Annotated in this window: 47 protein-coding genes (2 of these 47 running past the window's edge); 38 read left to right on the top strand and 9 right to left on the bottom strand. The window is 55.4% G+C overall.

The annotated features are described in order from the left end of the window. Positions 1–419, top strand: partial view of a DHH family phosphoesterase gene (locus AC58P5_RS14420; RefSeq protein WP_497387546.1) — the final stretch only. 772 nt of this gene lie to the left of the window's left edge; 419 of the gene's 1191 nt are visible here — the last part of the coding sequence; its start codon lies off the left edge, out of view; its stop codon occupies positions 417–419. A gap of 180 nt (positions 420–599) precedes the next feature. On the opposite strand, the gene AC58P5_RS14415 is transcribed toward AC58P5_RS14420, so the two are convergent. The 3 genes from AC58P5_RS14415 to AC58P5_RS14405 form a co-directional block, all read right to left on the bottom strand. After that, the gene (locus tag AC58P5_RS14415; protein ID WP_497387544.1) at positions 600–1154 is read right to left on the bottom strand and encodes a DUF1700 domain-containing protein; all 555 of its coding nucleotides are present in this window, start codon (positions 1152–1154) and stop codon (positions 600–602) included. Next, complete coding sequence (locus tag AC58P5_RS14410) at positions 1147–1491, bottom strand: PadR family transcriptional regulator (protein ID WP_377660146.1); 345 nt, start codon at positions 1489–1491, stop codon at positions 1147–1149. Before AC58P5_RS14410 ends, AC58P5_RS14415 begins: the two co-directional genes overlap by 8 nt. 324 nt (positions 1492–1815) lie before the next feature. Beyond that, complete coding sequence (locus AC58P5_RS14405) at positions 1816–2985, bottom strand: serine hydrolase domain-containing protein (RefSeq protein ID WP_497387542.1); 1170 nt, start codon at positions 2983–2985, stop codon at positions 1816–1818. 435 nt (positions 2986–3420) lie between these two features. On the opposite strand from AC58P5_RS14405, the gene AC58P5_RS14400 reads away from it, so the two are divergent. Continuing rightward, positions 3421–4212: an NAD-dependent epimerase/dehydratase family protein gene (locus AC58P5_RS14400; RefSeq protein WP_497387540.1), complete on the top strand. Its 792-nt coding sequence runs from the start codon at positions 3421–3423 to the stop codon at positions 4210–4212. 227 nt (positions 4213–4439) lie between these two features. On the opposite strand, the gene chrA is transcribed toward AC58P5_RS14400, so the two are convergent. The 4 genes from chrA to AC58P5_RS14380 form a co-directional block, all read right to left on the bottom strand. Next, complete coding sequence (gene chrA, locus AC58P5_RS14395) at positions 4440–4985, bottom strand: chromate efflux transporter ChrA (RefSeq protein ID WP_497387592.1); 546 nt, start codon at positions 4983–4985, stop codon at positions 4440–4442. After that, complete coding sequence (gene chrB, locus AC58P5_RS14390) at positions 4985–5608, bottom strand: chromate efflux transporter ChrB (protein ID WP_497387538.1); 624 nt, start codon at positions 5606–5608, stop codon at positions 4985–4987. Before chrB ends, chrA begins: the two co-directional genes overlap by 1 nt. A gap of 1 nt (position 5609) precedes the next feature. Next, positions 5610–6092 carry a chromate efflux transcriptional regulator ChrS gene (chrS, locus tag AC58P5_RS14385; protein ID WP_497387536.1) on the bottom strand — a complete coding sequence of 161 codons (483 nt, stop codon included), beginning with the start codon at positions 6090–6092 and terminating at the stop codon, positions 5610–5612. A 388-nt stretch (positions 6093–6480) separates the two neighbouring features. Then, complete coding sequence (locus tag AC58P5_RS14380; RefSeq protein ID WP_497387534.1) at positions 6481–8667, bottom strand: peptidase domain-containing ABC transporter; 2187 nt, start codon at positions 8665–8667, stop codon at positions 6481–6483. 185 nt (positions 8668–8852) lie between these two features. Between AC58P5_RS14380 and AC58P5_RS14375 the strand changes: the two genes are divergently transcribed. The 3 genes from AC58P5_RS14375 (at position 8853) to AC58P5_RS14365 (ending at position 12325) form a co-directional block, all read left to right on the top strand. Next, positions 8853–9074 (top strand): bacteriocin-type signal sequence, encoded by a 222-nt coding sequence (locus AC58P5_RS14375; protein ID WP_497387533.1) that lies wholly within the window; start codon positions 8853–8855, stop codon positions 9072–9074. Positions 9075–9177: 103 nt separating this feature from the next. After that, positions 9178–10692 carry a glycosyltransferase family 2 protein gene (locus AC58P5_RS14370; RefSeq protein WP_497387531.1) on the top strand — a complete coding sequence of 505 codons (1515 nt, stop codon included), beginning with the start codon at positions 9178–9180 and terminating at the stop codon, positions 10690–10692. A 184-nt stretch (positions 10693–10876) separates the two neighbouring features. After that, a complete protein-coding gene (locus AC58P5_RS14365; protein ID WP_497387529.1) occupies positions 10877–12325 on the top strand; it encodes an amidase in 1449 nt (482 codons plus the stop codon). A gap of 274 nt (positions 12326–12599) precedes the next feature. Here the strand turns inward: AC58P5_RS14365 and AC58P5_RS14360 are convergent, their stop codons facing one another. Further along, a complete protein-coding gene (locus AC58P5_RS14360; RefSeq protein WP_497387527.1) occupies positions 12600–13694 on the bottom strand; it encodes a tetratricopeptide repeat-containing glycosyltransferase family 2 protein in 1095 nt (364 codons plus the stop codon). A gap of 271 nt (positions 13695–13965) precedes the next feature. Further along, a complete protein-coding gene (locus AC58P5_RS14355; RefSeq protein WP_497387525.1) occupies positions 13966–14697 on the bottom strand; it encodes a FadR/GntR family transcriptional regulator in 732 nt (243 codons plus the stop codon). A gap of 203 nt (positions 14698–14900) precedes the next feature. On the opposite strand from AC58P5_RS14355, the gene AC58P5_RS14350 reads away from it, so the two are divergent. The 33 genes from AC58P5_RS14350 to AC58P5_RS14190 all read left to right on the top strand — a co-directional run. Continuing rightward, on the top strand, positions 14901–16316 hold the full coding sequence (locus tag AC58P5_RS14350; RefSeq protein WP_497387523.1) for an FAD-linked oxidase C-terminal domain-containing protein: 1416 nt from the start codon (positions 14901–14903) through the stop codon (positions 16314–16316). Then, complete coding sequence (locus AC58P5_RS14345) at positions 16309–17928, top strand: (Fe-S)-binding protein (RefSeq protein WP_497387521.1); 1620 nt, start codon at positions 16309–16311, stop codon at positions 17926–17928. Before AC58P5_RS14350 ends, AC58P5_RS14345 begins: the two co-directional genes overlap by 8 nt. Before the next feature lie 170 nt (positions 17929–18098). Next, a complete protein-coding gene (locus tag AC58P5_RS14340; protein WP_016423834.1) occupies positions 18099–18311 on the top strand; it encodes a helix-turn-helix domain-containing protein in 213 nt (70 codons plus the stop codon). A 101-nt stretch (positions 18312–18412) separates the two neighbouring features. Continuing rightward, positions 18413–18643, top strand: coding sequence for a hypothetical protein (locus tag AC58P5_RS14335; RefSeq protein ID WP_497387519.1), 231 nt, complete (start codon positions 18413–18415; stop codon positions 18641–18643). Between the two features lie 289 nt (positions 18644–18932). Next, positions 18933–19868, top strand: a complete 936-nt coding sequence (locus tag AC58P5_RS14330) for an ABC transporter substrate-binding protein (RefSeq protein WP_497387517.1) — start codon at positions 18933–18935, stop codon at positions 19866–19868. Positions 19869–19918: 50 nt separating this feature from the next. After that, entirely contained in the window at positions 19919–20158 is a 240-nt protein-coding gene (locus AC58P5_RS14325) for a DUF3139 domain-containing protein (RefSeq protein WP_497387515.1), read from the top strand. 699 nt (positions 20159–20857) lie between these two features. Beyond that, positions 20858–22204 carry a family 8 glycosyl hydrolase gene (locus tag AC58P5_RS14320; protein ID WP_497387513.1) on the top strand — a complete coding sequence of 449 codons (1347 nt, stop codon included), beginning with the start codon at positions 20858–20860 and terminating at the stop codon, positions 22202–22204. 293 nt (positions 22205–22497) lie between these two features. Next, positions 22498–22857, top strand: coding sequence for a hypothetical protein (locus AC58P5_RS14315; RefSeq protein WP_497387511.1), 360 nt, complete (start codon positions 22498–22500; stop codon positions 22855–22857). Positions 22858–22995: 138 nt separating this feature from the next. Further along, positions 22996–23460 (top strand): MarR family winged helix-turn-helix transcriptional regulator, encoded by a 465-nt coding sequence (locus AC58P5_RS14310; protein WP_497387509.1) that lies wholly within the window; start codon positions 22996–22998, stop codon positions 23458–23460. Between the two features lie 81 nt (positions 23461–23541). Beyond that, the gene (locus AC58P5_RS14305) at positions 23542–24273 is read left to right on the top strand and encodes a pirin family protein (protein ID WP_497387507.1); all 732 of its coding nucleotides are present in this window, start codon (positions 23542–23544) and stop codon (positions 24271–24273) included. 132 nt (positions 24274–24405) lie between these two features. Then, positions 24406–25032, top strand: coding sequence for a nitroreductase family protein (locus tag AC58P5_RS14300; protein WP_497387505.1), 627 nt, complete (start codon positions 24406–24408; stop codon positions 25030–25032). A 65-nt stretch (positions 25033–25097) separates the two neighbouring features. Then, complete coding sequence (locus tag AC58P5_RS14295) at positions 25098–26048, top strand: ring-cleaving dioxygenase (RefSeq protein ID WP_497387503.1); 951 nt, start codon at positions 25098–25100, stop codon at positions 26046–26048. Positions 26049–26050: 2 nt separating this feature from the next. Then, entirely contained in the window at positions 26051–26662 is a 612-nt protein-coding gene (locus AC58P5_RS14290) for an alpha/beta hydrolase (RefSeq protein WP_497387590.1), read from the top strand. Positions 26663–26835: 173 nt separating this feature from the next. Further along, the gene (locus tag AC58P5_RS14285; protein ID WP_497387501.1) at positions 26836–27447 is read left to right on the top strand and encodes a flavin reductase family protein; all 612 of its coding nucleotides are present in this window, start codon (positions 26836–26838) and stop codon (positions 27445–27447) included. A gap of 1236 nt (positions 27448–28683) precedes the next feature. Beyond that, on the top strand, positions 28684–29430 hold the full coding sequence (locus AC58P5_RS14280; protein WP_497387499.1) for an ABC transporter ATP-binding protein: 747 nt from the start codon (positions 28684–28686) through the stop codon (positions 29428–29430). Next, on the top strand, positions 29430–30194 hold the full coding sequence (locus tag AC58P5_RS14275; RefSeq protein WP_497387497.1) for an ABC transporter permease: 765 nt from the start codon (positions 29430–29432) through the stop codon (positions 30192–30194). Before AC58P5_RS14280 ends, AC58P5_RS14275 begins: the two co-directional genes overlap by 1 nt. A 286-nt stretch (positions 30195–30480) precedes the next feature. Next, positions 30481–31467 carry a Gfo/Idh/MocA family protein gene (locus AC58P5_RS14270; protein WP_497387495.1) on the top strand — a complete coding sequence of 329 codons (987 nt, stop codon included), beginning with the start codon at positions 30481–30483 and terminating at the stop codon, positions 31465–31467. A gap of 464 nt (positions 31468–31931) precedes the next feature. Then, the gene (locus tag AC58P5_RS14265) at positions 31932–32879 is read left to right on the top strand and encodes a carbohydrate ABC transporter permease (protein WP_497387493.1); all 948 of its coding nucleotides are present in this window, start codon (positions 31932–31934) and stop codon (positions 32877–32879) included. A gap of 12 nt (positions 32880–32891) precedes the next feature. After that, positions 32892–33728, top strand: a complete 837-nt coding sequence (locus AC58P5_RS14260) for a carbohydrate ABC transporter permease (RefSeq protein ID WP_497387491.1) — start codon at positions 32892–32894, stop codon at positions 33726–33728. 139 nt (positions 33729–33867) lie between these two features. Further along, positions 33868–35202 (top strand): ABC transporter substrate-binding protein, encoded by a 1335-nt coding sequence (locus AC58P5_RS14255; protein WP_497387489.1) that lies wholly within the window; start codon positions 33868–33870, stop codon positions 35200–35202. A 136-nt stretch (positions 35203–35338) separates the two neighbouring features. Further along, positions 35339–37078, top strand: coding sequence for a sensor histidine kinase (locus AC58P5_RS14250; protein ID WP_497387487.1), 1740 nt, complete (start codon positions 35339–35341; stop codon positions 37076–37078). Next, complete coding sequence (locus AC58P5_RS14245; protein ID WP_497387485.1) at positions 37071–38663, top strand: response regulator transcription factor; 1593 nt, start codon at positions 37071–37073, stop codon at positions 38661–38663. Before AC58P5_RS14250 ends, AC58P5_RS14245 begins: the two co-directional genes overlap by 8 nt. A gap of 269 nt (positions 38664–38932) precedes the next feature. Further along, positions 38933–40075: a glycoside hydrolase family 88 protein gene (locus AC58P5_RS14240; protein WP_497387483.1), complete on the top strand. Its 1143-nt coding sequence runs from the start codon at positions 38933–38935 to the stop codon at positions 40073–40075. Next, complete coding sequence (locus tag AC58P5_RS14235; protein WP_497387481.1) at positions 40072–42519, top strand: alginate lyase family protein; 2448 nt, start codon at positions 40072–40074, stop codon at positions 42517–42519. The genes AC58P5_RS14240 and AC58P5_RS14235 overlap by 4 nt, the downstream gene beginning before the upstream one ends. Positions 42520–42640: 121 nt before the next feature. Next, positions 42641–45445: a beta-galactosidase gene (locus AC58P5_RS14230; protein ID WP_497387479.1), complete on the top strand. Its 2805-nt coding sequence runs from the start codon at positions 42641–42643 to the stop codon at positions 45443–45445. Between the two features lie 359 nt (positions 45446–45804). After that, entirely contained in the window at positions 45805–51909 is a 6105-nt protein-coding gene (locus AC58P5_RS14225) for a phosphodiester glycosidase family protein (protein ID WP_497387477.1), read from the top strand. Positions 51910–52305: 396 nt separating this feature from the next. Beyond that, positions 52306–53019: a response regulator transcription factor gene (locus AC58P5_RS14220; protein WP_497387588.1), complete on the top strand. Its 714-nt coding sequence runs from the start codon at positions 52306–52308 to the stop codon at positions 53017–53019. After that, on the top strand, positions 53016–53972 hold the full coding sequence (locus AC58P5_RS14215) for a sensor histidine kinase (RefSeq protein ID WP_497387475.1): 957 nt from the start codon (positions 53016–53018) through the stop codon (positions 53970–53972). Before AC58P5_RS14220 ends, AC58P5_RS14215 begins: the two co-directional genes overlap by 4 nt. Before the next feature lie 88 nt (positions 53973–54060). Then, positions 54061–54984, top strand: coding sequence for an ABC transporter ATP-binding protein (locus tag AC58P5_RS14210; RefSeq protein ID WP_497387473.1), 924 nt, complete (start codon positions 54061–54063; stop codon positions 54982–54984). Then, positions 54977–55672, top strand: coding sequence for an ABC transporter permease (locus AC58P5_RS14205; RefSeq protein WP_497387471.1), 696 nt, complete (start codon positions 54977–54979; stop codon positions 55670–55672). The genes AC58P5_RS14210 and AC58P5_RS14205 overlap by 8 nt, the downstream gene beginning before the upstream one ends. An 87-nt stretch (positions 55673–55759) precedes the next feature. After that, entirely contained in the window at positions 55760–57019 is a 1260-nt protein-coding gene (locus AC58P5_RS14200) for an ArnT family glycosyltransferase (RefSeq protein WP_497387469.1), read from the top strand. A 42-nt stretch (positions 57020–57061) separates the two neighbouring features. Next, on the top strand, positions 57062–57223 hold the full coding sequence (locus AC58P5_RS14195) for a hypothetical protein (RefSeq protein ID WP_497387467.1): 162 nt from the start codon (positions 57062–57064) through the stop codon (positions 57221–57223). Positions 57224–57231: 8 nt separating this feature from the next. After that, positions 57232–57671, top strand: partial view of an S-layer homology domain-containing protein gene (locus AC58P5_RS14190; protein ID WP_497387465.1) — the start only. Its footprint extends 538 nt past the window's final position; 440 of the gene's 978 nt are visible here — the first part of the coding sequence; it begins with the start codon at positions 57232–57234; its stop codon lies off the right edge, out of view.

Here is a 57671-nt window from a genome sequence, read left to right as displayed (position 1 = left end):
GCAAGCGCGTCAGCTTCCGGACCATCCACGATCACGTGGATGTTTCCCAGGTGGCCGGACGCTACGGCGGCGGCGGTCATGCGAAGGCTTCCGGCTGTCCGCTGACCGATGAGGTTTACCCGGCCTACGTGGCCGAGCCGTTCTCCGTCGAGCCGATCCGCACGGACGCTTTCCGCAACTACTACAACGTGAAGAACAGCAGCTTCGGAACGCTGTATGAAGGGCGCAGCGACACGCGGTTTTTCCTCTATCCCTTTGACGGAAAGTGGAAGATGGAGATTAACGGAGAAGAAGTCGACGCTTCGTACGAAACGTATGAGGAAGCCGAGCGTTTTATTAAACGGCACTATGCCGCGTGGCTGGTCCGTGACGAAGCGTTCGTGAAATTTCTGATGAAGCATTTCAGAAAAGAAACTTGAGCCGTGCGGCCGGACAGAAGGCTGCTGTAGGCTGTTGAAGGCGACAAAGCGCATCTTCCTGTGGGGATGGGTTTGTACCTTTTCTCTCAGAATCAGCGTTCTACTGCATGATATACCCATAGTAAAAAAACGGGGTGCGGTTGGTCTATGAATGACCGCCGCGCCCCGTTCTTTTTATTATTACAATGTTTTCTTTTTCAGACTAATTGCGTGTATATATTTAATAGTAAGTTTCCATAACACTTTCCCCAACAAAAACATCAACACACCAATCAAAATAGAAACTGGCAAGAACTGCATTGGGCTTGGTGTAAATGCTCCAATTTCCATTGTTATTCCGGCAATATCATATCCCATAAGATACCCGACAAATTTAATAATTCCACCTATCGGTGTAATAACTCCACTAATCATTAAAGCAATGGAAAGAGTACTGATAATCGGCAAAAGAAACATACCGCTGACGCCTGCAAAGCTGCTGCAAAATGCAAATACAGCGCCGAATTTACGCCAACTAAATGTACTATTCTTTGAAATGGCTTCACCTAAGTATGCTTTCGCTAATTCTTTCGGGTTTCCTAACCGTTCGATGATTTGCTCGGAAGACAAACCATTATTTTGCAATTCAAGCATTACACTTTTGATTTCTTTTACAATGTCAATACGCTCGGAATCGGACATAGATTTCAAATACTTTTCAATTTTTACAAGATAGTCATTCATAATTTTATCCATGATTTAACGCTCCTTTAATTTCTGATATAGCTGTTAATAAATTATCCCATTCTAAGGACATAGCGTTTAAGTATTCGTTACCTTTTTCTGTAAGGGTATAATATTTTCTTGGTGGCAAGCCCTCTGTACTTTCTTGCCAAGATGAAGAAATATACTCTTCTTTCAATAATCTTCTTAGCAGAGGATAAATTGTATTTTCTTTTGCAGCAACAATAGGATACTGCTCTAACTTACTAATGATTTCATACCCATAGTAGGGTCGTTGCTTTATTAGCAAAAGAATACAAAAATCGAGTGTTCCTCGCTTAATTTGTGATTTCCAATCTTCTACATTCATGTTTGTACCTCCTGCATATACATCGTACAACACAGTACATCAATTATCAATAGTATATCATATTTTTTTATTCCGCGTAGTTGGGGTATTTTTCTTTTTTAATGGCTCCATACACTAGGTACAGATAATCTTAAATCATACGTTGAAAATAAAGAAGTGTATTGGTTAAGTCTTTCTGGGCTCATGAGTGTTGAATCGATAGATTCATAAAAAACGCCATCCTTTCCTATGATTTCACAGAAAGAATGGCGTATTTTCTCTTTAGAGAGGATTTTGTTTGATTAGCTTAATAGCGTTGGGTTAAATTCCGTTTTTCCTTTTTGCCTACTTGCTAAATTCAGCAAGTAAAATATTTTTAAAAGGATTAGGACTGTTATCTCTACCCAAACTGTTCAAACTGACGGCCAACGTATGCTTGCCTCCAAGTGTACCTCCAGCAATAGTAGAAAACCCTAGAATGCCACCTGTGTGTCCCCATATCGAGACATCGTTTGGAAGCTTAAATTCAAAGATCCCAAGACCATATCCATCCATTCCTGCTCTTCCTGTAGGAACTGTAGTAAGCATTTGTTTTAGTTGCTGTTCCTTCAGCAACTTGCCACCGAGCAAGGAAGAGAAGAATTTATTTAAGTCGTCAGCAGTAGAAATCATATCTCCAGCCGAGCTGCCTGCACTGGGGTTATAATAAGTAACGTCTTTTATCTCACTTGCTTCGTCTGGTTGGGAATATCCCCGAGCATGCTTGTTGCCTGGAATAACGCTTGAATTCCCAGGAAGGAATGTATCCGACAATTCAAGCGGTTCAATAATCCGATTTTCAATCTCTTCCGCGTAGCTGTTTCCGGTTACTTTTTCAATAAGAATACCCAGTAATACGTATCCTGTGTTTGAATAAGACCAGCCTTTTCCTGGGGCAAAGTCTGGGGGCAGAGAAATCCCCATCTTCACTATTTCTTCAGCCGTATACGATTTTTTTATATCCATAAAATCTGCGTCTTTGGATCTTGAGTATTCGGCGATACCACTTGTATGGTTCAATATCTGTCGGATGGTAATCTGTTTACCATCATATCCGTTTCCTTGAATGACACCAGGCAACCATTTTTCGATGGAGTCGTCTAGATTCAAGCGGTTCTCTCCAGCTAATTGAAGTACAACCGTTGCGGTGAACGTCTTCGTCACGCTCCCAATGCGAAAGCGAAAATCTGTTTTCATTGGTTTCTTGGTGCTCAGATTCGCTACCCCAGCGGCATAACCCCACGTTTTTCCATCCTTAGAACTTATAGCAAGTATTCCCGGGAATCCAAGTTGCAATGTATCCCGCATTGCTTGCTTGACGGATTTATGATCTCGTTGAGTGCTTGTTTGTAACGAACTAGATACATTTTGAGCGGGCTCTGCTTTTACAATTGAGGTTGGCGATGTGTATAGCAGGGAACTTCCAGTTATTAAAAGGGCCAGACTTGCAACTGTAATTTGACTACGTATTTTCATAAGGCATTTCTCTCCTCTTTTTCACACAGAAATTACTTCTTTTCCTTGAAATACTCTTATTAACGGGTTTGTTTTTTATATATACGACATATCTGTTCCGCCTTTCCCGTCTACCTCCTGCATATACATCGTACAACACAGTACCTCTAATATCAATAGTATATCAGAATTTATTTATTCAATTTAATCCCATTTATCATACACGATACTTACAGGTGCGTTATCCTGCCCATTAGTTATGATGCCCCGTCAGTCTAAGACATTATTTTTGTTCAACTGAAATCTGTTGTGCCGTTAGAGATAAACGGTCTTTAAGGGATTACGGTGCTTGCATCGGGGGTAAGATCTACACATAACGGGCGGGAAAACTCCCGTGAATGGCGCTTTCCGCCGGGGGAGCCGCCCCGTAAACGTTTTTCGGAAGGGGAGAAGGCTGTGAGAAGGAAAATTCTCATCACGGGAGCGTCGGGAAGAATCAGCAGCGTTCTGCTGGAAGGGCTGGACAGCTTGGATCGTTACGACATCACGGGGGCCGATCTGGAAGCCGATGAAACAGCCGGAGTCGTCCGGTTGGATGTGACGGATGCGGACCGTCTGGAGCAGCTGACGAAAGGCGTGGATACGATTCTGCATATCGCCTGGGCTAAGGACGACGAGGATTTCCTGGGGAAAGTGCTGCCGGTGAACGTGACGGGCGCTTACCAGGTCTATGAAGCCGCCCGCAAAAACGGAGTGAAGCGGGTCGTTTTCGCCAGCTCCAATCATGCGACGGGGTTTTACAAGGTCGGGGAGGATGTGGAGGTTACGGACCCTTACCGGCCGGACAGCTTTTACGGACTCAGCAAGTGTACTATCGAACTGCTCGGGCGCTTGTATGCGGATAAGTACGGCATTTCTTCTTTCAATATGCGGATCGGCAATTTTCCCGGCGATGACCGCCCTCATTCCGAACGTTCGGCTCACATCTGGATTTCGTCCCGGGACATGGTGCAGCTTGCCGAGCGCTGCATAGAAGCGGATGCGTCGATGAAGTACCTCGTCCTCTACGGAACGTCGGCGAATACAGGCAATTATTACGATATCGGGTATTTAAAAGAGCTGATCGGGTACGCTCCGCAGGACGATTCCGCCGTTCTGATGGAGGAAGCCCGGCAGCGGCGCGAGAAGATCAAGGAAGACGAAACCCCGTATCAGGGGGGAAGCTTCGTGGATAAGAAGCCTTCTTAGGAAGAGGGCGGAAGTTACATGTTAGGTGTACCTTCAGCTGTACCCGGAGCCGGACCCGGCTATCGGTCCGGCAGGCATGCAGGCAAAAACGTAACCCCCGGTATGAAAAATACCGGGGGTTTTGCGCTGCCTTCAAGCATGAACGGAACTGACATGTGCTTCGCTTCTCGTATGGAATCGAAACGTTTATACAGCCAGACAATTGTTTGAACGGAAATAGCCGCCCCTCAGATCCCGAAATGCCCGATCACCACGCCGCCGTAGACGAACGCGGCAATGATCACGAACGCCGGATGAATTTTGCGCCTTTGCATGGCCCAATACGCGACGGCGGCAATGCCGAGCGACTGCCAGATGCCGATGGATTGGACGGAGCCTTCCGCCATCTGCCAAGTCAGCACGACCATCATGACGGCGATGACCGGCTGGACGAGCAGCGTCATGCCTTTCACGACGGAGGACTGCCGGTGCTTCTGAAGGAGCTTCAGAAGCACGATCAGGGCAACCGCCGAAGGAACGACAGTGGCGGCTATGGCGACGGTCAGTCCGATCCAGCCGGCGGCGTCGTAGCCGACATAGGCGGCGAATTTCGTCGCGATCGGTCCGGGCAGCGTGTTGCCCAGCGCGAGGATGTTGGAAAACTGGCGGTCGTCCGCCCAGTGATAGTGCGTGACAACCTCCTGGTACACGAGGGGAATGGAGGACGGCCCTCCTCCGTAACCGAGGACGTTGGCGACGAAAAAACCGATGAACAGGTTCAGCCACTCTTCCATCATGAACCGTCCTCTTTTCCGTCATCCGTTGTGCCGCGTTTGCCCAGCTTGCCCCGCAGCCAGCGGACGGCTTTGAAATGAAAAGCGCCGTAAGCCAGGAAGACGATGATGACAATCGCCGCGTGGATCTGAATGACTTCGAGCATCACCAGCGACAGCGCGAAAAATCCGAAGCCCGCCGGCTTGCCGAGCCCTTTAACGGCCCGTTCGGCGAACTCGTAGGCCATCAGGCCGATCATCACGGCAACGACCGGGACGACGGCGGCGATCATCCCCTGCACGACGGTGGAGCTGCTCAAGTAGCCGACCGCGGAAAGCAGCGCGATCATCGCCAGCGACGAAGGCAAAATATGCGCGATGACGGCGACGACAGCGCCTAGTGTGCCTTTCTGCCGATAGCCGAGATAGGCGGCGATCTTCGTCGCGATCGGGCCGGGAAGGGCGTTGGCCAGGGCCAGAATCTCGCCGAATTCCTCGTCCTCCATCCAGCCGTAATGATTGACGGCTTCATACCGGATCAGAGGAATGACGGAGGGACCTCCGCCGTAGCCGAGAATGCCGGTTTTGACCATCGCCGAGGTCAGCTCGTAGTAAGGCTTTTGCCCGCGGGAAGCCTGATCCATCTTACAACCTCATTCCCATGCGGCTTTTGAACCGGGTGATGAGCACCTGGCAGTCCACACTCGTAATGCCCGGCAGCGGGTACAGCTTTTCTTTGAGGAACAATTCCATTTCATGGTGATCCGTAAAAAGCCCGTGCATATGCAGTTTGCTCGGACCGGTCATATGATAGAGGCTCGTTACTACAGGTTCCTCCGCCAGCTCGTCGGCCACTTGGTGCAGAAACTTGGGCTCTACCTCCACGTTAAAAAAGGCGGAAACCCCGATTCCGATTTTCTCGGGATTGATGACCGCGGTAAATCTTTCGATCACTCCCGTTTCCATCAGAGCTTGAATCCGTCCCTGCACGGCGACACGCGATAGTCCGATATCTTTGGCCAGGTCGGTATAGGAAATGCGGCCGTTGGCGTTCAAGGCCTGAATAATTTTGCGGTCGGTTTCGTCGATCCCCGCGGATTTGGTTCCCGGCGGCTCTTGGATATTCATTTTTCGGATCGTCTCCTCATTTTTCTTTTTTTGAAAACATATTGTCGGATAAGTAACTAAAAATATTTCGTTATGTAAGAATATATACGTATTTGATTTCGTTTTCAAATATTTTTTTGAAAATATTCCGCTATCCGCAAGTGGATAAGCCGGATTAATCCCGGAGCGAGGAGCTTCCGGGTCCGGAAATCCGGTTTTTGTATACGGGACCGGAACGATGCTTTCGCTGGTTCGGGGAAACCGGTTCTGCGGGTGGCGCAAAACTCCGAACCAGTGACCGGGCTCCGGGCCGCCCGGGCCGCCCGGTTAGTTTGGCCGGAAAGAGGCCGCCGCATCAGAGAGCAGGCCAAAAAGACCCGGCAGCAAGGCCGGATCTCCAGCGCAGCTCTTACAAAACGGCCTGCGCTTCCGCAAACTGGCTGTTCCACAAGGCGCTGTAAGCGCCGCCCCGCCGCATAAGTTCGTCATGGCTGCCGGTCTCGACGATACGGCCCCCGTCCATGACGCAGATCCGGTCGCAGTGCCGCACTCCGCTTAGCCGGTGAGAGATCATCACCGTCGTGATGCCGAGGCCGGCGACAAGCGAGGAAACGGCCTTCTCGGTGACGGCGTCCAGGCTGCTCGTCGCTTCGTCCATCAGAAGCAGGTGGGGCTTCTTCATGAGAGCCCTCGCTACCGAAAGCCTCTGGCGCTGGCCTCCCGACAAGTTGGAGCCGTTTTCCTCCAGCACCGTGTCGTAATGCTGGGGAAGCGAGGCGATAAAGTCGTGAATTTGCGCCTGCTTGCAAACTTCCGCGACTTCTTCCAGGGAAGGCTTGGGATCGAGTCCCAGACACAAGTTGTCGTACACCGTGCCGTGGTAGAAAAACGTTTCCTGCGGCACATACGCGATCCTGCTGCGAAGGACACCGGCGGGGATATCGCGCAGATCGTGTCCGCCAATCTCAATGCTTCCCTGCTCCGCTTCGAAAAACTTCATCAGCAGCTTCAGCAGGCTCGTTTTGCCGGAGCCGCTCGGTCCGACCAGCGCCGTCGAGGAACCTTCGCGTATCGTCAAATTCACATCGTTTAACGTAAGGGGCCGGCTACCGTAACGATAAGAAAGATGGCGGATCAGAAGATCTCCCCGCAGGTCAAGGGCATCCTTGGAGAAGGCAGCTTCATCCGGCGAAAGCTCTTTTTCCGGCGCTAAATCCATGTATTCACCCAGCCTGGAAGCGGCGACATAGGCCGATTGGAGCACGGGCTGAAGATCGATCAGCCGCTGAAGCGGGCTTAGAAAATAGGCTAGGAGCACGTTGAAGGTAATGAGCTGGCCGGCCGTGATCTGCCCCTGCAGCACCTGCCTGGCGCCGATCCACAGCAGGGCGACTCCGCTCATAAGCTGGAGGGCCGTTTTCAACGCCGACTGGACGTTGTTCATCAGGCCGTACTTAAACGCCGTAGCCAGAAACGCCTCGTATTTCACCCGTGCGGTTTCTTTAACCTCCTTTTGTGCGGTAGATGCTTTGATGGTCTCGATCCCTTTAATGGATTCGATGACATAGGAAGTCAGCTCGGCATTTTCGTTCATCATCTTCCGGTTGTACCGGTCAAACAATCCGCGGAAGCCCGCCATAATCAGCACGTACACCGGTACGAGCAGCAGCGTAAGGCCGAATAGAAGCGGATTCTGGTTATAAAGGACGGCAGCCGCTATCAGCAGCGTCAGGGAATCGACCGCGATATGAAGAGAGGCTTCGGAGAGCGCGTCCCGGACGTTGGAGGCGTCGGTCAGCCTGGAAGTGATTTCGCCGGTTTTGCGCGAACTGAAAAAGCTCATCGGCAGCGAAATGACGTGATTGTAATATTCCAGCACAAGACTGCGGTCGATGCGCTGGGCGAGATACAGGAACAGATGATTTCTCACGAAGTCGAGCAGGGTCTGGACCGCATAGAGGACAATAACGCCGACCGAGACGAGCGTGAGTGTGCCTTGAAGCTTTTCGGCCATAATCGTATCGAGCAGAATTTGAAAATAAAAAGCGCCGGCCATGCCGATCGCCGTTACGAGAAGCGAGGCGGCAAGAATCGGCGCGAGAAGCTTCCGGTTGCTGCGGAGCAGGGGGAAGAAGCGCTTCGCTGCGCCCGTTACCCGGCTGCCGGGTTTGAAGCGTTCGCCCGGTGTCAGCAGAATAAGCACGCCCGTCCACAGGTTCAGGAACTCCTCCGTTTTGTAAGTCCGCATGCCTTCGGCCGGATCGGCTGCAAGGACCTTATCCCCGGTAATCTTGTAGATCACGACATAATGCTGAACTTCCCTGTCGATCACATGCGCGATAGCCGGAAGTTCGAACCCGGCGAATAGAGCCGGGGCATCGCCTTTTACCGCTTCGGCGGTGAAGCCGAGCTTCTCGGCCCCCTGCACGATGCCGTAGGCGTTCGTCCCCGTATGATCCGTGCCGCAAGCTTCGCGGATCAGGGAGAGCGGCATTTTCAGGCCGTAATAGCGGGCCACGGCAGCCAGGCAGGCGGGAGCGCAATCTTTCCGGTCGTGCTGCCGGATACAAACCGGTTTTCGGTTAAAACTCAACACAATCACGCCTTCCTAGAACAGGTTCTTACCTTTAAATAACCCGTATAAGAGAGATTAATAACACGTTTTTAATAGTTGAAATCGCAAATTAAATGGATAATATTCCCTAATAACGATTGAATTTTGAAACTGCAGGTTAAATAAAGACGAGGATATTCAACCTACTTCGGAAAGGAGAACTTACAATGAAAACACTCAAAAGTAACCACTCTTTCACCAAGCTGGATGAAACCGAAATGATGAACGTCAACGGCGGCGACTGGAGGGACCATGCGCGCTGGACAGCTGATTTCGTGCGGGGCCTATTCTCGAATCCGCTCGGCTGCGGACTCGGCGATGTGACCGGACGCAACAGCAAACCGACCAAGGGCTGCTCGTCTTATCCGGCTAAAAACAGCAACTGCTAAATCAGGAAACGGGGCGGGGCCGGTTTAACCGGCCCTGTTTTCATTTCGATAGGCGGGGAAATGATAGAAGCATAAGGCTTCAATAGCGCAGAGGGGTGAGCGGATGGCTAACGCGGATCGGGATTGGCTTGTCAAGTACAGATACAATCTTCCATTCTTTGAAAACTTACATAAAGAGCTCGGCAACTCTGCGGAAAAGTCCTTGAACCCGGGGCCGGAGCAAGCATTCGGAGAGGAACATGCCCAAGCGGAGTCTGGGACAGCGCCCTCCGGGCCCGTCCGGTCCGAACCGCTGTCCGGCACGGAGGGGCGGTCGGAGAACCTGCTCCGCCGGATCGAAGAGCGGATTGCGCTGCTGGCTAAGGTGAGGGAGTGTTCGGATGAACTTGTCTCGCTTATCGGGGAAGAGCCGCCTCGCATGCGGGAAGAAATAGCCGCGCTGAGCGAAACCGAATACGGGGAACTGCCGGATACCCTGCTCCGGCCGGGCGGGGCGTCGATATCGGTCGTCATTCCCGTCTTCAATGAAGAACGGTGCATCGCGCGCTGCCTGGACAGTGTGCGGGGGCTTGCCGACGAGATCATCGTCTTGGATACGGGCTCGACCGACGGCACTGTCGACGTGATCCGCAGCAGCTTCCCGCACGTCCGGATGGAATTTGCGGAATGGCAGGACGATTTTGCCGAAATCCGCAACCGGCTGCACGATTTGGCGGCCGGAGACTGGATCTTCCAGCTGGACGCGGATGAAGCTTTGATCGGCGATGGAGCGGAGCTTAGGGCTTTTTTGCAGCTGTTCTATGATTGCCCGGCCGAAGCGCTTGTCGTCTCCCCAAAAATCGTTAACCATGACGGTCAGGAATTGACGCTGACCCGCAGGGTATACCGCCGGGAAGACGGGCTTCGCTACTATGGCGTCATTCATGAGGACCTTCGCAGGGAGATGGACGAAAGAGGCGGGGACCTGCGGCATCTGATGACGGATTTCATCCTGTCGCATGACGGATACGAGCCTCAGGTGATGAGGGCGAAGAACAAGCACGAGCGGAATATCCGGCTGGAGGAGCAGATGGTGTCTAGAGAACCGGATAACATCCGGTGGCATTACTTTCTGGCACGGGAGAAGCAGGAAGCGGGATATCCCGACCATGAAGTCGTGGAAGGAATCCGCAAAGGACTCCAGCTCAGAGGAACGCGTACCGAGCCGGATCATTTTCATCTGCGCAGCCTGCTGCTGCTGGCCGGTATACTGGACAGCCAGCCTCAATATAACGAGCCGCTGAATGCCCTGGCGGAGGAAATCAACGTGCTCTATCCCGAATGCACCGACGGGCTGTACTATCTGCTGTTGCATGAGTATACGGACGGGACGGGGACTCTGGTGACCCGGGCCGAATCGGGACTGAACCGGCTGAAGCAGCTGGAGCATCCGTATTCCCTGCTGCATCCGAGGAGCGATCACGTCATCCAACTGCTCGGGGAGATGTTTATGGCGGCGGGACAGTACAAGCGGGCATTCCATCTCTACTCCCGGATCTCCGATGAAAGAATCCTCCAAAATCTCCGGAATAGGCTGGGAGGCCTGCAGGACGAAATAGCCGCTTTTCTGGAGGGATAACCAAACATTTCCGCAAAAAGGTTTCTGCGCCGCGGTCAAGCTGCCGGCACGGGGGCCTTTTTTTCTATAACGAATCTTACTCTTGCAGGTATGCTCCGCCCTTTGGGATAATGAAATTATGAGGAATACCGGGAAACAGACAGACGGGCTTGTATTCAGGATGAAAAAGAGAGGAAGAGCCATCATGAGTTTATTTACGGAAGCAACCATTGCGGAGCTGCAGCAGGCTATGGAGCAGGGGGAATGCACGTCATTCCAACTGGTCCGGTATTATATGGAACGGATCGCGGCGTTCGACCGGCAGGGGCCGGTCATTAATTCGGTCCTGGAGCTGAATCCGGACGCCCTGCATCTGGCGGAGGCGGCAGACGCCCAAAGGCGGCTCGGACAAGTCCGCGGACCGCTTCACGGCATTCCCGTCCTGCTCAAGGACAACATTCAGACGGCGGATAACATGCACACAAGCGCGGGTTCCATTGCGCTCAAGAATCATTACGCTGGGGAAGACGCCTTCCTTGTCAAAAAGCTGAGAGAAGCCGGGGCGATTATCCTCGGCAAAGCGAACATGACGGAGTGGGCCAATTTCATGGCCGATGATATGATTTCCGGCTACAGCTCCCGCGGAGGCCAGGTGCTGAACCCGTACGGGGCGGACCTGTACGCCGGTGGATCGAGCACGGGAAGCGGCGCCTCCGTGGCCATCGACGTCACAACGGCGGCCGTCGGAACCGAGACGTCGGGCTCCATTCTCAGCCCGGCGGTCCACAACTCCGTCGTCGGCATCAAGCCGACGCTGGGCCGCATTTCGCGCAGCGGGATCATTCCGCTCGCGCACAGCCAGGACACCGCCGGACCGATGGCCCGGACGGTGGCGGACGCCACCGCGCTGCTGAGCGTGCTCTGCGGGTACGACCCGCAGGATGCGGCGACAGGCAGCGCGGCCGGCCTGGAAGAGCCGGACTTTACCGTCCATCTGGACAAGGACGGCTTGAAAGGCGCGAGGATCGGCATTCCGCGCAGCGAGCACCTGGACCCGCTCACCGACGAAGAGCGGGAGCTTTTCGAAAGCCTCCTGGAGGAAATCCGGGAGGCGGGCGCGGTCATCGTCGATCCGGTGGAGATCCCTTCGCTGGAGGAGCTGTCCCGGCACCGCTCGGAGGTGCTCTTTTACGAGTTTAAGGCGGATATCAACGCGTATCTGGGCAGACTTCCGGCAGGATTGCCCGTGCATACGCTGCAGGAGCTGATCGCCTTTAACGAGGCTCACGCGGACGAAGCGCTGAAGTACGGGCAGGGGGTGCTGATCCGGTCGGAAGCTACATCGGGCAGGCTGACCGAACCCGAATATCTGCTGCACCGGCTGGCCGATCTCCGCTTGTCCCGTACGGAAGGGATCGACTACGCGATGGAGAAGCATCAGCTCGATGCGCTTCTGTTCCCGAACACGGCGGGCGACGATATCGCGGCCAAAGCCGGGTATCCTTCCATCGCCGTGCCGGGGGGCTACTTGCAGAGCGGGATGCCTTTCGGCGTGATGTTCACGGGAGGAGCTTTCGCGGAGCCCGTGCTCATCAAGCTGGCTTACGCCTTCGAGCAGCTCCGCCCGCGGAGAAAGCCGCCGGTGCTGGGCTAACGCCCGCAGAGGAAACCATCGGATCGGGGCTAACCGGCTCGGGTGTTTTCGATTTACCGAAGAAATCGGAGGGCTGACCGCCCTCCGGCGGCGCCATACCGCGGTGGTTGACCACCGTCATGTGACGCCGAGTACCGCGCGCTGGGAGCTTCGCGCGGTGCGGAAAACGCTAGGCGTTCCGCGCAGGTGTGAAAAGACCGCGCCCAGAGCTGGAGAACCGGCTGGGCTTCCGGCTTCCGGCCGATTGCTGCAAACAAAACCCCCGCGGTGCACTTCAATCCGCGGGGGTTTCTTTTTTTCCGGCCAGCACATCTTCGAGATAAGTCTTGTTGGCCAAAGCCTGGCGGTCGCCGGGACGATACTCCAGCACGGCCTCATTGTGCCGGTGTGCCAGTTCGTGCTCGCCGAGCCGGTCGTAGCAGACGCAAAGCTGCAGATGCGGGAGCCAGGTCGAGCAGGCGACATGGGTCAGCGCCCACGAATCGGCAAGCTTTCCCGCCTGCAAAGCGGCCTCGTACCAGTATGCGGCGGTGCGGTACTGCTTTTTCTGCAAAAAAGCATAGCCCAAACGGCAGCAAAACTCCGCACGGGGGCTTGCGTAGAGGAATGAGCGAAACACGCTGTCCAGCTCCCGCTTCTCGTCCCCGAGCGCGTGAAAACAGTCCGCCAGCCTGCCGCATGCGGAGATGTTGTCCTCGACCCAGCCGTTTCCGGTTCCGAGAAATTCCTCGTAGTAATGGATGGCCCGGTTGTACAGTTTGTGGTCTTTCAATTCATTCGCGAAATAAAACAAGTCCCGCGGCGAGAAGGCTTCTCCCTGCGCCAGCCGGTTTTCGTAGATGCGTAAATTGCGGCCGCTGTCGTGATGCAGGGCCCGGTGGGTGACAGCGATATCCGTCGTCCGGACATTCCCGCGGACCTCCAGATATTCATGTACGGGCCCGTGCCAGAGGAAGCCGCAGCTTCTCTTGACGAGCCGGTTGCGCCGGATGCTGGCGGATACTTGGCCGAATTCGTCAAAAGCGAGGTTGTAAACCATATTAACCGCGTCTACGGAGGATTCCAGGGTTTGCTTGAGCGAGGCGAGCTTGATCCGGTCCGGCTCCTCGAATACGTCGTCCGCGTCCAGCCAGAGGATATACTCTTTTTCGGCCAGGCTGAACGAATAATTGCGGGCGGCGGCGAAATCGTCGACCCATAGGAAGTGATAAATCCGATCCGTATATTCCCGCACGATGGGGACCGTCCGGTCCGTGGAGCCCGTATCCACGATGACGATCTCGTCCGCGAGATCCGCCACGGACGCAAGACAGCGCCCGATATGGTCTTCTTCGTTCTTCACGATCATGCAAAGGCTGATGGTAGGCACGACAATCCCTCCCGAAGGTTGCTTACAGCATCCTATTCAGCTTGCGGGAGGGTGTGACGGGCTGTCCGCCTGCCGGGCTATATGCTGCCGCCAAAGCGGAGGGAACCTGCGGATGCGGAGTAAGCCCGGGGATGCGGAGTGAGCCGTGACAGGCTGCGGACGGGACTAGAACCTAGGGCCTCCGGGCCAAGAGCGTGACGAGCTGCCGGCCGTGACTACACAATCCGATGAAAAATCGTGGATTGCGGCCAAGGTCGGCCGTCGGGGAAGTTTACCGGGACGGAACATCGGCGCCTTTTTCACCGAGAACCTGCTCCACTTTGGTGATGTGCTGCTCCATTCGTGCGGAAGCCTCCTGCGGCTGCCTGGAGCGGATGGCGTCGAAAATGGCCTGATGCTCGCGCAGCAGACGCTCCGCCGACGAACGCTCGGCGTAAAACCAGAGCGCACGCGTGTCTTTCATGCTGTCGTGCAGCTTCTGCGAAAGCGACGCCATCAGATCGGCCAGCACGGGATTGTGCGTGGCGGCCGCGATCTGCTCATGGAAGCGGACATCCGCCTGCTCGCTCAGAGCTTCGTCGCCGAGATGCTCCTCCATGCTGCGGAGGGTGTCCGAGAGTGCGGCGAGATCGGCCTCCGTCCGGCTGACGGCGGCAAGAGAGGCGCAGCCGGTCTCCAGCACTCGTCTGACCTCGAGGATGTGCCGCAGCGACTCGGCCCGGCCGACCCATTCCGGGTGCAGCAGGCCCGGGTGCGGGGGCTCGGAGGGAAGCGCCTTGACGAAGGTGCCGCCGCCCTGCCGGATATCGAGCAGGCCCATCGCCTTCAGGACGCTCAGCGCTTCGCGGATCGTGGAACGGCCCACGCCGTACTGTGCGGCCAGTTCCACAACGGAAGAGAGGCGGTCGCCGACGGAGAGCCGTCCTTCCTCCAGCTGCTTCCGGAGATCGTTCAACACCCATTCGTGACTTTTAAGCGGCCGTCCGTTCGTATTTACATTCATCTGATAAGCCCCCGTATTAAAAATTTTAATTTCCGGCTTCCGGTTGATTTATTTTAGTGTATACTTAATTGTAAAGAAAGTCATCAGATGACCTGATCTATTAATGAAATTTATTTCAACTTTTAAATGCGTCACTATTAGCAATCGCATGGAAATGAAGACGTTTTCAGGGGCGGACCGATTTTAAAAAAGGGGTGCTGAATTTGCTGAACGAACAAGTCAGACAAAAATTGATCGCCATTGCAGGCGCGGAAGGGTTCAAAGACGATCCCCAGTCGCTCGTGACCCATTCCTACGACGGGACGCCGATGCTCCAGTCGCTGCCCGACGGCGTGATTTATCCGGCCGATACAATGCAGGTGTCGGAAATTATGAAGGTGCTGAACGAGCACCGGGTACCGCTTATCAGCCGCGGTTCGGGGACGAATTTGTGCGGGGGAACCGTGCCGGTACAGGGCGGAGTCGTGATGGTGATGCACCGGATGAACCGCATTCTGGAGGTCGATCTGGAAAATTTGACCGCTGTCGTGCAGCCGGGTTTGAATACGAAACAGTTTATCACCCATGTGGAGTCTTTGGGGCTTTTTTACCCGCCGGACCCGAGCTCCATGTCGATCTCCACGATCGGAGGCAACATCGCCGAGTGCTCGGGCGGGCTGCGCGGGCTGAAATACGGAACGACGAAGGATTATGTCATCGGCCTGGAAGCGGTGCTTCCGAACGGGGAAATTATCCGCACCGGCGGCAAGTTGATGAAAGACGTGGCCGGTTATGACCTTACGAAGCTGCTCGTCGGATCGGAAGGGACGCTGGCCGTCATTACGGAAGCGACTTTGAAGCTGATTCCGCCGCCGAAGGCGAAAAAGACGATGCTGGCGATGTACAAAGATTTGTACGGCGCGGCGCGCACCGTTTCGAAAATTATCGAGAACCGGATCATACCCGCAACGCTTGAATTTCTCGACAATCCGACGATCCGGGTGGTCGATGATTTCGCTAAGCTGGGGCTGCCTCTCGATATGGAAGCGATTCTTCTGATCGAGCAGGATGGCGACCCCGCCACGGTGGAGCGGGATATCGCGCTGATCGAGAACATCTGCCGCAGCGAAAACGCGGCCCGCATCGCCGTGGCGGCGAACGAAGAGGAAGCGCTGAAGCTGCTGACGGCAAGGCGCAGCGCGTTCACTGCGCTTGCAAGGCTGCGTCCGACGACGATATTGGAGGATGCGACGGTGCCCCGCTCCAAAATCGCCGACATGGTGATGGAGATTAACCGGATCGCCAAGAAGCATAACGTCACCATCTGTACGTTCGGGCATGCGGGCGACGGAAACCTTCATCCGACGGCGACGACGGATGCGCGCGATCCGGAGGAGGTTCACCGGGTAGAGGCGGCTTTCGAGGAAATTTTCGAAGCGGCGATCGAGCTCGGGGGGACGATTACCGGGGAACACGGAGTCGGCCTCGTCAAAGCTCCTTTCCTGGAGTGGAAAGTAGGCGCGGCGGGCATTGAGGTCATGAAGGGGATCAAGCAGGCGTTCGATCCGCTTAACCTGCTCAATCCCGGCAAAGTTTTCGCCAAAGAATCACGCAAAAGGGTGGTGATCGACCGTGGCTGAGAATGCAGCATGCACCACGAGCAATCCGCTGGCACAGAAGCTGAAGCTCCGCCTGGACGAGGACCAGCTGACCAACTGCATGCGCTGCGGCTTCTGTCTTCCTGCCTGCCCGACGTTCCGCGAAACGGGCATCGAGGCAGAGTCCCCGCGCGGACGTATCGCGCTTATGAAGGCAGTCGCGGACGGGATTATGGCGCCGGATGCCGCCTTCGAAGAGCAGATGAACCACTGCCTCGGATGCCGGGCCTGCGAACCGGCCTGCCCCGCTGACGTGAAGTACGGGCAGCTTATCGAGCAGGCGCGCGATGCGATCGAGGATCACACGGACAGTCACCGCGGCTGGGTGAAGCTTGCCCGCCGCACGGCGTTCAAGGCGGTATTTCCGAAGCAGAACCGGATGAAGCTGCTCGGCGGCGCGCTGGGATTTTACCAGCGTTCGGGGCTGCAGAAAATCACGCGGGGCAGCGGCATCATGAAGCTGTTCCCTGATCATATGAGGGAAATGGAACAGGTTTTGCCGGAGTCGTCCTCGCGCGGCGTGATCGAGCGGATCGGCAGCCGTCATGCGGCTGTCGGGGCCAAGATCGCGACCGTGGGGCTTTTCCGGGGCTGCCTGATGGATGTCATGTTCACGGATACGAACGTTCATACGGTTGAGCTGCTCACGCAAGCGGGCTTCGAAGTGGTGATCCCGGACACGCAGAACTGCTGCGGCGCGCTTCATGCGCACAGCGGGGAGGCGGACGGGGCACGCTCGCTGGCCCGCGGCAACATCCGCGCCTTCCGGGAAGCCGGCGTGGATTATATCGTCTCCAACGCGGGCGGATGCGGTGCCATCCTGACGGAGTACGACCATCTGCTGCACGAGGATGCGCAGTGGAAGGACGACGCGGCGTGGTTTGCCGCCCGCGTCAAGGACGTCAGCGACCTGCTCGTCAACTTCGGCCGGGTGCCGAAATTCGCCGAGCAGGGCTGGGCTCTCGCGGGGGGCGGCCTAGGCGCGGCGGCAGCGGGTGCCTGCGCGGCTTCCGGCGGCAGCGATGCCACCGGAGCAGTCGAGGTGCAGGCCGCAACTGCAGCGGGGCAGACGGCTGCTGACGCTACCGCAGCGCGCACCGCCGAAGCCGCGCCGGGCGGCCCGGCATCCGCCGGCGGCACGACGGCCGCTCCGGCGGACATCGGCGCCGAGCTCGCGGCCATCGACGACGCGTCCGCGCAGGCGGCCTGCGCCGCAACCGCGTCCGCGGCGGCCCCGCCTTCCGTGCGCATCACGTACCAGGATTCCTGCCATCTGCGCAATGTGATGCGCTCCTCCGACGCTCCGCGCAAGCTTATGCGGCAGGTGGCGGGCGTCGAGTACGTGGAGATGTTCGAAGCCGACCGCTGCTGCGGTTCGGCGGGAATCTATAATCTGACCCAGCCGGAAATGGCCAATCAGATTTTGGATCACAAAATGGTCCACGCCAACGCCACGGACGCCCGTTATCTGCTGACGAGCAATCCCGGCTGCCTGCTTCAAATGAAGCTGGGCAACGAGCGTCACGGGGACGGCAGCATGAAGGTCATGCATGTCGTCGATTTTCTCCATGAGCGGCTGCTCGGGGACAGATAAGGCCGTCTGCGATTCTTTAAACCCTTCGGTTAACGGAAGGGTTTTTCTTTTTTTTGCTGCGATTCGTTACCTGTTATCTTTGCCGAAATGCCGTCGGAACGCTTACTTATTAATGACGTGAATGATACAATGAACCCAACATCATGAATTACCGAGGGGAGAAATAAAGGTTGGCATACACCCGCGGGAACTGCCGACTTAGGCTGCTGCTTCAAAGGGCCGGGATGAAACAGGCTGAATTGGCACGGAGGACGGGCTATTCGAGGCATCAAATCTCCAACTGGGTCAACGATCGGGAGAAGATGTCTTTCGATGCGGCCGCCACAGTCGCTTTCACTCTTGACTGCCATATGGAGGAGCTTTATGAATTCCATGAAGGATGAGCCTATGTCGGCTCTTCTCCGGTTATTTTGTATAGACATAACTATACAAATCATGTATGATGAACTTGTTGTAAATCCCATTTATTGGAGGTTTGAAAGAATTGGAGAATGCGCTGCAATTGTGTGTCCGGCTTCTTAATCAGGCTATCGAATACAATAAAACTTCAAAGCTTTACGATTCCTTGGGTTACAAAGGACAAGCCAAGAGATACGCTCATAAAGCGGAGGCGTTTAACGAATCCGCTTATATAGCCACGAGTTGTTACGGAATCTCCTTTACCGACGTCATCGAAGCGGTATCTTTGGGAGATCTTCCGGAGGGTAAAAATTAGAGGAACTTGATTACTTTTCTAGGTCCGGCCGATTCACAAAAGAAGTCCCGAATAAAACCCGATTTTACGGGTGAAAGAAAATTGAAAGCGCTTTTATTTGAAATGGCATACGAAAATTTTATTTCCAGAGGAAAAAGAAAGAATTAAAGTTAATATTTAATTAAATTTACATATACAGTATAATGATAAAGAAATTTTCTTTGAATTTATAGTAGGAAAGGAGAGTGTAGCTTTCGAATTTTTACAGATTTCAGAAAGGTTTCTTAACTGCGTAAGATATTTAATTACATTGCTGCTTATTTGCTTATTGGCGGGGTGTTCATCGTACGATAGTGCGGTCAGTTCAGATACCCCTTCACCTAAGACCCATTATCCAATAAAAGTGTCGGATGCTTGCGGTTTAGAGATTAATCTCGCCAAAAAGCCGGAACGGATTGTTATTCAGAGTCAATGGGAAAAGGAATTCATCGAGGAGATTGGAGGGACTGGTGAGTATATCCTGTTTGAAGGTAAAGGCATAGGAGGAGCTGATCATGAAACAGAGAGAAGAATAGCAGCCGAACTTAAACCTGATCTTGTAATTATAATGTCCCAGGGATACCTATTAGAGAGTGACTGCAAAAATGCCCGATATCTGCTTAGCTTGGGCATTCATACTTATGTTTCCGATCAATCGACACTTAAGAAAATTACCGATGAAATGATTACTATCGGAAATATATTAAATCATCAGTCAGAAGCATCCAGGGCATCCGAGCAGTTACGTTCTACGGTTGAGTTAGTTGAGAAGGCAGTAGCTCCATTACAAAGAAAAACAGTTTATTGGGAACATAATATTTCTATAGAATTTGGAGAAATTAAGCAATATTATGCACTAGGACCAATAACTCTTGAAGATGAAATGCTTAAGTTAGCGGGTGGAAATAATATTACTCGTAACGATTCAAGGATGAATCCTTATAATATTCCTATTAAGCCGGATGATATAATCATGGCAAATCCCAGCCATATCTTAATATCAGGGCATTTAGAGAAACAAAGTGCCGGTCTGTATAAAAAAATACAAGAACGACCCGAATGGAACAATTTAAATGCAGTAAAACAAAAACAAGTGCTGGAATTACCGATTTTATTCGGTTCAGTGAGTTCGCTAAGAAATGATCTTATCATGTTAGTTGAGTTTTTACATCCTGAACTAAGAGAAAGCGCCAATTATTTTAGATAGGATTAGAAGGGATCCATCTATGTAAATCATTCTCAATACTTGCGGGGATTATGATTAGGATTATAAAAAGAACTATTCTACTAGTAGTTAGCTTATTAATTGTATTTATAGGATCTATTATTGTCTTTATGAACTTGAGAGTTGAAAAATTAGAAAATGAAGTACGAAGTTATCTAACTTCCAAAGGATACGAAGAACATCAAATCCAAAAAATTGATGGCAAGATATCAATTCAGGCTGTATATCAAGTTGCGGTTATATTTACTGATGAACCGAATGTAACTTACTAATATGGGTCAAGAAAGTATTACTCCATTCTTCCTTCAAAAGGAGAAGATAAAGTATTCCAATTAAGTGTTACTCGTTTCATTGATCAAAACTACGAGTATAAGCACGTCGAACCTAATGTTAAGGAACAACTTCCAATGAAGTAGTGGGGATGGTATTAACTTAGAGCGGGTCGTTGAGAATATTAAGCATTTAGTTTCACTTTGGTTCCGGTTCGTCTCCCGCGGGGCTACATCCGCCACCGAACGAAAGGATTTTTCCCTGTTTCGTCTTCTTTGTTTTCTTCTTTTGGTCCTTGCGTTTGATCTGCAACCGGGTAGGCATAGAAACAGCCATCTGTAGATAATTCGCCAGGCTCCCACCTGCTATCCACAGCCCCGATAATCGGTAGCCATGCTACGCACGCTGAAAACCTAAATTATGGTTGACAAGGAAATTGAAAGCGCTTATAGTTTTAGATAAGATCAAAGCGCTGCAGCTGCCGTATTACTCTGAAAAACGCAATTTCGTTCACGAATTTGTTGGGTCAGGTAAGCACAGCTGTTTTTTTACGGCCAAAAGTTAAAGCGCTTTAACTTTAAGTACCGGACTGTGGAGTGTGGTCTGGCCGATGCGTTCCGGGAGGTGGTGGCCCGCACGTAAGGGCGGGGATTTTGCTGGTCCGATTCATACGCAGTGCAAATCAGAGAGGAGAATGAACGATGAAGAAAACATTACTGGGATTCACCGCATCCGCTTGTTTGTTATGCAGTCTGGTGGCCGCTCCGGTTATGGCGGGAGCTCAAGGTGTACCGGCCGCAGCCGCTTCGGAAGATACCCTGGTACAAAGTCAGGCCGCTAACGTAGCCGCAGCAGCCGCCCTAAAACCGTTCCCTCAGCATGTCTCGTATACGTCCGGCACGATCAAACCGAACAATTATACCCAGGCCCAGCTCGATCAGCAGGTCAAAACGAAATATGACGAATGGAAATCGAGGTACCTCGTCAAGCATCCGAAGATTTCAAACCAGTACTACGTGTTTTATAATAAAGAAAAAATCGTAACGAAACCGAAGGACGTCGTTTCCTGCTCGGAAGGCCACGGGTACGGCATGCTGATCACTGCTTATATGGCGGGTCACGACGCCAATGCCCAGACGTATTTCGACGGCTTGTACCGCTTCTATAAAGCTCACCCGAGTTCAATCGATCCGGCTCTGATGGCGTGGCAGCAGGCGAAGGATTCGTCGGGCAACATCGTGGACACCTCGGGCAGCGATGCGGCTACGGACGGCGATATGGATATCGCGTATGCGCTGCTGCTTGCCGACAAGCAGTGGGGCAGCTCGGGAACGGTCAACTACAAGAGCGAAGCCGTAAAAATTATCAACGCCATCATGAAGCGTGAAGTGCACGCGAAATATTTCCATCTGAAGATGGGCGATTGGGCCTCCGACAGCGATCCCGAATTCGGTCCGGGCACACGCGCGTCCGATTTTATGCTGAATCATCTCAAGGCGTTCAAGGCCGCCTCGGGCAATGCGAACTGGGATAAAGTGACGGACACGACTTACAACGTAATCAATACGGTGTTCCAAAACAACTCCCCGAATACGGGGCTGCTTCCGGATTTCATCGTGCGCAAATCGAACGGCACTTACGCGCCGGCACCGGAAGGTTATCTGGAGGAAACGACCGATAACGACTACAGCTGGAACTCCTGCCGGACGCCTTGGCGGATCGCAACGGATTACCTCGTAAGCGGGGATACCCGGGCATTGAGCCAGGTCCGCAAAATGAACAGCTGGATCCAGTCCGCAACCGGAGGCAACCCGGCCAAGATCGCCTCGGGTTACGAGCTTAACGGCAAGGTGCTCGAGGCGGATCATGCGATCGCGTTCACCGCGCCTTTTGCCGTCAGTGCGATGGTAGATTCGTCTAACCAGACGTGGCTGAACAAGGTGTGGAGCGATATCGTGAACTCCCCGACCTCCGACAGCTACTATTACGACAACAGCATCCGCGTGCTCAGCATGATTATGGTGTCCGGCAACTGGTGGACGCCGTAATCGACCGAAGTAAGATGCCCATCCCGGGCATCTTTTTTTTGTTCGTTTTTTTCGGCAACCTTTCCGCCGGGAAGGGTTCTTTTTATGGGATACAAGCCGGTCTTGGAATGAATGCGGATTAGAGCCTGAAATCTTTTCGCAGCCGGATGTTCGGTTAGTTCAGCTCCTCCCTTTGCCGGATGGCTTAACCGGATGCTATTTGAAGGCTGCGTCCCGCTCTCTGTCCAAAATGCCCCGAAATAGGGTAAAATCTAAGAGACAACCGGTTAGCCGGAAGAACGGAGGACCCGATTTTGAAAGTAGACATGGATCTTTACAACGATTGGATTGAAACGGTGAAGGAAATATTCCGCGGTTCGGGTGCGCCTCTGCCGCCGGATTGGAGCGCCGAAGAGATCGGCCGCGAGTACTACCTCCAGACTTCGCCGTCCGAAGAGGAAGCGGAGGAGCGCCGGAAGGCAAACGAGCAGAGGCTGACGGATATGCAGCGGACGCTGCTGGACAATATGGAGACGGTGGTCGTGCCCGATATCCGCGAGAAAACCGGCTACGGCGGCAGTCAGTTCCGTTTCCGCTGGATTTATTCGCAAGGGGAGCATATCGTGGAAGAATGCTCGCAGTACCGCATCCCGCTGGGACCTTCTTCGGAGTAGCCGCTTGTGCAACTTTTCCGCGGGTAAAAAAAAAAAATGCATTCCGGATTCGCTTGACACCTCCTCCAAAGGGGTGTATATTTATCTTAAATTAAAGATATTTAAATTTGAGATATTGACGGAACGGTGGTGAACCGCATGAAAGAGCAGGACAGCACCTTAGTGAATGAAGACATCGACTTATCGCTTAAATTGTTTGTCGTCCTTTCGAAAGCCCAGAAGGTCATTATGGACCGCTCGGTCAAGGATATGAAAAGACACGGCTTGTCTCCTTCGGAGTTCGCCATACTGGAGCTTTTGTACCATAAAGGAAAATTTCCGCTTCAGCAGATCGGAGACAAGATTCTCGTGACCAGCGGAAGCATCACCTATAACATCGACAAACTGGAGAAAAAAGAGCTTCTGAGGCGCGTTTCGTGTGCGAGTGACCGCCGGGTAACTTATGCGGAGATTACGGAGCAGGGTACGGAGCTGTTTAACGATATTTTTCCCGAGCATGCCGAGGTTGTGAGAGCGAGCATGGGCGGGTTGACGGCCGAAGAGAAGAAGCTGGCGATCGGGCTGATCAAAAAGCTCGGTACGGCGGCGCAGAAGCAAAGCTGAAATTTTTTTTGATAGGTATCTTAATATTAAGATAATCAAATTTAAGATTTCCGGTACATTCCGGACAAGGGAGCGGTTGTCATGATCAAAGTTCACGAGGCGCTGGCACGCATTACGAGGAATTTCGGCTGGCTTTACACGAGCCACAGTTTTTCATTCGGCGGTTATTTCGATCCGGGAAATACGGAATTCGGGCCGCTGAGGGTGTTCAACGATGACCGGGTGCAGCCTTTAAAAGGATTCAATTTCCACAAGCATGAGGAAATGGAGATCGTGACGGTAGTGCTCCGGGGCGAGCTTCAGCACGAAGACACGCTGGGCAACAAAACGGTCACGCGTGCGGGAGAAGTCCAGCGGATGACCGCGGGGACCGGCATCGAGCATTCCGAGACGAATCCTTCGGCTTCGGAAGAAGTGGAGCTGCTCCAGCTCTGGTTTACCCCGGATGAAGAAGGGCTGGCCCCTTCCTATGAGCAGGCTTCTTACGATCTGGGCACCCGGCGTAACGAATGGGTCCCCGTCGTATCGGGGCGGCAGCGGGAAACCGCCGCAGGTGCTGACGGTGACGGGATGAAGCCGGCCCGCATTCATCAGGATCTTACGCTCTACCTGGCCGAGCTGGAGCCGGGACATACGCTGACTTTCAGCCAGAAGCCGGGAAGACGGATGTACGTCTTCGTCATCGAAGGCTCCGTCGCGGCGGACGGCGCTTACAAGCTCTCCCGCAGGGACGCGGCGCGCATTACGGAGCAGGAGCGGCTCGACCTGCATACGGAGTCGGGAGCCCGGCTTATGCTGATCGACCTGCCGTAAGCGAGAGTTCGTTCGCAATCTTTTTGCAAGAAAGCCCCGTTGGGGGCGAAAACACATGTCCCGCAAGCTTCCGCTTGACGGTTGATATAGACGCAAAACCCTACCACTGCCGAAATAAAGGAGAGATTTTTCATGAATGATTTCGAAACGGTATTAAAAGAACGCAGATCGGCCACCAAATTCGCGCAGGGTGTCGAGCTGCCGGATCAAGAACTGGATGCGATTTTCAGCCTGGTCAAATATACGCCGTCGGCTTTTAATTTGCAGCATGCGCATTACGTGGTCGTGAAGGATCCCGCGGTAAAGGAGCGGGTGTATGAGGCCGCTAACAAGCAATACAAGGTAAAAATGGCGTCGGCCGCGATTCTGGTGCTCGGTCATATGGACGCCCATCACGATGCCGGCAAGATCAACGAAGGGCTGCTGAATCTGGGCGTGATCAACAAGCAGGAGTATGATCAGACGATCGAAGCGGTCACGGCGTTTTACGAGGACAGAGGCGATGCGTTCAAACGCGACGAAGCGATCCGCAACGCGAGCTTGTCGGCGATGACCTTCATGCTGGCCGCCAAAGACAAAGGGTGGGACACCTGTCCGATGATCGGTTTCGATGCCGACGCGATGCGCGAAGCGCTGAATATCCCGGACCGGTATGTACCGGCTCTGCTCATTACCATAGGCAAGGAAGACGTTTCCGGCCAAAGGCCGCGGGGCTACCGCAAGCCGGTCGGCGAATTCGTAAGCAGGGACTCTTTCTGAGAAAGCTCCCGACTAATTTTCTCCTGTAAAGCCAACCTATATTAAAATCGAAGAGGTGCTCAATCATGACGAAAAAAACAGCAGGCATTCATCATATTACCGCATTTGTAAAAGACGCGCAGGCGAACGTTGATTTTTACGCCGGTGTGCTCGGTCTGAGACTCGTGAAAAAAACGATCAACTTCGACGCGCCGGAAGTGTATCATCTGTATTTCGGAAATGAATCGGGAAGCCCGGGCACGGCCATTACGTTCTTCCCTTGGGCAACGTCGCGCAAAGGCCGCATCGGGGGCGGTCAGGTCGGCATCGTGACCTTTGCGGTTCCGCAGGGGGCGCTGCCTTTCTGGAAAGAGCGGCTGCAGAAGCTGGATATTCCTTACCGGGAGACGAAGCGTTTCTCGGAAACGTATATCCAATTCCAGGATAAGGACGGTCTGGAGCTTGAGCTGGTGGAGCGGGCGGAAGGAGCGGACAGCAAATGGTCGTTCGGCGGCGTGCCCGCGGACAAAGCGATCAAAGGCTTCGGCGGCGCGGTGCTGTACAGCCTGAACCCGGAAAGCACGATGCATACCGTTGAGCATGTGATGGGGCTGATAAGAACCGCCGAGGAAGACGGCCTGGTCCGTTTCGTATCGGAAGGCGACATCGGCAACGTGGTGGATATCAAAAAGGACGTGGTGCCTCAAGGCGCCGGCGGAGCGGGCACGGTCCATCATATCGCCTGGCGGGCCAAAGACTTCGAAGACCACGAGGACTGGAGAGACTATGTCCAGACGAACGGATTCCAGCCGACACCGGTTATCGACCGCCAGTATTTTAACGCGATTTACTTCCGCGAGGCGGGCGGAATCTTGTTCGAGATCGCGACGGATCCTCCGGGCTTTACGCGCGACGAACCGTTTGAAGCGCTGGGCGAAGAGCTTGTGCTGCCGGAATGGTATGAACCTCACCGGGCGACTATTCAGAAAGGACTTCCTCCTATCGAAGTCCGTGTATTGGAGGCGGATAAACAATGACGATGAAGCATGTGTACCGTGAAGGAAGCAATCCGGCGGCGCCTGTCCTGGTCCTTTTCCACGGGACGGGAGGAACCGAGCATGATCTGCTTCCGCTGGCCGAGCGCATCTCGCCGGAATCCTCGGTGCTGAGTGTCCGGGGCAACGTTCTCGAAAACGGGATGCCGCGCTTTTTCCGCAGGCTGGCGGAGGGCATATTCGACGAAGAAGATCTCGTATTCCGTACGGAGGAGCTTTACGGGTTTCTGAACGCGGCGGCGGAACAGTACGGATTCGACCGCGGCAATCTCGTTGCCGTGGGTTACTCCAACGGGGCGAACATTGCGGGCAGCCTGCTTTTCCATTACAAGCAGGCTTTAAAAGGGGCAATCCTTCATCATCCGATGGTGCCCCGCAGAGGTATCGAGCTGCCGGATTCCGCGGGTCTGCCCGTCTTTATCGGAGCGGGCAAGAATGATCCGCTCTGCACGCCGGGCGAGACGAAGGAGCTGAAGGATCTGCTGGAATCGGCGGGCGCCGAAGTGGACGTTCACTGGGAGAACTACGGGCACCAGTTGACAGGATCGGAAGTCAATGCCGCGGCGGAGTGGTTTGCGGATCATTTTAAAGGTTGAGGCTGAGCGCGAGGCGGATCCGGGTCGCGGCGTAAACCTACAGGACGGGAAGCGCCGCCTAATGGAACTGCCTCGCCGGCGTCACAGTATCCCGCCTGACAGAACTGCCTTATAGGCATCACAGCACCCCGCCCTCGCAGGAGCGGAGGCGGGAGAGAAAGGAAAGAGTGAGTATGATTGAGATCGATCCGGAAAGCCAGAGCGAGCGCGAGACGTATAAGCTGCTGATCGGGAGCATCATTCCCCGGCCGGTCGCGTTCGTGACGACGCTGTCCAAAGAAGGCGTCGTCAACGCGGCGCCGTTCAGTTACTTCAACATCGTGGCGGCCAACCCGCCGCTGATTTCCGTCTCCGTTCAGCGGAAGAACGGAGAGCCGAAGGATACGGCGCGCAACGCACACGATCTGGGCGCGTTCGTCGTTCACATCAGCGACGAATCGTACATCGACGCGATCAACGCAACGGCGGCCGGGCTGCCGCCGGATGAGAGCGAGATCGAGCTTGCGGGACTGACGCTCGTCGAAAGCGGCAAAATCGCCGTGCCCGGCGTATCCGAAGCGAAGATCCGCATGGAGTGCGTGCTGGAGCGGTCGATTCCGCTCGGCGGCATCGAGTCGGCGCCGGCGTGCGATCTGCTGATCGGCCGCGTGGTCCGCTTCCATATCGCCGACGAGCTGTACAGCGGAGGGCGCATCGACCCGGCCGCGCTCCGTCCGGTCAGCAGACTCGCCGGAAGCAGCTACAGCAAGCTCGGCGAGATCTTCTCGCTGGAGCGGCCGGAGTAAGCGGTGGCGGTGGCGACAGCTAGCGGTGACGGCTAGGGGCGACAGTTGGCGATGACAGGCGGTAACAGCCGCAGCCAAGTCGCCGCGGGCCGCTTTAGACGGCCGAAGGAAATACCTCCGTTGGCTGCGACACCACACCCCGCAAAAGAACTGTGCGCGTTGCGAGAATCTAGAGCGGGTAAGTGTTTGGCGGAAAGCTCTGGCGGATACGTGCTCTTGGATACAGAGCGCAGTAGGGACATTCGCCGGACGAAACCCTGTAGTTGAAAGGCTGACTTCCGCTCAACCGGAGAAACGGTGATCGAAAAGGTAAAAAGCTGCGGTCTTTGCCGGAATACCGGAAAGGTCCGCAGCTTTTGTTTTGCTCGGGATTTACTTCTGGGTGTAAGGTCATTGTCATGGATTCACCAAGCAACTCATGAAAATAGTTGTCACGTTGTTTGTAGTTTTCTTCTGCGAATGCGGCTATATTTTTACCTTTGACTCACATGTAAATTATTGGTAATATTTAACGGTGATGACTACTAAAGACTACTACGATTAAAAAAATAAGAAGCAAAACGGTGGTGACGTTATGAAAACTCGCACCCAACGAATACTTCTGACTGTCCCTTTTGTTCTTGCAGTCATTACGATTGCAACAAGACTTGACTTTTACTATGATTCAAACATGACTATTCGCTATATTGCCACACTCCTGGTTGCTTTTCCGGCTGGGTATTGGGCGGCTGGAGGAACTACAGAGGATTAGGTCAACGCTCCATACATTAGGTAATAAATAAAAGCCCTGTCCAATTGGATGGGGCCTACTTGTTTATATATAGTCTATGAGGAGGGAGCCTCGCTGAATGCTTTTTTGAATCTGCGCTCTTTTTTTATGTTCATCCGGGTGCATGGGAAGTGTTTCATACAGAGTCTGAAACTCCCAATGGCGAGACTTCTCTTCCCCGTCTTTCAATCCCGATAAGACATCCCGGTCCTCTATTTTGTACAGATCCAGGACTCGGTCGGGCTCGCCCGGCAAGCTCACAAAGCTTTCCTTGCGTTCCTCCCTGTCAACCCGGACGGCTCCGCAAGTTTCTTTTAAAAAACGTTCTACGTCTTCCAAGGAATAGGAAAGAGGCCCCCCGGAACGATTGCTTTCCCTCCGTGTATGTTCGTCCGTCCCGTCCCGGGCTATAATGGGAGGAACGACTAGCGGATGCTTGAGGCGTTTGCGGCAGGGAGTGTTACATAGTGGGTACGAGGCTGATTTTGCACGGCATTTCAAAAAAAAGACACGACCGTCCCTCCGATTATTTGTTCCGGGACATCTCGGCGGAGGTGGGGGAAGGCGAGCGCGTTGCGGTGATCGGGACGTCGGGGCAGGGGAAAACGACGCTGCTTCGCATCCTGGCCCGTCTCGACCGGCCGGATGAAGGTGACCTCCGGCTTCACGGTAAAAGCGCGGAAGAATGGAAGCCGCAGGAGTGGCGCAAAAAAATCTGCTACGTCGCCCAGCAGCCGGTTATGCTGCCGGGCAGCGTGGAAGAAAATTTGCAGACGGTGAGCAGGCTGCACGGAACCCCGTTCGACCGCGGGCTCGCAGAGCGGTACATGGCTGCGCTCGGTCTGGAAGGTCTGGACTGGTCGAAGCAGGGCGGAGATTTGTCCGGCGGCGAAAAGCAGCGGACGGCTCTCGTCCGGGCTATGCTCCTTCAGCCGGAAGTGATGCTGCTCGACGAAGTGACGGCTTCGCTTGATCCCGGCAGCAAAAGGGCGGCCGAGCGCCTGCTCACGGACTGGTCGCGGAGCGCGGGCACATCTCTCGTCTGGATTACTCATGATCTGGAACAGGCGGCCCAGGTAAGCGATGCGGTATGGTTTATGGACGAAGGACGGCTGATGGAATCGGCGCGGGCCGGGGAATTTTTCCGGGAGCCTTCGACCGAACAGGCGCGCCGTTTTATCTCCCGCCCGGACCGGGAAGGGGAGGAAGACTGATGTCCAATCTTGCGCTGGTCAGCACACTGGTGTTCGTGGCCGTGACGATTTTGCTGTCCATGAGACAGAAGCTGGGGCTGGAGAAAGAAATTATCGTCGGCACGATCCGCTCCGCCGTGCAGCTCCTGTTTGTCGGGTATGTGCTGCATATGGTGTTCGATGCCAAGCACCCGCTGTTTATGGTCGTGATCGTGGCGGCTATGATCGCGGTCGCCACCTGGAACGTGGGCAAACGGGCTAAGGAGATTCCCGGCATCAAAACCCGGATCGCCTTAGCTCTGGCTTGCACCGAGGCTGTGACGATGGCGCTGCTGCTCGGGTTCGGCATCATCGAAGCGATTCCGCAGTTCATTATCCCGATCAGCGGGATTACCATCGGCAGTTCGATGATTGTGGCGGGTCTTTTTCTGAATGCGATGAAAAGGGAAATGGAGGCGGCCCGCGGAGAGATCGAAGCTCTGCTTGCTTTGGGCGCCACCGCGAAGCAGGCGATTCACGCGTCGATCAAGCGGTCGGTCCGCTCCGGCATGATTCCGACACTCGACGGCATGAAGACGACGGGACTCGTCCAGCTTCCGGGCATGATGACCGGGATGATCGCGGCGGGAGCCGACCCGGTGGAGGCGGTGCGCTATCAGATTCTGATCATGTTCGTGCTGTCCTCGGCCGCGGCGCTGACCGCCATGCTGCTCGGTTTGCTGAGCGCGCCTCTATGGTTTACGGCAGACGGGCGGCTGAGGGTGACGGAAGCGAAAAAGCTGTAGAGAGGGGGCGCTCCCGTTCTCTCGGGTGCTTCTGGCCTCTGCTCCCGGCTGCCGCCAATGCGAAATCGGCCGGAAACGTTTTCCACCTGAAAAAGAGGGAGCGAAGCCGTTGGATTCGGCGGGAGTGAAGCCTCACAACGGCACCGGCCGCGTACGGCCCGGACCGTATACATAAAAAGCGCTTCCGTGTAACCATGTTGACCAGCGCCGCCGTTATTTTGCCGATAGTACAGGCCATGATAAACTAGAAACCATACATAACGGTTTAACAGAAAGGAAGACGAGGATGATCAGATTTGCAGTTGTAGGAACGAACTGGATTACGGAAGAGCTTATTCATGCCGGCCGGGAATCGGAAGACTTCCGGCTCACCGGGGTTTATTCCCGCACGGCGGAGCGCGCACGGCAATTTGCGGACAAATTCGATATCCCGCACATATATACGGACCTGGCGGACATGGCGCAAAGCGGCGAATTCGATGCGGTTTATATCGCCAGCCCCAATTCTTTTCACGCCGAACAGGCCATCGTGCTGATGAAGGGCGGAAAGCATGTGCTGTGCGAGAAGCCTATCGCTTCGAATACGCGGGAACTCCGCGCGATGATCGGGGCGGCGAAGGAGAACAAAGTGCTGCTGATGGAAGCTTTGAAATCCACGCTGCTTCCGAACTTTAAGGCCATCCGGGACAATCTCCACAAAATCGGTCCGGTGCGCCGGTATTTCGGCAGCTACTGCCAGTATTCTTCGCGCTATGACGCATACAAGCAGGGCACCGTCCTGAACGCGTTCAATCCCGTCTTTTCCAACGGTTCGATGATGGATCTCGGGGTGTACTGCGTGCATCCGGCCGTTCAGCTGTTCGGTAAGCCGGATGCCGTAAAGGCGGGTGGCATGCTGCTGGAATCGTGTGTGGACGGAGAGGGCAGCGTGCTGCTCAAGTACGGAGAGATGGACGCCGTTATCATGCACTCGAAAATTACGCATTCCTATCAGTCCTCGGAGATTCAGGGCGAGAACGGCACGATGGTGATCGACAAGATCAGCCAGCCGGAAAAAGTCGAAATCCGCTACAGGGACGGCTCTGTGGAGGATCTTACGCAGCCTCAGATCGCGCGGAACATGTATTACGAGGTTCAGGAATTTATCGACCTGATCCGGGAAGGCAAGACGGAATCCGCGGTTAATTCCCATGAGGTTTCGCTGACCGCCATGGAAATTATGGACGAAGCCCGCAGGCAAATCGGGCTTGTGTTCCCGGCGGACGAGAAGTAATCCGGCTGTGGGACTGGATAGCGGACGGCTAGTGACAAGCGGCGAGCTGTAAGGCCGTAATCCTGATTCTTTGGAAAACGGCAATGTCTTTCCGCACCGCGCGAGGCTCCCGTCGCGCGGTGCTTGGCGACACATGACGGTGGTCGTCCACACGGCTCTGTATAAGCCGTTCCGCTCTTCCGCTTCCGCCGCTGCGGTTAAACGCAGCACAAAAAAAAGCGCGGTCTTTTGACCGCGGGCGAGCCTGCGGCTCCTTTCCGAATCCGGAAGGGACTGCAGGCTTTTTTTGTCGTACTTTTCAACGGTCTGGGAATACAAAACCGCGATGGCGCATCGCGATAAACCGCTTTGCTCCCCCGAAAGCAAAGTCAAAATAGTGCACATTTTGGTCAGAATCCGAATCGGTCCCGTCCGTCCGGCCATCGTATAGTGAAGGTACCATCAAGGTAGAGAGGTGCTTAAGTATGAAACTGGACAGCTCGAATGTGAGCAGGGCGGCCGCGTCGGCTCCCAAGAAGCCGTTTTGGAACCACCGGAGGAAAGAGGCGACGATAGGCTGGCTGTTTCTGTCCCCGGAGCTGATCGGCATTGTGCTGCTGTATTTATTCCCGGTCTTATTTTCCCTTTATATGAGCTTGTGCGACTGGAACCTTCTGGGCGGGATGTCTTCCGTTAAATTCGTCGGTCTGCAAAACTATGTGGAAATGTTTCAGGACGACAAGGTTCTTGCCGCGATTAAAAACAACTTGATCTACACCGTCCTAACGGTACCGGTCGGCATGGCGCTGTCGCTGGTGCTCGCGGTGCTGATTCACACGAAAGTGTACGCGCAGAGCTATTTTAAAGTGGCGTTTTTTATTCCTTACATTTCGTCGATTATCGCGGTCGGCGCTGTCTGGAGCGCTTTGTACCACCCTTCGCTGGGACCGATTAACGGCTTTCTGAAAAGCATGGGGATCGACAATCCGCCGATGTGGCTGGCCGATCCGAAGTATGCCCTGCTGTCCATCGCGATTATCGCCATCTGGGCGGGACTGGGCTACCAGATCATTATTTATATGGCGGGCCTATCAGGCATCCCGGACGATATGTACGAAGCCGCCAGCATCGACGGAGCCAGCTCCCTGCAGAAGTTTTACAAAATCACGATGCCGATGCTCGGCCCGACGAATACGTTTCTTTTTATCACGCTGCTGATGGGCTCGTTCAAGGTATTCGATCTGATCGCCTTCCTGACGAGCGGCGGACCCAATAACGCCTCCACGGTGCTGGTCTACCGGATTTACGAAGAAGGTTTCCGCAACTTCCGGATGGGCTACGCTTCTTCGATTTCGTGGCTGCTGTTCGCCATTGTCGGCATTATCACTCTGGTTTCCTGGCAGATTCAGAAGCGCCAGGTTCACTACGGATAGGAGGAAGCACGTATGAGTTTGCGCAAATTTGATTTCTGGAAATTGTTTAACACCGTGATTATCGGCTTGTTCTCCCTGTGCTTCCTCATTCCGCTCTTGTGGATGACCTCGGCGGCCATGAAATACGAGAAGGACGTCATGGTCTTCCCGATCCAGTGGATTCCGCAGGCATGGAACGCGGTGGGGAACTTCAAAGCCGTCTGGACCGGCAATGTCCCGTTTCACCTGTTTTATTTTAACTCCATCAAGCTGTCCGTGATCGTTACCGTCCTGACGCTGATCATCTCCTCGATGGCCGCGTTCTCGTTCACGAAGCTGAACTTCCGGGGACGCAATATCGCGTTTACGCTGCTTCTGACCTTTATGATCGTGCCGGAGCAGGCAACGCTGATTCCCCGCTTCCTGCTGATCCGCTGGCTTGGCTTGTACGATACGCATCTGGCGCTGATCCTGATGATGATGTTCTCGATCTATTTCACATTCTTGCTGCGGCAGTTTATGATGAGCATACACAGCGACTTCATCGAAGCCGCCAAAATCGACGGCGCGGGTTACTTCCGCATCTACTGGCAGATTATGCTGCCGCTCTGCAAGCCGATTCTCGCCACGGTCGCGATCATCAAATTCATCTGGACGTGGAACGACTACCAGATGCCGCTTATTTTCCTGCTGGACAAGGAGCTTTATCCGATTACGCTCGGCATTCAGCTCTTCAAGGACGATTATGCGGACAACTTCGCGGTACTCATGATGGCTTCTTTATCGGCCATTATCCCGCTTCTGGTTATTTTTATCGCCCTGCAAAAACACGTGATCAAGGGTATCGCCCTCGGCGGTGTGAAAGGATAGCGCGGGACGCCCCAAAATCGTGCACAGAGTCAAAATTGTTCACAGAAGTAGTCAAATTGTTGCACAACGTTTGCCCGGCATGGGGGCTATAATACCGATTGTAGAGGAAATAACACACAGGTTGAGGGGGAACAACACAATGAAAAAGGCGACGGCATGGGTACTTATCTGCGTCATGTTGGCCATTACGGTTCTCAGCGGCTGCGGCAAGTCCGAAGAAGGCTCCGCAGGCAAAGACAGCTCCGGCAAACCGGTCACCATCAAGTATTACAACTGGGATAACGAAACCCAGGCGCAATCGACCAAGAAATATATCGATCAATTCCAGGAAAAATATCCGAACATCAAGGTTCAGCATATTTCTCTGGTGCCGGGTAACTCGCTGGAGTCTCTCAAAAAGCTCGACGTCCTGCTGACATCCGGCGAGAAAGTCGATGTCGTCATGTTTCCGAGCATCAGCGAGCTGGATACGCGTGTAGCCAACAAAGTGCTGGCTCCGCTGGATGAGTTCTACGCCAAAGACAACGTGAAGCCGGAAGAAGAATATTTCGTCAATCCGAAGTTTGAAGGCAAATATTACGGCATCCAAAACAACATCACGACAAACTTCGTGCTTCTGAATAAAGACGCTCTGGACGAAGCGGGTCTGCCGGTTCCGAAACTGGGCTGGACATGGGACGAATTCCGCGAATACGCCAAGAAGCTGAACAAAGGCGAAGGCACGGAAAAACGCTACGGCGCTTACTTCCACAACTGGCCGGTGTACGCCAATCCGGACGCGCAAATTTACATGCAGCATCCGTTCCTGACGGAAGAAGGCAAAACGAACTTCGACAGCCCGACCTACACGTATTTCTTCAATCTCCGCCGCGCGATGGAGAAGGAAGATAAGACGGCGAAACCTTACGCGGACGTCATCGGCGCGAAGCTGAACTACCGCGCGGAATTCTTTAACCAGAAAGCGGCTATGCTGCTGTCCGGTTCCTGGATGATCAGCGAAATCGGGGATACGCAAAAATTCCCGCATACGTTCAAAACGGCCATCGCGCCGGTACCGGTTCAAAAGAAAGGCGATTCGACCGATATGTTCATGGGGGGCAACTACATGTCCGTAGGTGCAAGCTCCGAGCATAAACAGGAAGCCTACCAGTTCATGCGCTTCATGTCCACGAACCTGACGGACGCGCGCGCCGAGCTTCCGGGCTGGAAGAAAGGCGATGCCAAGCCGCTTGCGGAACGTCTGATCGGCCAGAACAAGGACCTGTACGATGTGGATTCCCTGATGTACACGCTATTCGGTGCAGGCATTAAGGCCCTGCCGCCATCCAAGAACAGCATTTCTTACGCGGCTGCTCTGGACAAAATCCTGACCGACGGATTCAGCATGTTCATTCTGGACAACAAGAAAGTGGAAGACGTTCAGAAATGGATGGTAGACGAAGCGAACAAGGTCATCGAGAAAAATAAAAAGTAATTCAAGGACGATTCTGCGGCAAAGACCTCCTGAACTGGGGGTTTTTGCCGTAGCCCGTTTTCGGGCGTTCTTGGTATAGTGAGAAAAACACCCGGTACGAAAGCGCTTGCGAAGGTCCGGACAGAGGAGGAGCGCCATGCTGCAGAGCTCGTTTTACCGCAAAATACAATTCTCGTTCCTGATCTTCATCCTGCTGCCGTTCGTGACCGTATCTTCGCTCGCTTACATCACGATCAAACGGACCACCATGGATAAAATGGAAGCGGCCAACCAGTCGATTTTGCAGCTTATGACCAAGGATGTCGAGAAACTGCTGGACGATATCTCCTTCGCTTCGCATTTCTACGTGCAAAATGTGGAGATCCGGGACAATCTCCGAGAGATTCAAGGAATGACCGGTATTCATACCTTTGACGATTTCAATAAGTACACCAAAATCCGCAACAGCTACGATCAGGTGTCGATTAACGCCTTGAACAAGTATGTGCGGCTGTTCCTGGTTAACGATACGGGCTTTATCGTGCCGTATATGGATGTGGGGAGCGGGCAGACGCTGCCGGAGATGGAGAGCGACTGGAAGACGGTAAAGCCGCGGATTGTGCTGGACAACCCGACCAGCATCCAATGGCTCGGAACGGTCGCGGGATCGGGTCCGGGTAAGGACACGTACTACTATTTGTCGAGGGTCATCCGGGACTCGGAAACCGGAGGCCTGCTCGGAACGCTGATGATCGGCATTTCCAGCACCTACTTCGATCCGTACTTCTCGTCTTCAACTTCCGGCCAGTTTACGCTTTTCGAGAAAAACGGGCAGCTCATCGCGGGCAATTCCTCCCTTGCTTTTACGGAGCCGGAGCTTCCGAGAAAACAGGGAGAGCGGAATATCCGCAGCGAGGCCGTTATTGCCCAAGGCAACTGGAAGCTGGTGTACGAGACGCCGGAGAAAACGGCCACGGGACAAATTACGAAAACGTTCTTTGTCAGCGCCATGGCCGTAGCGGTATTTATCATCATGTTCCTGATGCTGTCCTTCTTCCTGGCGCGCAGCCTACACCGCCCGATCCGCAAGCTTCAGCGGATTGCGCACCAGTTCGGCGAAGGGAACCGGAGCATCCGCTTCCCGGATAAAGGCAGAGACGAAATCAGCGATCTCGGCCGCTCCTTCAACTCGATGCTCGACGAGATCAACGGGCTTATCGCCAGTATCGAGACCGAGCAGGAGCAGAAGCGCGTGCTGGAGCTGCAGGCCCTGTTCGCCCAGATCCGGCCGCATTTTCTTCTCAATACGCTGAATTCGATCAAATGCAGCCTGTATGTGTCGGACGATAGACTGCACGGACGGATGATCGATTCGCTGAGCAGTCTGCTCCGCGCTTATATGAGAGTGAACGAGCCCTCTACGCTGCGCAGCGAGAGCGTGCTTTTGAAGCATTACCTGGAAATCATGAACATGCGCAACGATCTCGCGCTGGAGCTTGCCGTCCAAATTCCGGCCGAGCTCGAGAGACAGCCGATGCCGATGCTGCTGCTCCAGCCGATCGTCGAGAACGCGGTGGTGCACGGCTTCGTTGACAAGGAGGAGGGCGGTCTGATTGCGCTCACGGCAGAACGCATGGAGGACCGGATCGTGATCTGCATCTCCGATAACGGCAAGGGGATGACGGACGGGCAGCTCCGGGAGCTGCAGGCCGTGCTGAACAAAGACCCGGACCAGCAGTCCTCGTACCGCCGGGTCGGCCTGCTTAACGTGCTGCAGCGTATGCGGCTGACCTACGGCATGTCGGCGGAGATGGAAATGGAGCGCAGCGAAAGCGGGGGCGTGGCCGTAAGGCTGTCATTCCCGATTCAACCTTCAGAGGGGGAGAGCCATGTATAACGTCATGCTGATTGACGACGATGTGCCGATGCTGAAATATTTGCACAAGCTGATTGACTGGGAAGCCTGCGGTCTTCACGTAGCCGGAGAAACCTACTCCAGCGTGCGGGCGCTGCAGATGTTCAAGGAGCTGCTGCCCGACATTGTCGTGACCGATATCGGCCTGCCGCAGATGAACGGGCTGGAGCTGGCCGCCGAGTTCTCGAGTATCAAGCCGGGGGTCCGGATTATTTTTCTGACCTGCCACGAGGATTTTCATTATGCCAAGCAAGCGCTGCTGCTTAACGCCGACGATTATCTCATTAAGGACGAGCTGACGGAAGACCAGCTTCTCCGAAGTCTGAAGCAGTCCGTGGGACGGATTCAGCAGTCCGTCGTCAGCCTGGAGCAGGTGTCTTACCGGGAGGACGTGAACCGTAACCGGGACTTGCTGAAGGAATCGCTGTTCCAGCGGCTAACCAAGGGAACGGATGCGGACGGCCTGCTCGGATACGCCGAGCGCCTCGGAGTGGAATGGAAGCATCCGGCTTACGCGCTGCTGCTGGGGCACTTGTCCCTCGCGGGTCTTCCCGAAAAATACGCAAGCCGGGACATGCCGCTTTTGCGCTACGGCGTTTACAACATCGCTTGCGAGGTGGCCCAGACGTACGAAGGCGTTACGGTGTTCAACACCGGCGATTTTCTCGTCATTCTGCTCAATTACCGGCCCGGGCTGACGTTTAACGAAAAGCAGTACCTGCACGATTACACGGCCGATCTGCGGGATAAGTGCGACCGGTTCCTGCATGTGGGCCTGCGGTTTTTATCCAGCCCGGCAAGGCTGGAGCTGTCTTCGGCCGGCCCTACCTTCCGGAGCATGGTGAAGAACCGGTACCGCTTCTACTACGCGGACTCGGGGTATGCGCCGCCGAAGTTCGACGACGGGTCGGAGGTGTACTATCTTCCCGCGGAGGGGTTGTTCGGGCAGGAGCTCGAAGACATCGGGGCGGCTGCCGCCCATCGCGACCACGCGCTGCTGGAGGGGGCGATCGAGCGCATCCGCCGGACGGCTTGCGGCAAGCTGGCCGATCCCGAGGAGCTGAACCGGCTGTGCGTCCGGAAGGCCCGCCAGCTGTTTATTCAGCAGGCCCGGCCGGGCGCGGACACGGAGGAAGACGAATGGATTCCGTATCTGCAGACGGCTCTGCACGTCGATGATGCGCTCGCCGTCTTCGGCTGGATGATTCAGCGGCTCATGATCGGAGCCGATACGGGAGCCGCGCCGGCCGTGAAAGAACCGAAACTGCAGGTGATCGACGATTACATTTACCGGCACCTGGGTGAGAACGTGAGCTCCATCGACGTGGCGGAACACCTGTTCATGAATCCGAGCTATTTCTCCCGGTATTTCAAACGCCTGACGGGAGAAAGCTTCACCGATTACGCGCACCGGTACAAAGTTAAAATCGCCTGCAAGGCGCTTCAGATGTCGGAAGACCCGGTAGAACTGATTGCCGCCAAGCTCGGCTATTCGGACCGGACTTATTTTTCCAAAGTGTTTAAAAAGTACACCGGCCGGACGCCGCGAGAGTATCGGGAGAGATAACCCGATGCTCTTTTTTTAGGTGAAAAGGGGCCGGCCGTGGGCTTGTAAGAGACCTGCGGAGCATGCTTCGCAACCGGCAGTGTTGTCGTAACAGGGCTGCGGGCATTGCCCCGGATTTCCGTGCGCACGGGCCTGCGGGCCCCCAGGTCAAAATAGTGCACATCCCTGCCAAAATCACACCTGTGTCGGAAGGGCGGCGCCCGTTACAATGGACGCATCACACTCAGATTGTTAAAGGACAGGTTTTCAGACGGGAAAGGGGATTGGCCATGTGGAAGGCGGCAATTGAAGATGCGGTGCTCAAAACGCGCCGGAATATCGGGAAGTTTGGCGACAAGTTCCCGCACGTAAGCGACGGCGGCAGCTACGAGCTCCGGGATAACGACGATTGGACATGCGGATTCTGGCCGGGCATGCTCTGGCTCTGTTACGAATATACGAAGGACGAAGTATTTCTGGAAGCGGCGCAGAGTACCGTGCGCGGCATGAAAAAGCGGATGGAAGAGAACAAGGTGCTGGCCCATCACGATATCGGATTTCTGTACTCGCTTTCCTCCAAAGCGGAGTGGATCCTACTCGGGAACGAGGACGCCAAAAGTTTGACGCTGGAGGCGGCCGACAAGCTGCTCGAACGCTGGAACGACAAGGGGCAGTTTATTCAGGCTTGGGGGCCGATGGGTGACGAAACGGAGGGCGGCCGCATCATTATCGATTGCCTGCTTAACCTGCCGCTGCTTTATTGGGCTTACGAGCATACGGGAGACGAAAAATACCGCAAAACCGCCGTTATTCAGGCGGATAAAAGCAGACGGTTCCTCGTGCGCGGAGACGACAGCTCTTACCATACGTTCTTTTTCGAGCCGGTTACGGGGGAGCCGATCGGAGGCGCGACTCATCAGGGCTTTACGAACGGTTCCACATGGAGCCGCGGCCAGGCATGGGGCGTGTACGGATTTGCCCTATCGTACCGGTATACCGGCAATGCGGCGTATCTGGAAACATCCAAGCGGATGGCGCGCTACTTCGCCTCCCAACTGCCGGAGGACTCCGTGGCTTACTGGGATTTCTATGCGGAGGTAACGCGGGAGACGCCGCGGGACAGCTCGGCATCCGCCATCGTTGCCGCGGGCCTGCATGAGCTGATCGGACTCCTGGAGCCGGATGATCCGGACCGGGCCGAGTTCGCGGATCTGCTGGAACGTTCGCTTGCTTCTCTCGTGAAAAATTATTCGACGGCCGGAGAACCCGAAGCGGAAGGGCTGCTTAAGCACGGGTCCTATCACGTACGCGGAAATCTCGGCCTCGACGACTATATGGTGTGGGGCGACTACTACTATCTGGAAGCCCTGATGCGCATGGAACGGAATATTCCCGGTTACTGGTATGACCGCAAGGAGCGGACCTTAGGATGAAGAGCCGCCGGATAGGAGAAGGGTTGAATGCCGGACGGCCGGAGCTGGCCGCTGCCGCCGCGCTCTTGGAGCCGGGCGGAGAGAGACGGAACGAAGCCTATGATACGCTGAAACGGCATTACGGTACACGCACCTCTCCGGTGCTGTTTATCCGCAATGAAGAACGAGAACGGCTTGTGGGCCATGTCCGTAATCATTACGGGGAAGACATGCGGGAAGTGCTGGCCTCGGCCGAACGCGTCGCCGCAAAGACTTTCCTCTTCCGCGGGGAATGGGACATGGAGCCGACCTGCGTTCCGGTCACATTCGCGGAGGACATCGACTGGCAGCATGTGCCCGCAGGCGATGTGGAGTGGGCTTACATGCTGAACCGGCATGCGTACTGGGTCGATCTGGGGCAGGCGTACCTGGTCACGGGAGAGAGCAAGTACGCGGAAGCGTTCTGCATGCAGCTGGACGACTGGCTGCGCCGCAATCCCGTGCCCGCCGGTCCGGCGGAAGCGTCCGCCACTCTGGCGTGGCGGACGATCGAGGCGGGGCTCCGCTGCATCAACTGGATCCGGGCGTACGAGTGTTTCCGGGATTATCCGGGATTTACGGCGGAGCTGTTCGGCCGGATGCTGGTTTCGCTGCATGAGCACGGCGAGTACATTGCCGGAGCTTTCGATCCCTGGAGGCGCCTCAGCAACTGGGGGGTGCTTGAAAACGCGGGCCTCTTTGCGCTCGCCGTATTTATGCCGGAGTTCCGCAATGTGGCGTTCTGGCTGGAAGTAAGCGCCGACCGGCTGCGGCAGACGGCGGCCCTTCAGATTGGCCGGGACGGCATGCATTGGGAGCAGTCTCCGCTCTACCATAACGAAGTTTTCTTTCAATATATGCACGTGCTGCATCTCGCTGAAAATAACGGCATCGGGCTGTATCCCGAATGGATCTCGGCCGTGAGGCGCATGGCGAAGGCGAATCTATATTCCGTGAAACCGGGCGGCAGGCAGCTGATGAAAGGCGACAGCGACGACAACGATATGCGTGACGCTCTGACCGCGGGCGCTATCCAGTTCGGCGATGCGGAGCTGAAATACGCCGGACACGCCCGCGTGGACCTGGCCAATTTGTGGCTGTACGGCCTGCATAAGGCGGAAGCTTACGAGCGCTTGGCGCCGGTACGGCCGGAAGCCGCGTCCCGCGCGTTCGAAGAAGCCGGACAGTATGTCATGCGCTCGGATTGGGGGCCGGACGCCCGGTTCGCCAGCATGAACTGCGGGCCGATGGGCGGCGGTCACGGCCATGCGGATCTGCTGCATGTCGATCTCTGCGCGTACGGCCGGGATTTGCTGATGGACCCCGGCCGCTACACGTATTGCGGCGGTGATGAGTTCCGCCGGTATTTCAAGCAGGGAGCCGCCCACAACACGACTCTCGTGGACGGCAAAGAATTCACGGAGTACCTCGACACGTGGGACTACGGCCGTATTGCGGCTCCGCTGGGAACCCGGTGGTCATCGGGACCTGCGGCCGACTATGCGGAAGGCAGCCACGACGGCTATCTTCATCTGGCCGACCCCGTTATCCCCAAGCGCCGCCTGATCTTCGTCAAGCCGGACTACTGGCTGCTGGCCGACAGCTTCCGCTGCGGGGACGCGCACCGTTTCGAGCAGCGGTTTCATTTCGCGCCCGGACAGGTGCGCATCGAAGAGCGGGGAGTCTGCTTTACGACGCAGGACGGAGCCGCGGGCCTGCACGTGCTGCCGGTTACGCGGACGCCTCTTCTGTCGGCAGCGGAACCGGGGACCGGCGGAGACAGCGCCGGAGCTTCGGCAGGTGAGGCGGCAGACGAGCAAGGCAACGGTTGCAGCGATCAAGCGGGGATAACGGCCGGCCAAACGACGGCCGGAGCTCCGGCACAGGCGTGTACAGACGCCGGCGGGGCAGGCGCACAGCCACATGCGGCCGCCGGCACAGCGCCGCGAGCGGAAGCGGATGAGGACGGCACAGCCTCCATCGTCCCTACTCCCGGCGAGGGAGCGGTTCCCGCGGGCATCGGCGCAGCCGGACGCGGCCCGCTGCTCGTCCGGACGGAGGACGCCTACGTGTCCTACCGGTATAACGAGATGACGCCGGCTCCGGCCGTAACCTTCTCCTGCGGCTCGACAGGCCCGGCTTCTATGATGCAGGTGCTTTACCCGGTCCGTCCCGGAGAGACGGAGGTTCCGGTCGTGGAGCAGGTGGACGTATTCACCTATAACGGAGCCAAGGTTCCCGACTCTTCGGCCGAAGCCTGCCGTCTGACATGGAAGAGTTCGGGAGAGCAGCATGTTGTGGTGATCTGCCACCAGACGCCCTCGACGAGCATTATGTCTTACGTCGTGGAAGGCGTTCAGATTTTCGGCGAAGTGGTGCTCATTAAAAAAACGCCGGAAGGCATCGAAACTACCAACGTAAGGTAGCGTAAAACAATTAAGTGGAATATTCTTTCTTTATATTTATAAAAAAATGAAAAAAATATTTAAATTGATATGAAAATGTCTCCTTCCAGGAGACATTTTCGCATAAGGAGGTTATATGCGCATGACCCGTGTACAATACGACCGCAACAGCTGGATCATCGACGGCAGACGGGTATTTATTTTATCCGCCGCCGTCCATTACTTCCGGCTGCCGAGAGCGGAATGGGCGGAAGTGCTCGACAAATCCAAGGAGGGCGGTTGCAATTGCATCGAAACCTATGTCCCCTGGAACTGGCACGAAGAAGAGGAAGGGCAGTGGGATTTCAGCGGAGACAAGGATCTTGGAGCGTTCCTGGACCTCTGCGCCGAGCGCGGCCTGTACGTCATCGTTCGGCCGGGACCGTACATTTGCGCGGAATGGGATATGGGCGGGCTGCCCTACTGGCTGGAGCGGAAGCCGGATATGCAGTACCGGAAATTCCACCGGGAATTTCTGCACTATGTGGACCTGTACTGGGACCGTCTCGTACCGGTCGTTCTGCCCCGTCTTTTTTCGAACTCGGGCACCGTTATTATGGTTCAGGTGGAAAACGAATTCCAGGCGCTCGGCAAGCCGGATAAAGCGTACATGGAATATTTGCGGGACGGGCTGAAAGAACGGGGGATCGACGTTCCCCTGGTTACCTGCTACGGGGCTGTAGACGGAGCGGTCGAGTTCCGCAATTTCTGGTCTCATGCCGAGGAGCACGCCCGTACGCTGGAAGAGCGTTTCGCCGACCAGCCCAAAGGAGTCCTGGAGTTCTGGATCGGCTGGTTCGAGCAGTGGGGCGGACCGCGGGCCAATCAGAAAACCGCGTCCCAGGTGGAACGCAAGACGTACGAGCTGATCCGCGAAGGGTTTACGGCAATTAACTATTACATGTTTTTCGGCGGTACGAATTTCGGGCATTGGGGCGGCAGAACGATCGGGGAGCACACGTTTATGACCACCTCCTACGATTACGACGCTGCGCTCGACGAATATTTGAGGCCCACGGCCAAGTACAAAGCGCTGAAGCTCGTCCATGATTTCGTGCGCTGGATGGAGCCTCTTCTGACCGAAAACGCCGGCAGCACAGCCTTTATTCCGCTGGGCAAACATTCGGGCGTCAAAAAGAAATCCGGCCCGCAGGGCACGATTCTGTTTATTCATAACGACGATACGGAGCGTCTGAACGGGATGCTCGACCTTCAAAAGTTCGGCATCGGCTGTCCTCTTTCGGGAGACAACGATTCCTTGCAAGGCGGGGCGCTACAGGCGTCCGATCGGCATGACACCGCGGCCGCCGCTTCCGGCCCGGCCGCGAAGCCGGTCTCCCCGCTCCCTTACACGGTGGAAGCGGGAGCCATCCTGCCGGTCGTATGCGGCGTGGAAATCGGCAGCACCGGGTCCGGCGAGCCGGTCACCCTGGAGGCGATGACCGGCTTCACGACCGGCTTCGACCGCGGCAGAGGCGCCGTGTACCACGAGGCGGGCCAGCAGTCCGCGCTCGTCCTTTCCGCGGGCGGCCTCCGCGGACTGGAAGCGGACTGTCCGCTGCCGCAGCGCGTTCAGACGGACGAAGAAGGCCGCCTCGTCTTTACGCTGTTCCACGGGAAACGGCCGCAGACCATCACGGTCCGGCACGGCGGGACGGAACTCGCCCGCATTACCGTGACGGACCGTACCGCTGTGGAAGCGGAAGCGGCCTCTATCCCGGCCACCCGGGGAACGGCCCCGGCCCTGACGGACTGGCAGCAGGCCGCCGAGCAGGATGCCGCGAAGGGGGATTCCCGCGAAGCCGAAGCTCCGCTCGACTTTACTTCCTTCGGCCGGTTCAGCGGGTACCTGGCTTACGAGGCCGAGATCGACTCCGCAGAGGAAGCGCTTCGTACGCTCACGCTGCCGCGTATCGAAGACCCGGCCAGGATCTACGTAAACGGCCGGTACGCCGGACAGACGACCGAGATCGGAGCGGCGGCGCTGGATATTCCGCTTCGGCAGGGAGTCAACCGCCTGCGGATTCTTGTGCAGAATATGGGCCGCTACAATTTTACCCAGACACTTGCCGAGCCGAAAGGGCTGAGCGCAATGCCGAGCCTGGGCGGAGTTACTGCCGATTTGACGGAGGGCTGGCAGGTTGACGGCGCCGGACGCGTCCATTCTTTGCGGGTGCTGCCGGAAATCGAAGGCCGGATCGGCTTGTACCGGACGCTGCATACCGGCAACGAATTCGACTGCGGCGTCATCGTCGGGTACGGTTTGTCCAGGCTGCGCGTGAACGGGCGGCAGGTCGTACCCCAGCTCTGCAACGAGACGGCATGGAACCGCAACGATGCCCCGTACGGGGTGGCGGACATCGGCAGTCTGTTCCGGGAAGGCAGCAACGAGCTGGAGTTCGATGCGGAAGGGATTACTCACATTCCGAAAATGAAGCTCTATCTGTATGCTTCCGCTTCCCGTATTTCGCGCTGGATGACGGCAGGCGCGGCCGATCCGGCCGGTGTGACGGACTGGTCCCCACTGGAGCCGAAGCCGAAGGCGGCGGCAGCACCGTCAGGGGAGACGGTCCCCGACCGGGACAAGCTTCCACGCTGGTTTAAAGCTTCGTTCGAATGGCCGGAAGACAGCGGCGGCGTCAGTCTGAAGCACACAGGCAGCTCCGACGATCCGGTGCAGACCGGTGCGCCGGAAGGAGCCAAGCTGAAAATCACGCTCGACGGGCTCAGCAAGGGGATTTTGTGGGTCAACGGATTTTGCCTGGGCCGTTACTGGCAGATCGGTCCCCAGGAATCCTACAAGATTCCGGTCAGCCTGCTGGAGAAGCGCAACGAGGTTCTTTTCTACGACGAAGAGGGCTGCAATCCTGCCGGCGTCAGACTGGAGCTTGTGGGCGGGCCCGTTTAAGCCGCCGGAAACGTGAGTTCTTTTTATAAAAGCAAAAGGCATCGGAACTGTTCTGCGAGGACGGTTCCGGTGTCTTTTTTATTCCCGATAAAACAAGAATATAACAAAATTTTTTGCCATATTTAAATTAAATAATAAAATAATACTTCAAAAAGCGCTTTCTTTCCCTGATAATAGAAAAAGGTGGGGGCATTTCTAAATCATGAATGAAAGTGCGTCCGGTTCATAAAATCTTTATAAAGATAGGGGGTGGAGTTTACAAGACAACCGTATACTTTCCTGACATGGCCCATTGCTTAACAGCATGAATGCGGAAATGACGACAAACTTTGAATCAGCTTGGGAGGTATGTGACGACAATGGCAAAAAACAGACGGAGACTGGCATCTTTTCTCAGCGGAATGATGCTGTGTTCCTTGCTGCTGCCTGCAGGACAGGGATTGGCGGCGGTGCCCGGAACGACAGCTTCGGCAGGACAAATCGTGGACAAGCGGGTGGTGGAAATCGGGCCCGGCGCCACGTATCAATGGATGAATATGAAGCTGGACCGGGGGCCGGAAAAGCTCCATTTTGTGGAGTTCGATCCCAAAAACGCGGCGTTGGAGCTGCAGGCGGGCAAAACGGGAGGCAAAGTTTACGGCATGCAGGGCGTCAGCCAGATGGCCGCCGATGCGGACCGGGCGGGCAATCGGGTCATTGCGGCCGTTAACGGGGATTTTTACGATATGTCCACGGGAATTCCGACGGGACTGTTCATGGGAGACGGCGAAATTCTTGCAAGTCCCCCGGGGGGCTGGTACGCCTTCGGCATAAAAGCCGACGGAACGAGCCTTTACGGGCCGAGCCCGAAGCTGGACCGGACTCTTGCGTTCGGAGGGCAAAGCAGCTCCCTTACGGAAATCAACCGGCTGCGGGGGACGGAGTCGCTCGTTCTTTACACACCCGAGTTTCATACGTCGACGATGACCAACGACCTCGGGGACGAGGTTGTGCTCGATGTGACCGGCGGAGCCGTGCAGAGCGGCCAGACGCTCGTGATGAAAGTATCCGAAGTTCATAAAAATAAAGGGAATACCCCGATGGCCAAAAATCAGGTGGTTCTGTCGGCCTCGGGCAAGTTCCGGGATACGCTGGCTGCTTTAAAGCCGGGGGATGATGTTACCGCCAGCTTTACGCTGGAAGGCGAATGGAAAGACGTCCGGGTGGCTATCGGCGGTTCGGGGCTGCTCGTCAAGGACGGGGCCGCCCAGCCGCACAGCGATCCGGCGGCGCATCCGAGAACGGCCGTGGGGACGAAAGCGGACGGTTCCGTCATCCTGCTGGAAATCGACGGCCGTCAGCCGGGCTTCAGCGAAGGCGTGGATTTGACGGAGCTGGGCCGTCTGATGAAAGACCTCGGCGCCGTCAATGCGCTGAACCTCGACGGGGGCGGATCCTCCACCTTCGTGGCGCGGATGCCCGGCGAGACAACGCGGAAAATTCTGAACACGCCCTCCGACGGAGGAGAACGCAAAACCGCCAACGGCCTCCTGCTCGTCAACAAGGCGCCGGAAGGCGCTGCGGACAAACTGGTCGTCCAGCCGCAAACGGAGCGTGTCCTGACCGGCTCGTCCGCTGCGTTCAAGGCGGCTGCCGTGGATGCCAATCTGCATCCCGCGTCTTTTAACGGGACTGCTCAGTGGAGTATCGATCCGGCAGTCGGGACGTTTGCCCCGGACGGTACGTTTACGGCCGGCGGCAAGGCGGGCGAAGCCGTCGTCACGGCCGCCTCGGGCGGGTTGACGGGAACCGGAAAGGTGGAAGTGGTGGAAGATTTGACCGAACTTAAATTTGCCGATGCCGTCAAAACGTTCTCGGCCGGCAATTCGGAGACGCTGAAAATAACCGCCCTGCGTGACGGACAGGTCGTTCAGGCGGACAACAGCCGGATTCAGTGGCGCACCGAGGGGCCCATTGGTTCGATTGACGCCGCCGGGGTGTTCACCGCCACGGCCGAAACAGAGAAAACCGGAAAGATTTATGCCAAATACAAGAATATAGAAACATCTCTGGATGTGCATGTCGGTGTTCCTCCGGTTATTCTGGAAGACTTCGAGAACAGCCTGGACCGCTACAATCTGAGTTCGGGCGCTCAGTTCAAGAGCACGAAGGTAAGCATCGAAACGAATGAAGAGTTCGTACGTTTCGGCAAAAACTCGCTGAAGCTGGCCTACGATTTCACCGGGATGCCCGGGACCTCAGGTGCTTATCTGCAGGTAAAAAGCGGTGCCCAGCCGATTCAGATTCCGGGATACCCCGAGAAAATCAGCATGTGGGTGTACGGGGACGGGAACAAACACTGGCTTCGTGCACAAATGCGCGACGGCAAAGGTGCCGTGGCGCTTGATTTTGTCGACCAGACGGTCGGGGTCGATTTCAAAGGGTGGAAGTACCTGGAGGCCGTCGTGCCGAAAGGAAGAACCCTCCCGCTGACGATGGATATGCCGGTCCGCTATATGGAAACCTCTTCGGCCAAGAAGGATGCCGGGGCCATTTACGTCGACCAGATCCGGGCGCTTTACGGGCCTGCGCAGGACGATATGGACCCGCCTGTCCTGAAAAATTTCTCGCCGGCCGAAGGCGAAACGATTAAAACCAATCTGCCGACGATCAAAGTGTACGGCGAGGACTACGGCTACGATCCCGCCAAGCATCCCGGCACGACCCTGATCGACCCGGACAAGATCCGTTTCTATCTTGACGGGGCCTTGGTGCAGCATACGCTGTATCCGCCGGAGGGCCGGATCTATTACACGCCGGGTACGCCTCTAGCCGACGGGATTCATCAGGCGAAGGTTTCGGTCCGCGACCTGTCGGGCAACCAGACGACCAAGGAATGGACGTTCAACGTAGACACGGGCTCGGCCAAAATGGTGTACGACACGCCTAAAGAAGTGTATGCGGGCAGTACGTACTCCATTGACATCAAAGGACTCAAGACCGGAAGTATCAAAAACGGGCATATCGACTTCGCCTTCGATCCGGGAAAAGCGGAAAACATCCGTCTTGTCCGCGGCCCGAAGCTCAGCGGAACGCAGCTGACAGCCGACATTGACGGCGTAGCGGGCCTTGTCAGCCTGAAAATGAAAGACCTTCAGACGGCCTCCCTGACGGATCAGGATATCATCGGCCAAATTCAGTACGATATCCGCAAGGATGCGGCCGGTACGAATCTCATCGCTTTTAAGTCCGGCTCCGTGTCATTTGCGAATACGGGGGATACCAGCTTCTCCTTCTTCGGCTTGCCTCTCTCTTCGGAGATCAAGAATCAGCTGAAGCTGGAATGGAACGAATACGGCCACGTTCAGGGGTACGAGACGGAGTTCGCCGTGAAAGACGGGCGTGGAGCCGCCGTCGAAGGTGCCACGGTGCTCGCGGACGGCTCCCCCGCCGGAACGACGGACGCCCAGGGCAAGCTTAAGACCGGGGCGCTGACGGCCGCCGTCAAAAGCTACAAGCTGCAAGCGGCGAAAGGGAATTCCTACAGCGCGGTTTCCGTCTTTACGGTGTCTCCCCTCGGAGGGAGCGAGACGCCTTATAACATCGGCGTGAACATGGGCCCGGACCCGGCCGCATCGCGCGCGTTTATCTGGCATACGAATCCCGGAACCGAACCGACTGTGGTCGAACTCGTCAAGCAGTCGGAATTTACGGATTTTCAGGGAAGCAATGTGAAACGGATTACGGGAGACAGCAGCTTGTACGGCACGCTGGACATCGGGACGATCCGCATTCATAAAGCGGTTGCGGACGGTCTGGAGCCGGGAACCTCTTACGTGTACCGCGTAGGAGACGGTAAAGGCCATACGAGCAAGCAGGGGACGTTCAAGACGGCGGAACTTGCGGGCGACCAGACGAAATTCTTGTATTTCGCGGATTCCCAGGCAGGCGATCAGGCAGGCTTTAATCTATGGGGCAATACGGTGAGAAAAGCGGTCGCCGACAACCCCGATGCGGAATTCATGGTTCATGCGGGGGATATGGTCGACAAAGGCTTTAACGAGAAAGAATGGAACATGTGGTTCGGGGCGGCCCAGGATGCGTTTTTGAATACGACGCTCGTGGGCACGATCGGCAATCACGAAGTGATGGGAACGAGAGAAAACAGCGATTTCCTGGCACACTTCAACCAGCCGGGCACCGGACTGGACAGCCTGAAGGGCAGCAGCTTTTCCTATGACTACAAGGACGTTCACTTTGTGGTACTGAACAGCGAATACCAGTATGAAGAGCAGAAAGAATGGCTGAAGCGGGATCTGGCCAAAACGAACAAGAAGTGGAAGGTCGCCATTTTCCACCGGGGTCCGTACGGAAGTATTTACGATACCGCCGAAATCCGGAATTTATGGGCTCCTGTCCTTGAGGAGAACAAGGTGGACCTCGTGCTGAACGGGCACGATCATATTTATTTGAGAACCTTCCCGATGAAAAATAACAAAATCGTGGCGGACGGACAGGGAACGACCTATGTAGTTGCCGGTTCCAGCGGCCCGAAATTTTATCCGGTCACCAAACGGGACTGGCAGCGGGTAATCGACGAAGAGCAGACGCAAATGTATGCTTCCGTCGAGATTAACGGCGACGAGCTGAAATTTGTGACGAAAACGGTCGGCGGCCGGATCGTGGACGAATTCAGCCTGTATAAAAAATCGGTGCCTCCGGCATCCGTAGACATTGAACAGCAAGATCTTAAGCTTGCCGTGGGGGAAAGCGTAAAACTTACCGCTGCCGTGAAACCGGATGAGGCGACGGACAAGAGCGTGACATGGGCCGTATACAGCTCGAGTCCGGCGGGCGCCGTAACCGTTACGGCCGATGGACTGGTAAAAGCGGCGGGTCTCGGTACGGCGGTGATCCGGGCGGCGAGTGTCACGGCGCCCGACGTGTACGGAGATACGACCGTGACGGTGGACCGGCTTCCGTCGGGGCAGCTCGCTTCCATTGAGCTGTCCGGCAAGGGTTCGCTTAAAGTCGGGGAAACCGATCAGACGGTAACCCGGGCGGTATACACGGACAACAGCCGGTTCGATCTGCTGGACGGCGTGACTTACAGCAGCAGCCGGCCGTCTGTGGCGCAGATCGACCCGCATGGAGCGGTGAAGGCCTTGACGGAAGGGACGACCGTCCTGTCCGCCGTCTACGGCGGATTCACCGCGCAGTACGAGCTGACGGTGAAGGCTTCCGGCAGCGGAGGCAGTGACGGCGGCAGCGGAGGAGGTTCCGGCGGAGATAACGGCGGCGGCGTAAGCCCAACCGTGCCTCCGGTAGAGCCGCCCGTGAAGCCGCAGCCCGGCTCCGCCGGGAAGCTTGCCGCCACCGCAGCAGAGCTGGCGGCGATGAAAGCCCAAGGCGGGGTCACGTTCGTGACGTCCGCGCCGTTTGAAGAGCTGACGCTGCCGGGGAATGCCGGTGCGCTCTTGGGCGGCACCGCCGTCCGCGTCCAAGCGGGCAACGTGGCGGTGACGCTTCCCGCAGCCGTCCTGCACGAGCTGGGCGAGCTGGTGCCGGCCGCCGAGCGGGAGGGCAGCACGCTGAAGCTGAGCGCTGTCCGGATCGCCGGCGAAGAGGCCCGCAGGCTGCTCGGCAGCGCATCGGCTGCTTCCGGCGCACGGCTTGCGGCGGGAAGCGACGTGCTGGAGCTGCATCTGACCGTCACGACGAAGGACGGCAAAACTAGCGAGCTGACGACGTTTGCGAAGCCGGTCACGATTGAGCTCCCGGTCGGTGCGAACGTGAACGAAGCGCTTGCGGGCATTTATCATATCGCCGGCAGCGGCGCCCTGAAGTACGTCGGCGGTACTTGGCGTCTGGGCAAGCTATCGGCCGATGTGAGCCATTTCAGCACGTACGCCGTGCTGGAATACGGCAAAGCCTATGCCGATGTGCCCGCAGACCACTGGGCTGCCGGGGTTATCATGGAGCTGACGGCCCGGCACCTGATTGAGGGAATGACCGAGAACACGTTTGCTCCCGAGCGGGAAGTGACGCGGGCCGAGTTTACGGCCATGCTCGTCCGTCTGCTGAATCTCCAAGCGGAGGGGATTCCGGACTTCTCCGACGTGTCCGGAAAGGACTGGTACGCGGGCGCCGTTGCCGCAGCTTCCAAGGCCGGACTTGTAAGCGGCGTCGGCGCCGGCAAATTCGCGCCGGAAGCGGTCATCAAGCGCCAGGAAATGGCGGCGATGATCGTGCGGGCGTACGAGGCTGCGGCCGGAGCGAAGGCATCCGGTGACGATTCCGTCCGTTTCGCCGACGTGGAGGATTCCCCCGCATGGGTGCGGGAAGCCGTCGACGCCGCCTCGCGCCTGGGTCTGGTGAACGGGCGCACGGCCGACGGATTCGTGCCTGAAGGCACCGCCACGCGCGCCGAAAGCGTGCAGGTGATCGCCAACCTGCTGAATAAGCTGGGAGGCGCCATCCGTTAATGCGGAAAGGCGGGTAACGGTTAACGCGCAAGGGTAACACAGGGAACACGAGTAACACGAAAGTAACAGGGGTAACGGGGTAACAAAGGTAACACGAGAAATCCTTCCTGCCTCAGGGAGTTATATAGTAAGGAACTGAGATAATGGGAGAAGCGCCCCTCCCTTTGCGGATTTAGTATGTGCCCTCATGTCCCGCGTTCGCGCATTCGCCGGAGCGAAGGATTGGGAGGAGCATCTTCCCTAAGAAACATAGCTTTGCTTTAACAACCTGCCCGGCGTCTTCTGACGACGAGGCAGGTTTTATTTTGCCGTAAAACTTCTGGAACTTTCTACCGGGCTTTTCCGAAACATGATATGATTCAACCGAAACAGATTGCAGGAATGGACGGGATGAACATGCAAAATACACTGCTGCTTGTGGAAGACGATACCGAAATCAGCGATATGGTAAGCGATTATTTGACGAAGGAAGGGTTTGTAGTCGTGCGCGCCTACGACGGGGAAGAAGCGGTCCGCAAATTTGCCGGTCAGCCGTTCGATCTGGTTTTGCTGGATCTGATGCTGCCGAAACTGAGCGGCATGGACTTCCTTCAGCAGATACGGCAGAGAAGCCTCGTACCCGTTCTGATTACGTCCGCCAAGGACGGCGACGTCGATAAGGCGCTCGGCCTCGGCTTCGGCGCAGACGATTATATCGCCAAGCCGTTCTCCATGATCGAGCTGGCCGCCCGGATCAAAGCGGCGATCCGCAGGGCGACGCAGTATGCGGCGGCACCCGTGGAACAGATACCGGCCCCGGCGGAATTACTGCGCGTTCACGAGCTGGTCATCGACCTCGATAATTTTTCGGTAAGCAAAAAAGGAACGGAGCTGAAGCTGACAGCCAAGGAGTTTCATCTATTAAAACTGTTTGCCGTTCACCCCAAACGGGTTTTTACGAAAGCGCAAATTTACAGCTCGGTATGGGAAGACGACTATTTCGGGGATGAAAATGTCATCAACGTCCATATGCGACGGCTGAGGGAAAAGATCGAAGACGATCCGTCGAATCCGGTCTACATCAAGACGCTCTGGGGAATCGGCTATAAGCTGGGAGAATTCGGGGAATGACCGGGTGGACGGGATTGCTGCTCGCCCTGCTTGCCGTCTCTCTCGTTTTTCACTTCGTACAGTACAGAAGCAAGAAAAAGCGGGACGAAAGCCTCGCCTACATAACGGACCGGCTGGACGAGTTTTTAAACGGAGACGCCGCCCGTGGGAAACTGCTGCATCTGACGGACGACAAGCAGCTGATCGCTCTGCTGAACGGACTGAACGGGCTTGTGGAGATCAATCAGCGAATAACGGCCACCTACAACAAAACCGAAGATTCGATGCGCAAAATGCTCGCCAACATTTCCCACGATCTCAAAACGCCCCTGACCGTCGTGCTCGGTTATATGGAAACGCTCATTCAAAACCCATCCACGCCTGACGAAGAACGGAAACGGCTGATGGGGAAAGTCCATGGCAAGGCTGGGGAAGTACTCGCCCTGATCAATCAGTTTTTCGATCTGGCCCGGCTGGAGTCCGGGGACCGGGATATTCCTCTGGACCGGATTCTTCTCAACGAAGTGTGCTCGCAGACGATCCTCGCTTTCTATGAACCGCTGACCTCCAAGGGTGTGGAGGTTGTAATCGCGATGCCGGAGACTCCGGTTTACGTGCTGGGGAACGAAGAGGCGCTGGTACGCATTTTGAACAACCTCATCTCCAACGCCTCCCAATACGGCAGCGACGGGAACATGCTGGGCCTCACTCTGCGCGAGGACGAGGAGCATGCCTATGTCGAGGTGTGGGACCGGGGCAAAGGGATCAGCGAGCTTCATCAGGACCGGGTTTTCGAGCGCATGTATACGCTGGAGGATTCCCGCAATCCCCTTTATCAGGGAAGCGGCCTCGGGCTGACGATTACGAAGCGGCTGGTAGAGAAGCTCGGCGGCGTTATTACGCTGACCAGCAGGCCTTACATGAAAACGTCATTCACCGTAAAGCTCAAAAAAACGGCTTACGGGAGGACGTAAGATTTTTGTAAGAATCGAGTAATAAAAAAGAGAAAATCGGAAGCTAAACTAAAAATCAGAAAGAGGAGATACGAAAGGGGACAATGGAATGGGCACACTGCTAAAAACGACGCGGCTGACGAAAGTGTTTGACGGCAAAGAAGTGATTTCGGACGTCGATATGACGATCCGGCAGGGGGAAATTTACGGGTTTCTCGGATTGAACGGAGCGGGCAAAACGACCGTGATGAAAATGATGACGAACCTGATTAAACCGACCGGCGGCGAAATTGAAATTTTCGGTGAAAAATTAACGGAAAACTCTTACGAGATTCTGAAACGGATGGGCAGCATTATCGAGTATCCGGTGTTTTACGACAGGCTGACCGCGCTGGAAAATCTGGAGCTCCATTGCGAGTACATGGGCTTCCATAATAAAGCCGCCATCGGGGAGGCGCTGGACCTGGTTCAGCTGAAAAATATCGACCGCAAGCCGGTCAAAGACTTCTCGCTGGGCATGAGGCAGCGGCTCGGTATCGCGCGGGCCATCACGACCCGTCCGGAACTGCTGCTGCTCGATGAGCCGATCAACGGTCTGGATCCCGTCGGCATCAAGGAATTGAGAAGCCTTTTCAAGATGCTGAGCAAGGAATACGGCATCACCCTGCTGATCTCCAGTCACATTCTGGGCGAGATCGAACAAATCGCCGATACGGTCGGCGTCATCAGCGAAGGCAAGCTGATTGAACAGGTACCGATGGACGAGGTAAGAGGCAGACATACCGAATATATCGAAGTGGTTACGCCGGACCTCAACAAAGCGGTCTATGTGCTGGAAAGCAAGCTCGGTATGCGCAACTACAAAGTCGTCGGCGAGCAAACGGTGCGCATTTACGAACGGGGAGTTTCGCAGGCGGAAATTTCCAAAGGTCTGCTTCTAAACGGAGTTGAAATCGAGGCCCTGAACAAGAAGGCGAGCTCGCTCGAAGACTATTTCCTGCAAGCCATTCACGGAGGCGGCGTCCATGCTTAAATTGATGAAACTGGAGCTTAAAAAATATAAATTCGGCGGATATCTCCCGGGCATTGTGATCGCCAACGTCGTGATTCTGCTGCTTATCGGCGTGATTCATGTGGCGGAACGGGTAGACAACGTCATTGATGCTTATCAGGACTATACGATGGCGTTCGGTGTCATCATCGGGTTCGTCAAGATCACCTTCATTATTTTTGCCTCCGTCATTCTGGCCAAGCTTGTGATCGGGGAATATAATGCCAAAACGGTCAACATTCTGTTCACCTACCCGGTCCGCCGGAAAAAGATCATGGCAGCCAAGCTGCTGCTGGTCAGTCTCTGGACCTTCGCCACGGTTTTCCTCTCCGGCTTGTTTGTAACCGGCGTTTTTCTGCTGGCGGACGCTTCGCTGAATATGGTGCCCGAAACGTTAACCGCCCCGATAATCGTGGATCACGTTCTGCGTCTGCTGCTGAACGCCGTGTCGGCGGCAGGGATTTGCCTGATTCCGCTTCTGTTCGGCATGATGAAGAAATCGGTTCCCGCGACGATTGTTTCCGCCGTCATCCTGGTGACCATCACCGATTCGAACAACATGGGGTTCTCGCTGAGTGCCGGATATATCTTTCCGCTTGTTTTTGCGGCCGCCGGTGTGCTGATCGCGTTCTGGTCCATCCGTAAAATAGAAACATCCGACGTCCTCTAGATGGGCGCGTCTGGAAAGAAAGGAAACTATTGAACCCTTCCTCCAAGATAGTGTATGATGATCCTTTGAGGAAGGGAGAATAGGAAAATGTTTACTTTAAAGGAAGAGAGCCTGAGAACAAAACGCATTTTATATGCGCTCATGGCCATTGTGCTGGTGGTTTCCGCTTTCACGGCGCTTTATTACGGAGACGATTTTTTACTGGGCACTTACGAAAAGATGGACAATGACGACGTCAAATATATGTATGCGGCGAAGGTGCTTGTGGAGGAAGGGACGCTGGTCTACAAAAGCTACCCGAACCCGACCTTATTCATTATGCCGGGCTTTCCCGTGATGCTGTCTTTCTTTATGTGGATATTCGGGGATTACGAAAATACGGCGATCGCCGTCAGGCTCTTTCAATGTGTTCTGCAGGCGGCTTCCGTTTATCTGCTGTTCGTTATTGCCCGGCATATGTTCAATTCCCGGGTCGCGCTGATCGCCTGTATCATCGCCGCCCTGTATCCGCCGAATTATTATACCAGCGGAGTTATCTTGTCGGAGGGGATCTTCCAGATCATTTTCCTGCTGTTGATGTGCATGACACTGTACGCGCTTCAGAAGCCGTCTGTCGGCAAATACATAGGAATCGGGGTTCTTCTGGCCCTATGCGCGTATTTTAAGCCTCAATTCATTTTGTTTCCGCTCATAATCGGCGTCACCTGGCTGATCCGCCGGGTCCCGTTCAAAAAGATGGTTCTGTACACGGCTACGATCGTGCTGACCGCCTGCCTGCTGTTAAGTCCATGGTGGGTCCGGAACTATGTCCAATTCGGCAAGTTTATCCCGTTTACGGATTCGTCGGGCAATCCGATGCTGATGGGGGTGCTTCCGGGCGAGCCTTCTCCGGGATTTTTCAAAGAGTATCCGCAATATTCGCCGGACGTCTACGACGATTCCACGGAGAAAGTCGGCCACATTATTTTATACAGCCTGAAAACGAAGCCGTTCGAAACGATCAAATGGTATTTGTTCGATAAAACGATTCTGGCTTTCGAGCAGACGTTCTACTGGCTGGACTTCTGGGGGATGTCTTACAATTTCGTTCTGGCTCTCCATATTATTTTGTGCGTGCTGGGAGTCGCGGGTTTTATAGCGGCTTTGATCAAGCGCAGGGGAGATATTCTAGTGGCGGCACTGACGGTCGCGTATGTGATCGGGGTCCATATTCCGTTCGTCCAATTTTCGAGATACATGTATCCGATCGTATTTATCTTTATGATTTTTGCCGCCTACCTGATCGCGGTGCTGTTCGGATCGCTGTCTTCCAGGAGGTCTTATTCTGTCTCCCGGCACTATCCGTAATAACGTCTTTCGGCCTTATCGCAGCCGGAAGGATATCCGCAAATGGTTACGAAAGCGGAGGATGTTGTAACTTTAAAAGAACGCCTGAATTTGGTAGCATGGAATAGTCTTCCATTTCATCCGAATCAGGCGAAAGCGGCCGGACTTCTGGAAGGGAGTCCGGTCTTTTTTATTTGTTTACACGTTGACGGGATTGGAGAGTGACCGGTGCTATGAAAAAAGGGGGCAAAGCGGCTGCGGCCGCGTTGTTGGCCTTCAGTTTATCGGGTGTGTATGCTTCCGTATCTTACGGCGAAGGGAGCGCGTTCAAAGACGTTCCCGGCGATTTCTGGGGCAGGGATGTTATCGAATGGGCGGTCGGCGATAAACTCGTCGACGGTTACCCGGACGGGACCTTTAAGCCTGCCCAGGCGGTGGTGCAGAACGAGTTTCTGGCCATACTGATCCGGGCTTACCGGCCTGGAGATTTCAAGCCGGACCCGGACAGCTCCGACTGGGCTTCGCCTTATGTGGACTATGCGAGCCGTTTGGGATGGCCGGTCGTTCAAACGTCGGTCATCGACCGGAACGCTTCGGCGCGGAAAGCGCTGACGAGAGGCAGGGCGGCCCAGCTTCTTGCAAGCGCATCGGGCAGACATTACAGCGTGGACGA

This window comes from Paenibacillus sp. JT31N7, assembly GCF_059692095.1.
Note: the sequence above shows the minus strand (reverse complement) of the source record. Positions and strands in the feature narration are given on the sequence as shown.

What these genes read in the sequence shown, in the direction of transcription:
- AC58P5_RS14355 (WP_497387525.1), bottom strand. Translation starts at nt 14,697, where the DNA reads ATGAATGTAAATACGAACGGACGGCCGCTTAAAAGTCACGAATGGGTG.
- AC58P5_RS14285 (WP_497387501.1), top strand. Translation starts at nt 26,836, where the DNA reads ATGATTGAGATCGATCCGGAAAGCCAGAGCGAGCGCGAGACGTATAAG.
- AC58P5_RS14305 (WP_497387507.1), top strand. Translation starts at nt 23,542, where the DNA reads ATGATCAAAGTTCACGAGGCGCTGGCACGCATTACGAGGAATTTCGGC.
- AC58P5_RS14415 (WP_497387544.1), bottom strand. Translation starts at nt 1,154, where the DNA reads ATGGATAAAATTATGAATGACTATCTTGTAAAAATTGAAAAGTATTTG.
- AC58P5_RS14405 (WP_497387542.1), bottom strand. Translation starts at nt 2,985, where the DNA reads ATGAAAATACGTAGTCAAATTACAGTTGCAAGTCTGGCCCTTTTAATA.
- AC58P5_RS14370 (WP_497387531.1), top strand. Translation starts at nt 9,178, where the DNA reads ATGGCTAACGCGGATCGGGATTGGCTTGTCAAGTACAGATACAATCTT.
- AC58P5_RS14320 (WP_497387513.1), top strand. Translation starts at nt 20,858, where the DNA reads ATGAAGAAAACATTACTGGGATTCACCGCATCCGCTTGTTTGTTATGC.
- AC58P5_RS14215 (WP_497387475.1), top strand. Translation starts at nt 53,016, where the DNA reads ATGACCGGGTGGACGGGATTGCTGCTCGCCCTGCTTGCCGTCTCTCTC.
- AC58P5_RS14275 (WP_497387497.1), top strand. Translation starts at nt 29,430, where the DNA reads ATGTCCAATCTTGCGCTGGTCAGCACACTGGTGTTCGTGGCCGTGACG.
- chrS (WP_497387536.1), bottom strand. Translation starts at nt 6,092, where the DNA reads ATGAATATCCAAGAGCCGCCGGGAACCAAATCCGCGGGGATCGACGAA.
- AC58P5_RS14365 (WP_497387529.1), top strand. Translation starts at nt 10,877, where the DNA reads ATGAGTTTATTTACGGAAGCAACCATTGCGGAGCTGCAGCAGGCTATG.
- chrB (WP_497387538.1), bottom strand. Translation starts at nt 5,608, where the DNA reads ATGGATCAGGCTTCCCGCGGGCAAAAGCCTTACTACGAGCTGACCTCG.
- AC58P5_RS14230 (WP_497387479.1), top strand. Translation starts at nt 42,641, where the DNA reads ATGACCCGTGTACAATACGACCGCAACAGCTGGATCATCGACGGCAGA.
- AC58P5_RS14220 (WP_497387588.1), top strand. Translation starts at nt 52,306, where the DNA reads ATGCAAAATACACTGCTGCTTGTGGAAGACGATACCGAAATCAGCGAT.
- AC58P5_RS14265 (WP_497387493.1), top strand. Translation starts at nt 31,932, where the DNA reads ATGAAACTGGACAGCTCGAATGTGAGCAGGGCGGCCGCGTCGGCTCCC.
- AC58P5_RS14310 (WP_497387509.1), top strand. Translation starts at nt 22,996, where the DNA reads ATGAAAGAGCAGGACAGCACCTTAGTGAATGAAGACATCGACTTATCG.
- AC58P5_RS14270 (WP_497387495.1), top strand. Translation starts at nt 30,481, where the DNA reads ATGATCAGATTTGCAGTTGTAGGAACGAACTGGATTACGGAAGAGCTT.
- AC58P5_RS14290 (WP_497387590.1), top strand. Translation starts at nt 26,051, where the DNA reads ATGAAGCATGTGTACCGTGAAGGAAGCAATCCGGCGGCGCCTGTCCTG.
- AC58P5_RS14240 (WP_497387483.1), top strand. Translation starts at nt 38,933, where the DNA reads ATGTGGAAGGCGGCAATTGAAGATGCGGTGCTCAAAACGCGCCGGAAT.
- AC58P5_RS14260 (WP_497387491.1), top strand. Translation starts at nt 32,892, where the DNA reads ATGAGTTTGCGCAAATTTGATTTCTGGAAATTGTTTAACACCGTGATT.
- AC58P5_RS14295 (WP_497387503.1), top strand. Translation starts at nt 25,098, where the DNA reads ATGACGAAAAAAACAGCAGGCATTCATCATATTACCGCATTTGTAAAA.
- AC58P5_RS14245 (WP_497387485.1), top strand. Translation starts at nt 37,071, where the DNA reads ATGTATAACGTCATGCTGATTGACGACGATGTGCCGATGCTGAAATAT.
- AC58P5_RS14300 (WP_497387505.1), top strand. Translation starts at nt 24,406, where the DNA reads ATGAATGATTTCGAAACGGTATTAAAAGAACGCAGATCGGCCACCAAA.
- AC58P5_RS14255 (WP_497387489.1), top strand. Translation starts at nt 33,868, where the DNA reads ATGAAAAAGGCGACGGCATGGGTACTTATCTGCGTCATGTTGGCCATT.
- chrA (WP_497387592.1), bottom strand. Translation starts at nt 4,985, where the DNA reads ATGGAAGAGTGGCTGAACCTGTTCATCGGTTTTTTCGTCGCCAACGTC.
- AC58P5_RS14225 (WP_497387477.1), top strand. Translation starts at nt 45,805, where the DNA reads ATGGCAAAAAACAGACGGAGACTGGCATCTTTTCTCAGCGGAATGATG.
- AC58P5_RS14325 (WP_497387515.1), top strand. Translation starts at nt 19,919, where the DNA reads ATGATTAGGATTATAAAAAGAACTATTCTACTAGTAGTTAGCTTATTA.
- AC58P5_RS14195 (WP_497387467.1), top strand. Translation starts at nt 57,062, where the DNA reads ATGGTTACGAAAGCGGAGGATGTTGTAACTTTAAAAGAACGCCTGAAT.
- AC58P5_RS14205 (WP_497387471.1), top strand. Translation starts at nt 54,977, where the DNA reads ATGCTTAAATTGATGAAACTGGAGCTTAAAAAATATAAATTCGGCGGA.
- AC58P5_RS14235 (WP_497387481.1), top strand. Translation starts at nt 40,072, where the DNA reads ATGAAGAGCCGCCGGATAGGAGAAGGGTTGAATGCCGGACGGCCGGAG.
- AC58P5_RS14200 (WP_497387469.1), top strand. Translation starts at nt 55,760, where the DNA reads ATGTTTACTTTAAAGGAAGAGAGCCTGAGAACAAAACGCATTTTATAT.
- AC58P5_RS14410 (WP_377660146.1), bottom strand. Translation starts at nt 1,491, where the DNA reads ATGAATGTAGAAGATTGGAAATCACAAATTAAGCGAGGAACACTCGAT.
- AC58P5_RS14375 (WP_497387533.1), top strand. Translation starts at nt 8,853, where the DNA reads ATGAAAACACTCAAAAGTAACCACTCTTTCACCAAGCTGGATGAAACC.
- AC58P5_RS14250 (WP_497387487.1), top strand. Translation starts at nt 35,339, where the DNA reads ATGCTGCAGAGCTCGTTTTACCGCAAAATACAATTCTCGTTCCTGATC.
- AC58P5_RS14210 (WP_497387473.1), top strand. Translation starts at nt 54,061, where the DNA reads ATGGGCACACTGCTAAAAACGACGCGGCTGACGAAAGTGTTTGACGGC.